The following is a 44,136-nucleotide window of genomic DNA, read 5'->3' as shown; positions in this document are numbered from 1 at the left end:
GCAATGGCTGCACACCTACAATCACCACCGCGGACACACCGCACTCAAAGGCCAACCACCCGCCAGCCGCGTCCCCAACCTCTCAAGGCAATACAGCTAGACCACGGCGCCCCGCCCGGGATCGTCGTCGTCGTCCTCGTCCGTCCGCATCCGCGCCACCAGCGTCGCGAAGCCGCCGAGGAAGCCGCCGATGCCGAGCGTCGTCAGCCACCAGGTCATGTCCCAGCCGAGCAGCACCGCCACCAGCAGCAGGATCGGCCCGCCGACCACGCCGAGCCACGCGAACCTCGACGTGGTGTCGCCGGTCTCCAGCGGCGGCGGCTCGGGCGGGACGAAATGGCCCTCGTCGTCCTCGTCGAAGTCGTCCTCGGACGGCTCCGGCACACGGTAGTCGCGGGGGCCGACGCCCGGCGCGAAGGAGACCGAGCCGCCCAGCGGCCGGGCGGGCCGCTGCTCCCCGGAACCCTCGTCCTCGGGCGGCGCGTCCTTCTCCAGCCGCTCCAGCAGCGCGTCCTTCTCCAGCAGCGCCAGGTCCTCCACCGGCTTGAAGGGCTTGCTCCCCGGCGGGTCCGGCGGCTCCTCGCCGTATCCGGCCACGATGGCCCGCCAGGCGGCGTCCTCGTCGAAGCGCAGCCCGTTCTCCTCCGGCTCCCGGTCCTGCCGGTCTTCCCGGTCCTCACGGCCCTCGGGACCGGGGTCGTGCTCAGCCAACTGCGGCCGTCCCTTCCTTGCCCGGAATCGATGCGAGCCGGCCGATGAAACCGAGGCTCTCCTCGAAGATCCGGTCCGCGTCCACATCCAACGTCGCGACGTGGTAACTGTGTTCCAGCACGATCTCCCGGACGTCCGCGGACGAGACCCGGCCGAGCACCCGGGCCGAGTCGACGGCCGGTACGACATGGTCCTGGGCACTGCGCAGCAGCAGCAACGGCTGGGCGACCCGGGGCAGCTCCCCGTCCAGCCGCTGGAGGAACCGGCGCAGCGAGTGCGCCGCGTGCAGCGGCACCCGGTCGTAACCCGTCTCCGCCGCGCCCTCCTTGGCGATGTCGCTGGCGATGCCCTTGGTGGTGCGCACCAGGTGCCGGGCCACGGGAAGGGCGCGCGCCGACAGGCCGTGGACCTTGTTCGCGGGGTTGACGACGACCACACCGCTGATCCGCTCGCCGTGCAGGGCGGCCAGCCGCAGCGCGAGGGCGCCGCCCATGGACAGGCCCGCGACGAACACCTGGGAGCAGCGCTCGGACAGCAGTCGCAGCTCGCGGTCCACCTCCGCGTACCAGTCCTGCCAGCCCGTGAGCTGCATGTCCTCCCAGCGCGTGCCGTGGCCGGGCAGCAGCGGCAGTGACACGGTCAGGCCGCGGGCCGCGTGGTGCTCCGCCCACGGGCGCAGCGACTGGGGCGAGCCGGTGAAGCCGTGACAGAAGAGGACGCCCACCTCGCCGCCGGAGTGGCGGTACGGCTCGGCTCCAGGGAGAACCGGCACCTTCGACGCTCCTGTTCCTGGGGAAGGGCCCCGCGCCGTGCGGCCGGGGCGTGGAGAACGCGCGGATGTGCTTCACCGTACGCGACCGCACGGACACCGACCAGGGCCGTCGGGTGCTTTGCCGGTCCAGGGGGTTAAGGTCTCCTCGACGGAAACGGGAGGCACACGGGTGTTGTACGGCACGATGAAGGTCGCCATCGGAGGGCCGCTGAAGCTCGCCTTCAGGCCCTGGGTGGAGGGTCTGGAGAACATTCCGGCCGAGGGACCGGCCATCCTGGCCAGCAACCACCTCTCCTTCTCCGACTCGTTCTTCCTGCCGACGATGCTGGACCGCAAGGTCACCTTCATCGCGAAGGCCGAGTACTTCACCACGCCCGGTGTGAAGGGCCGGCTCACCGCCGCCTTCTTCAAGGGCGTCGGCCAGCTCCCGGTGGACCGCTCCGGCGCGCGCGGCGCCGGCGAGGCCGCGATCAAGAGCGGTATAGAGGTGCTGGAGCGCGGCGAGCTGTTCGGTATCTACCCGGAGGGCACCCGCTCGCCCGACGGCCGGCTCTACCGGGGCAAGCCCGGCGGCCTCGCCCGGGTGGCGCTCGCGACCGGTGCCCCGGTGATCCCGGTGGCGATGATCGACACCGAGAAGATCCAGCCGCCCGGCAAGGTGATGCCGAAGCTGATGCGCCCCGGCATCCGCATCGGCAAGCCCCTCGACTTCAGCCGCTACCAGGGCATGGAGCACGACCGCTTCGTGCTGCGCGCGCTGACCGACGAGGTCATGTACGAGATCATGAAGCTTTCCGGCCAGGAGTACGTCGACATGTACGCGACCGCCGCCAAGCGGCAGATCGCGGAGGAGGCGAAGGCGGCCAAGGAAGCGGAGAAGAGCGCCAAGGAGGCCGAGAAGACGGCCGAGAAGGCGGCGGAGGGCAAGTAGCGGCGGGGGCCCGGCGGGGGGCCGGGGGGACGACGAGGCCGACGAGGCCGACAGGGGGGACATGGCCGGGCGCGAGCGCGTGCTGAGGATGTCGGTGGAGCTGCCGCTGTGGCGGGCGCTCGCCGGGTACCGCGTGCTGACGATGCTGTACGCGGTCGGCCTGTGCGTCACCTCGTACGAGCACTTCACCCGTCCGTGGATCGCGGTCGGCTACGACGCCGTCCTCACGGTGTGGACCCTCGCCACCCTGCCCCGGGTGCGGGGCGCGGCCACCTGCACCAAGGGCTTCCTCGCCGCCGACCTGACCATCGCCCTCGCCGGCATCCTGCTCACCGCGTTCGCCGACAGCCACCAGCGGGTCGCGGGCGGCCCGACGCTGCCGACGATATGGGCCGGCGGCGCGGTCCTCGCCTTCGCGGTCAAGGGCGGCTGGCGCTGGGCCGCCGTCGCCTCCACCGCGGTGGCCGCCGCCAACCTGGTCGAGCGCGGCCAGATCGCCCAGGACACCGTGCACAGCCTGATCCTGGTCTGGGTGGCCTCCATCGGCATCGGCTACGTCGTGGAGGTGGCCCGCGCCTCCGAACGCACCCTCGCCCGCGCCCTGGAGATCCAGGCCGCGACCCGGGAGCGGGAGCGGCTGGCCCGGGACATCCACGACAGCGTGCTCCAGGTCCTGGCGATGGTGAAGCGCCGCGGCACCGCCCTCGGCGGCGAGGCGGCCGAACTGGGCCGGCTCGCGGGGGAGCAGGAGGTGGCCCTGCGCACCCTGGTCTCCGGCGGTTTGCTGCCGGTCTCCCGGATCGCCGAGGACAGCGTCGTGCGCGTCGTCGAGACCCCGGACGAGGACGGCCCGGTCGATCTGCGCACCCTCCTCGCGCCGTTCGCCCGCGACCGGGTGAGCCTGGCCGAGCCCGGCGCCCCGGTGCCGCTGCCGCCGGCCGCCGCCCGGGAGCTGGCCGCGGCCGTCGGGGCCGCCCTGGACAACGTGAGCCGGCACGCCGGTGAGGGGGCGCGCGCCTGGATCCTGGTCGAGGACGAGCCGGAGGCGGTCCTCGTCACCGTCCGGGACGACGGCCCCGGCATCCCCGCGGGCCGGCTCGCCGAGGCCGAGGGCGAGGGGCGGCTCGGCGTCGCCCAGTCCATCCGGGGCCGGCTGCGCGACCTCGGCGGCAGCGCCGAGCTGATCTCGGTGCCCGGACAGGGCACGGAGGTCGAACTGAAGGTACCGAAGGGCGCCGTGGCGGCGCGGGGGAAGAAGGCGGAGCAGCGATGACACAGCGGCAGGACCCGATCAGGGTCATGGTGGTGGACGATCACCCCATGTGGCGCGACGCGGTCGCCCGGGACCTGGCCGAGTCCGGCTTCGAGGTGGTCGCGACCGCCGGCGACGGCGAGCAGGCCGTGCGCCGCGCCAAGGCCGCCGCCCCCGACGTGCTGGTCCTGGACCTCAATCTGCCGGCCAAGCCGGGCGTCCAGGTGTGCAAGGAACTCGTCGCCCACGACCCGGGTCTGCGCGTCCTGGTGCTGTCCGCGAGCGGTGAGCACGCCGACGTCCTGGAGGCGGTGAAGTCCGGCGCGACCGGCTACCTGCTGAAGTCGGCGTCCACCGGCGAACTGCTGGACGCGGTGCGCCGTACGGCCGTCGGCGACCCGGTGTTCACGCCCGGCCTCGCCGGACTGGTCCTCGGCGAGTACCGCCGGCTGGCCGCCGAACCGGCGCCCGCCCCCGACACCGACGAACCCGGCGCCCCCCGGCTGACCGAGCGGGAGACGGAGGTGCTGCGGCTGGTCGCCAAGGGCCTGAGCTACAAGCAGATCGCCGAACGCCTCGTCATCTCCCACCGCACCGTGCAGAACCACGTCCAGAACACCCTCGGCAAGCTCCAGCTGCACAACCGGGTCGAGCTGGTGAGGTACGCGATCGAGCGCGGCCTCGACGAGGAGTAGCGCCCGGCCGCCCGCGGACGCGCCCCCGGCCGACGTCGTCATCCCCCCGATTCACCCGTACCGCCTCTCCCGATGTGACGCGCATCACCATTAGCGTGACAAAGCGTCAGGCACTGCGGGTGAAGGGACATTTCCATGCGGATCGGAGTACTGACAGGAGGCGGCGACTGCCCCGGGCTCAACGCCGTCATCCGGGGCATCGTGCGCAAGGGCGTACAGGAGTACGGCTACGAGTTCGTCGGCTTCCGGGACGGCTGGCGGGGCCCCCTCGAAGGCCGCGCCGTCCGCCTCGACATCCCCGCCGTGCGCGGCATCCTGCCCCGCGGCGGCACCATCCTCGGCTCCTCCAGGACCAACCCCCTCAACGTCGAGGGCGGCATCCGCCGGATCAAGGACAACCTCGCCAAGCAGGAGGTCGAGGCCCTGGTCGCGATCGGCGGCGAGGACACCCTCGGGGTGGCCGCGCGACTGTCCGAGGAGTACGGCGTGCCGTGCGTCGGCGTGCCCAAGACCATCGACAACGACCTGTCCGCCACCGACTACACCTTCGGTTTCGACACCGCCGTCAACATCGCGACCGAGGCCATCGACCGTCTGCACACCACCGCCGAGTCCCATATGCGGGTCCTGGTCTGCGAGGTGATGGGGCGGCACGCCGGCTGGATCGCCCTGCACTCGGGCCTGGCCGGCGGCGCCAACGTCATCCTCATCCCCGAGCAGCGCTTCGACCTCGACCAGGTGTGCTCCTGGATCACCTCGCGTTTCAAGGCGTCGTACGCCCCGATCGTGGTGGTCGCCGAGGGTGCCATGCCCAAGGACGGCGACATGGTGCTCAAGGACCAGTCGCTGGACTCCTTCGGGCACGTCCGGCTGTCCGGGGTCGGTGAGTGGCTGGCCAAGGAGATCGAGAAGCGCACCGGCAAGGAGGCCCGCACCACGGTCCTCGGGCACATCCAGCGCGGCGGCACCCCCAGCGCCTTCGACCGCTGGCTCGCCACCCGCTTCGGGCTGCACGCCGTGGACTGCGTCCGCGACGGCGACTTCGGCAAGATGGTCGCCCTGCGCGGCACCGACGTGGTCCGCGTGCCCCTCGCCGAGGCGACCGCCAAGCTGAAGACGGTCGACCCGAAGCTGTACGCCGAGGTCGGGGTGTTCTTCGGCTGAACCGGCGCACCCGGGGACGTGACCGCCCCGGGCCGCGCGCACCCGGGCTGTGGGCCGTGCGACCGTCGTACATCTAAAAGTCGTATATTCGGCCTACAGCCCCCGGGATGGGAGAAACCGTGGAGATCCTCGCATTCGGCGTGCAGTCCGACGAGAAGCCGCTGCTGGAGCGGGCGTTCGCGGGGCTACAGGAGATCCGCTGCCTGGACGTGTTCCTGAACGAGGACACCGCGCCCATCGCGGCCGGCCACGAGATGGTCTCCACCAGCGTCAACTGCGACCTCGGGCCCGGGGTCCTGGAGACCCTCGCGGCCGGCGGCACCCGGCTGGTCGCCCAGCGCGCCACCGGCTTCAACAACGTCGACCTCGACGCCGCCGCCCGCCTCGGGATGACCGTCGCCCGGGTCTCCGCCTACTCGCCGTACGCGGTCGCCGAGTTCGCCTGGACCCTCGCCATGGCCGTCAACCGCCGTATCGTGCGCGCCGCCACCCGCACCCGCGACTTCGACTTCCGGCTCGACGGGCTGATGGGCCGCGATCTGCACGGCCGCACCGCCGGCGTCCTCGGCACCGGGAAGATCGGCGCCGCCTTCGCCCGGATCGCCCACGGCTTCGGCATGCGGCTGCTCGGCTGGGACGCCGCCGAGAACCCCGACTGCCGCGCCCTCGGCATGCGGTACGTGGCCAAGGAGCGGCTGCTCGCCGAGTCCGACCTGATCAGCCTGCACGTGCCGCTGATGCCCGAGACCCAGCACCTCATCGACCGGGCCGCCCTGAAGACGATGAAGGACGACGCCATCCTGGTGAACTCCAGCCGCGGCGGCCTCGTCGACACCGTCGCCCTGGTGCACGAGCTGCGCGCGGGCCGCTTCACGGGCGTCGGCCTGGACGTCTACGAGTCGGAGGCGGGCCTGTTCTTCCTCGACAAGTCCCTGACGGCCATGGAGGACGACACCCTGGCCCGCCTCGTCACCTTCCCCAACGTCCTGGTCACCTCGCACCAGGCGTACTACACCGAGGACGCCGTCGCCCAGATCGTGGCCGCCACCCTGCGCAACGTCCTCGACTACCGCGCCGGACGCCGCTCCGAGAACGTGCTCGTGCCGCGCAGCTGACCCACCAACTCCCGTACGATCTCCGACCCGTTGACGGTCAGTACCGACTCCGGGTGGAACTGCACCCCCGCGAACCCCGGCCCCCGCACGGCGTGCACCTCGCCGTTCGCCGCCCGGCTCACCTCGACCTCGTGCGCCGCCAGCTCCCGTGCCGCCTCCTCGTCGCACCGGGCGGTGAAGCTGTTGTAGAAGCCGACGGTCTCCGGCCGCCCGAACAGCTCGATCGCGGTCTGCGCCCCCTGGTACGGCACCTCCTTGCGGACGATCTCCAGGCCCAGCTCCGCCGCGATCAGCTCATGGCCGAGGCACACCCCCAGCACCCCGTGCCGGTGCTTCCGGATGACGGCCCGGGTCAGCTCCCGCAGGAACCGCATCTTCGGGTCGGCCAGGTCGCAGGGGTCGCCGGGGCCGGGGCCGAGCACCACCGGGCCCTCGTGCGCGAGCACCGCCGCGCGCAGCCCCGGCTCGTCGTACCGCCGTACCGTCACCTCCAGGCCCGCCGAGCGCAGCAGGTGCGCCAGCATGGCGGTGAAGGTGTCCTCGCCGTCGACCACCAGGGCGCGACCGCTCACCTCGGCGGCCTGCTCCTGCATCCGCAGCCAGAACGGGGCGAGCGCGGCCCGCCGCCCGTCCAGCGCGGCCCGCACCCGGGGATCGTCGGCCAGCCGGGGTAGCTCCCGCTCCGCGCTCGGCCGCCCCGGGCGCACCCCGAGGGCCGCGAGCACGCCGGCCGCCTTGGCGTGGGTCTCGGCGACCTCGCCCGCCGGGTCCGAGCCGCGCACCAGGGTGGCCCCGACCGGCACCCGCAGCCGCCCGGCCGCGTCGATGTCGGCGGTGCGGATCAGGATGGGGGAGTCGAGGGTCTGCGCGCCGCCCGCGTCCCGCCCGAGCAGCGCCAGGGCGCCGGCGTAGTAGCCCCGGCCGCCCACCTCGTGCCGCTCGATCACCCGGCACGCGTTCTGCACCGGCGACCCGGTGACCGTCGCCGCGAACATGGTCTCCCGCAGTACCTCCCGGGCGTCCAGCGAGGACTTCCCGCGCAGCTCGTACTCGGTGTGCGCGAGGTGCGCCATCTCCTTCAGGCGCGGCCCGACGACGACCCCGCCCATGTCGCCGACGGTGCACATCATCTTCAGCTCCTCGTCGACGACCATCGACAGCTCCTCGATCTCCTTGCCGTCGGCGAGGAAGTCCAGGAGGTGCTCCGGCGTCGGCCCCTCGGCGGGGTAGCGGTAGGTCCCGCTGATCGGGTTCATGACGACCGTGCCGCCGGTCATCCGCACATGCACCTCGGGGCTCGCGCCGACCAGCGTCCGGTCGCCCGTGTGCACCACGAAGGTCCAGTACGCCCCGCGCTCGCCCTCCAGCAGCCGCCGGAACAGCGCCAGCGCCTCCGCGCGGCCGAACCCCGGGACCTCGCCCTCGTACGTCCGCCGGATCACGAAGTTCGCGCCCTCGCCCCCGCCGATCTCCCGTTCCAGGACCCGCCCGACGATCCGGGCGTACTCCTCGTCGCCGACGTCGAAGCCGCCGCCCTCGACCCGCACCTCGCGCGCCGGGAGCCGCTCCAGGGCCTCGTCGAGCGGGATCTCGTACGACTCCTCGGGCGTCAGCACCAGGAGCGGGGTGCCGTCGTCGCGGACGTCGAAGCCGCGCTCGCGCAGCTGCCGGAACGGCACCAGGGCGAGGCCCTCGTCCGGCAGCTCGGCGAGCCGGTCCCGGCTGCCGACCGGGCCGATCAGCACCTCCACCGGGTGTTCGGCGCGGCCGGGCACGCGGCGGCGCAGCAGGGCGAAGGGGCGGGGGTCGGACAGCAGGTCCATGAGGTCCACGGGTCGGGCTCCTACTCGATCGGGTGAGGGAGAGGAACGGCCCCGGGAACGCCGAAGGCCGCCTCTCGGGCGGCCTTCGCGAAGTCTGGGTGCGCGCGATCAGTGGGCCGCCGAGGAAGCGGTCCACCACCAGTTCTGGTTGGAAAGCGCGAACATGCCGAAGACCCTACCGCACCGCACGCCGTCCACGGGTCAGTCACCCCGTCTCACTTTTCGGGCGTCTCGTGGAACACGGGACACGACCCCGTAATGTGTACGAGGTGACCGTGAACGCTAAGACCAGCGCGAGCGCTGGCAACACCTGGCGAGACCTGCCCGCGGCGCAGCAGCCCGAGTACCCCGACACCGAGGCTCTGCGCGCAGTGATCGCGGACCTTGAGTCGTATCCGCCGCTGGTCTTCGCCGGCGAGTGCGATCAGCTGCGCGCCCGGATGGCGGCCGTCGCCAAGGGAGAGGCGTTCCTCCTCCAGGGCGGCGACTGCGCCGAGGCCTTCGACGCGGTGTCCGCCGACCAGATCCGCCAGAAGCTCAAGACACTGCTCCAGATGGGCGCCGTCCTCACCTACGCGGCCTCCGTGCCCGTCGTGAAGGTCGGCCGGATCGCCGGGCAGTACTCGAAGCCGCGCTCCAAGCCGACCGAGACCCGCGACGGCGTCACGCTGCCGACCTACCGGGGCGACTCCGTCAACGGCTTCGACTTCACCGAGGCCGCCCGCATCCCGGACCCCGAGCGGCTGAAGCGGATGTACAACGCCTCGGCGTCCACGCTGAACCTGGTGCGCGCCTTCACCACCGGCGGGTACGCCGACCTGCGCCAGGTGCACGCCTGGAACCAGGACTTCGTGAAGACCTCCCCCTCCGGCCAGCGCTACGAGCAGCTGGCCCGGGAGATCGACAACGCCCTGAACTTCATGCGGGCCTGCGGCACCGACCCGGAGGAGTTCAAGACCGTCGAGTTCTTCTCCTCGCACGAGGCGCTGCTGCTGGACTACGAGTCCGCCCTGACCCGGGTCGACTCCCGCACCGGCAAGCTGTACGACGTCTCCGCGCACATGGTGTGGATCGGCGAGCGCACCCGTCAGCTGGACCACGCGCACATCGAGTTCGCCTCGAAGATCCGCAACCCGATCGGCATCAAGCTCGGCCCGACCACCACGGCCGAGGAGGCGCTCAAGTACATCGACCGCCTCGACCCCGAGCGGGAGCCGGGCCGGCTCACCTTCATCGTCCGCATGGGCGCCGACAAGATCCGCGACCGGCTGCCCGAGCTGGTCGAGAAGGTCACGGCGTCCGGCGCCACGGTGGCCTGGGTGACCGACCCGATGCACGGCAACACCTTCGAGGCGGCCTCCGGGCACAAGACCCGCCGCTTCGACGACGTGCTCGACGAGGTCAAGGGCTTCTTCGAGGTGCACAAGGGGCTCGGCACCCACCCGGGCGGCATCCACGTGGAGCTGACCGGCGACGACGTCACCGAGTGCGTGGGCGGCGGCGACGAGATCTTCGTCGACGACCTGCACCAGCGCTACGAGACGGCGTGCGACCCGCGGCTCAACCGCAGCCAGTCGCTCGACCTGGCCTTCCTGGTCGCGGAGATGTACCGGGACCAGTGAGCGGCTCCTGAAGGGCTGTTCTGGGGCGCGGATCACAACGGATCCGCGCCCCGCACTCTTTTGCGGTCGCGAAGCGACGGGTAAGGTTAGGTTTGCCTCACCGGGAACGGGGCGGCAGAGTCACGACGATCCCGTCGGGAGGTCAGTCCGCGTGTACGTGTGCAGCTGCTTCGGCATCACCGAGGCCCAGGTGGAACAGCACGCCGCCGACGGCGCCTGCACCCCGCGCCAGATCGCGTCCGCGTGCAAGGCCGGCACGGACTGCGGGCGCTGCGTACGACGCATCCAGGCCCTGCTCGGCCGGGGTGCCTGCCCCCGCCGCGAGCTGATCGGCCAGCGTGCCCCGGCGACGCTCGACCGGCTGGACGACGCCGCCTAGGCCCGGCGCTAGAAGCTGCTGGTGCCCGGCCCCGAGGGGTCCGGCTGGCTCTGCTCGATCACCGTCGAGAGGTACAGCGCCTCACCCAGCTTGTCCACGAGTTCCAGCTGCGTGTCCAGGTAGTCGATGTGGTGTTCCTCGTCGGCCAGGATCGCCTCGAAGATGTTCGCGGACGTGATGTCGTCCTTGTCGCGCATGATCTGCACGCCCCGGCGCAGCCGGTCGATCGCCTCGACCTCGATCTGCCGGTCGGCCCGGAACATCTCGGTCACCGTCTGCCCCACCTCGATGTGGGAGAGCCGCTGGTAGTTCGGCAGCCCGTCGAGCAGCAGGATGCGGTCGGTCAGGATCTCCGCGTGCCGCATCTCGTCGAACGACTCGCGCCGGGTGTACTCGGCGAGCTTGGACCACCCCCGGTGGTCCTGGATCTTGGAGTGCAGGAAGTACTGGTTGATCGCCGTCAGCTCGGCGGTCAACTGTTCGTTGAGCAGTTCGATGACGTCGGGGTCGCCCTGCATCGCAGCGGCTCCTTCCACACGGATGTCTCCCACGCGGACGTCGGGGGAGGTGTGGGCCGCATGATTGCACCGGAAGAGAAGATCGTCCAGTAAGTGCGTACTTAGTAAATGTGCTGATGTTTGATGATGTTTGCCCGTTTTGAGGAGGGGCGGTCAAGGGCACTGCCCGAGGTCTGTCAGGATGGATACATGGGTCATCCGGTGGAGCGAGGGTCTGGAGCAGCGGCAGGGTCCGAGCTTCCGCCGGGGCAGCGACTCCAGCGCGGCTGGCCGGTCACGCACTACGGACCCGTGCCCAAGTTCCGGCCCGAGCGCTGGGACTTCCGGGTCTTCGGCGCCACCGCCGACGGCGACAAACACTGCTGGAACCACGAGCAGTTCACGGCCCTGCCGTACGCCACCGTGGTGGCCGACCTGCACTGCGTGACCAAGTTCAGCATGCTCGGCGCCGAATGGGGCGGGGTCCCCGCCGCCGCGGTCGTGGAGCTGGCCCCGCCGGCCCCGGACGTCACCCATGTGATGGTCTGGGCCGAGTACGGCTTCAGCTCCAATCTGCGCCTGACGGACTTCCTCACCGACCGCACCCTCTTCGCCACCCACAAGGACGGCGAACTCCTCACCGCCGAGCACGGCTTTCCGGTCCGCCTGATCGTGCCCCATCTGTACGCCTGGAAGGGGCCCAAGTGGGTGCGGGGCGTGGAGTACATGACGGCCGACCGGCGCGGGTTCTGGGAGGAGCGCGGGTACCACAACGTGGGCGACCCGTGGAAGGAGCAGCGGTACTCGTACCAGGAGGAGCCGGGCGAGGGGCCGGAGCTGTAAGGGCCCCGGGTCAGCCGTCCCGGAGGCGCTTGAGCCGGGCCACGTCCGCCGCGTGCCCCTCCTTGCCGCCCGGGGTCTCGATGACCAGCGGGACGCCCGCGGTCGCCGGGTGGTTCATCAGGGCGCGGAAGGGCTCCTCGCCGATGTGGCCGGAGCCGATGTTCTCGTGCCGGTCCTTGTGCGCGCCGACCACGTCCTTGGAGTCGTTGGCGTGGATCAGCTTCAGCCGGCCGGCGCCGACGGTCTCCACCAGCAGGTCGAGCGTCTGGCGCATGCCCGCCGGGCCGGTCAGGTCGTGCCCGGCGGCGAAGACGTGGCAGGTGTCCAGGCACACGCCCAGCTTCGGATGGGCGTCCAGCGCCTCGAAGTACGGTCCGAAGTCCCAGGTGCGCGAGCACAGCGAGGCCCCCTGGCCCGCCGTCGACTCCAGCAGCAGGACCGGGTCGTCCTCGTGGGTCAGCTCGTCCAGCAGCGGCAGCAGGTGCTCGCGCACCTGCTTCAGCGCCACCTCCCGGGGCCGCCCGCCGGTCGCGCTGCCGGTGTGCACCACCACACCGAGCGCGCCGATCTCCCGCCCGCGCCGCAGCGAGTGCCGCAGCGACTCCACCGACTTCTCCACGGTCGCCTCGGTGTGCGAGCCGAAGTTGATCAGGTAGGGGGCGTGGACGTAGGCCGGGATCGACTCCTCGGCGCAGGCCGCGCGGAACGCCTCGTCCTGCCCGGGGTTCCCGGCCGGGGTGGCCCAGCCGCGCGGGTTGGCCACGAAGACCTGCACGGTCTCCGCCTTCAGCTCACGGGCGTACGACAGCCCCACCGAGTGCAGGCCGCCGGCCACCGGGACATGGCCGCCGACGGGATTGCGGGGAAGGGGCGAGGAAACGGAACTCACCCGTTCAGGGTGTCATGTCCGCGGGGGCGCCCGGACCGGGGCCGGGGTGAACCCCGTCACCGGCTTCAGGGATTCACGGGTGGTTCATCGGTTCACGAGTTCATCGGTTCATCGGTTCATGGGTTCATCGGTGCTTCACCGGATGGTGATCGTGATCGTGGACCCCTTGGGCGCGGTCCTCCCGCCCTCGACCGACTGCTTCTTCACGGTGTCGCCGAACAGCCCGAGGATCCCGCGGTCCTCCTCGACCTTGAACCCGGCGCCCTCCAGCGCCTGGTGGGCGTCGTCCACGCTGTCGCCGGTCACGTCCGGGACCTCGATCATCTCGGGTCCCTTGGACAGGGTGAGCGTCACCGTGTCGCCCGCGGCGGCCTGGCTCCCGTCACCGGGGCTCTGCCGGGCGACCTTGCCCTTGTCGTACGCGGAGTTGACCTGCTCGCCCGCGATCTTCACCTTGAGCCCGGCGTCCGTCAGCTCCTGCTCGGCGTCGGCCGGGTCGTCGCCGGTGACGTCCGGCACGTCGATGGGGCTGCCCTTGCTGACGGTCAGCGCGATCGCCGAACCCGCGTGCCGCTCGGTGCCCGAGCCCGGGGCCGTGGAGATCACGGCGCCCCGGTCGACGTCGCCGCTGAACTCCCGGGTGACCATGCCCGGCTCCAGCCCGGCCGCCCTGAGCCGCTGCCGGGCCTCGGTGAGCGGCAGGTTGGCCAGGTCGGGCACCTTGACCGTCTCCGGGCCGAGCGAGACGGTCAGCGTCACCGCGTCGTGGTCCCGGATCCGGGCCCCGGGCGCCGGATCGGTGCTGATCACGGTGCCGCGCTCGACGGTGTCGTCGTAGGCCCGCTTGACCTTCCCGACCTCCAGCCCGGCCTGCTGCAGCCGGTCCCGCGCCTGCGTCTCGGTCTTCGCCAGCAGCGGGGGGACCTTGGTGAACTGCCCGGAGTTGATGTACCAGACCCCGGTGCCGGCGCCGAGCACGAGGAGCACGGCGACGGCGACGGTGAGTATGAGCCGCCGGGACCGGCGCGGCGGGGGCACGGGCGCGGCCCGGAAGCGGGCGGTGTGGCTCACGCCGTCGCCGTCGCCGTCGCCGTCCTCGTTCACCGGCAGCGGCCTCGGCACCGTCAGCGCGCGCGGGATCACGCTCGTACGGTTCTCCGCGTTCTCGTGCTCCACGGTCCGGGCCTGCGGCGGTACCGCGTCCAGCTGCTCCCCGGTCAGCGCCGCGCGGGCCTCGCGGGCCTCGGCGAGCAGCGCGACCGCGTCGTACGGGCGCACCTCGGGGGTGCGGGCGGTGGCCGACGCGACCAGCTCGTCCAGCTGGGGCGCCAGCCCCGGCACCTGCGCGGAGGGCGGCGGCACGTCCTCGTTGATGTGCCGGTAGAGCACCTGCGCCGGGGAGTCCCCGGAGTGCGGCTTGGCGCCGGTCAGCATCTCGTAGAGGACGACACCGCAGGCGTACACGTCGACGCGGGGGTCGGCGGTGCCCTGGTCGATCTGCTCGGGGGCGAGGTACGCGACGGTGCCGAGCACGGAGCCGGTCGTACTGGTCACCGTGTCCACGGAACGGACCAGGCCGAAGTCGGCGACCTTGACCCGGCCGTCGTCGCCTATCAGTACGTTCTCGGGCTTCATGTCCCGGTGCACGAACCCGGCCCGGTGCGCGGCGCCGAGCGCGGCGAGCACGGGCTCCAGGATGTCCAGCGCGGCCCGCGGCCGCAGCGCGCCGCGCTCGCGCAGCACGTCCCGCAGGGTGCACCCCGAGACGTACTCCATGGCCATGTACACGTACGACCCGTCGGTGCCCTGGTCGAAGACCTGCACCACGTTCGGGTGGTCGAGCCGGGCCGCGGACTTGGCCTCACGGATGAACCGCTCGACGAACGCCGCGTCGGCCGCCAGCGCCGGATGCATCACCTTCAGCGCCAGCACCCGGTCCAGACGCGTGTCCAGCGCCCGGTACACCGTCGCCATCCCACCGGCCGCGATCCGCGCGTCCACGCGATACCGGCCGTCGAGCACGTGCCCGACGAGGGCGTCCTGAAGGGTCATGTCCACGCGCCGAGTCTACGAGCCCCCACGGACATCCCCCGCCCGCCGGCCACTCCCGCCCACGCACTGCAGCGGACCTGTGACGCTTCCCACGCGGGGACGCGATATTCCGGTGGAGATTCCGGTGGAGGCGCGGCGCGGCGACCCCCGGCGGCGCGGAGCGCAGGGCGGCGCGGGACGGGGCGTGCCGCGTGGTCCGGGCGGACCGGCCCCGCGGTGAGCGCGGCCCGTGTCGGCGCGCGGGCGGCCGTACGACGGTCGCCGACCGCGGCCGCCGCCCGCTCGTCGGCCCACCGCTCCACCATCACGCCCGGACCCGGGCCGCCACGGCCGGCCGTCGCCGCGGCGGACGCCCCGGCTCAGAACGCGGGCCGCTCGGGGTCCAGCCGGGCCAGACCCTCCGCGGGAGAGGACGCCTGCGCCCAGTACCGCCGCGGAATCCGCCCCGCCAGCCGAGCCAGCCTCCCCCCGGCCACCGCGTACCGCATCGCCGTCGCCATGACCTCCGGCTCCTGCGCCCGTGTCACCGCCGACGCCAGCATCACCCCCGCACACCCCAGCTCCATCGCCAGCGCCACGTCCGACGCCGTCCCGGCCCCCGCGTCGAGGATCACCGGCACCCCCGCCCGCTCCACGATCAGCTGGAAGTTGTGCGGGTTGCGGATTCCGAGCCCCGACCCGATCGGCGACCCCAGCGGCATCACCGCGGCGCACCCCACGTCCTCCAGCTTCCGCGCGAGCACGGGATCGTCGTTGGTGTACGGCAACACCGTGAACCCGTCGTCCACCAGCGTCTCCGCCGCCTCCAGCAGCTCCACCGGGTCCGGCAGCAGCGTCCGCTCGTCGGCGATGACCTCCAGCTTCACCAGCGAGGTGCCCAGCGCCTCCCGCGCGAGCCGCGCCGTGAGCACGGCCTCACCGGCGGTGAAGCACCCCGCCGTGTTCGGCAGCACCCGGATCCCGAGCTTCTCCAGCACGGACAGCACGGAGCCGTGCACGGACGGGTCCACCCGCCGCATCGCGACCGTCGTCAGCTCGGTCCCGGACGCCACCAGCGCCCGCTCCAGCACCTCCAGGCTGGGCGCCCCGCCCGTACCCATGATCAACCGCGACCCGAAGGCCGTACCGCCGAGGACAAGGGAATCGTCGGTCACGGCTCAACCCCCCTGCACCGCGGTGAGGACCTCGACCCGGTCGCCGTCGACGAGCGCCGTGCCCGCCCACTGCGCCCGCGGTACGACGGTCTCGTTGACGGCGGCCGCGACCCCGGAAGGGGCCGGCACGAGGGACCGTACGACGGCGTCGAGCGCGGTTCCCGGCGCGACCTCGCGGGGCCGTCCGTTGACGGAGATGGTGAGGGTGGACGAGACGGCGCTCATACGGGCTGCTCCAGCTGCTGGGCGCGGATCGCGCCGAAGCGCTCCGGCGTGAACGGACGGGCTTCCTCGGGCAGCGGACCGCCGGCCAGCAACTGCCCCATCACATCCCCGGTGACCGGCGTGAGCAGCACCCCGTTGCGATGGTGCCCGGTGGCCAGCAGCAGCCCGTCGAGCCCGGACGGCCCGAGCAGCGGCGCGTTGTCGGGGGACCCGGGCCGCAGCCCGGCCCGCGTCTCGGTCAGCGGCAGCTCGGTGATGCCCGGCACCAGCTCGTGCGCGTCGCGCAGCAGCTCGTACACCCCGCCCGCGGTGACCGTCGTGTCCCAGCCCTGCTCCTCGCTGGTGGCGCCGACGACCAGCTCGCCGTTCTCCCGCGGCACCAGATACACCTGCCCGCCGCGCACCACGGCCCGCACGGTGCGGCTGAGGAACGGCGCGTACCGCGGCGGCACGGTCAGCCGCAGCACCTGCCCCTTCACCGGCCGCACCGGCGGCAGCGCCTCCTCCGGCACCCCGGCGAGCCGCCCGCTGAGGCTCCCGCCCGCGAGCACCACCTGCCCGGCGGTCAGCGCCGTACCGTCCGCCGTGGTGACTCCGGTGGCCCGCTCCCGTACGACATCCAGCCGTTCGGCCCACACCCGGTGGAACACCACCCCGGCCCGTTCGCACGCGGTCACCAGCGCCGCGGCAAGCCGGCGCGGATCGATCTGGTGGTCGCCGTCGACCCGCAGCCCGCCGCGCACCCCGGGCGCCAGCATCGGCTCCAGGCGCCGGCACTCCCGCCCCGGCAGCCACTCGGAGTCGAGCCCGCAGCGCTGCTGGAGGGCGTGCAGTTCGCGCAGGTGGGCGCGGTCGTCGGCGTCCAGCGCGACCGCGAGCGTGCCGCAGCGGCGGTAGCCGAGGTCCCGGCCGCTCGCCTCGGTCAGCTCGGCCACGAAGCCGGGGTAGCGGCGCGCCGACTCCAGATTGAGCGCGAGCAGCGTCTCCTCGCCGTAGTGCAGTTCGCTGACCGCGGCCAGCATCCCCGCCGCGACCTGCGCGGCCCCGCCCCCCGGCGCCGGGTCCACCACCGCCGTGGCGAGCCCGCGGCACGCCGCGCGCCAGGCCGTGACCAGGCCGATGATCCCGCCCCCGATGACGAGGACGTCGGAGGTGTCCGATGTGCCGGATGTACGTGACGTACGTGACGACATGGGCGTCCAGCCCCTCCCTTCGCCGGCATGACCCGGATCAGGTTCGTACGGTCGGAGGCCGCCAGCCTCCCTCTCAGCCCGGTGCGTCCGGGCTCCCGCGAGTGCTTGTACGGTGGCCACCCTAGCCCGCCCCCCTCGTCACCCGTAAGGGAGCCCTCGGTCATGCCCCTGTCGTTGGACGGACTCGTCCTCGCCCCCGTCGCCGACCAGTCCGCAGGTCAGGTGGGCACGCGGACCCGCTTCGCCTACCACGAGAAGGACGGCGAGGTCTGGGCCGAGTACCAGGGCGGCGACATCGTCCGCGGCCATCTGGTCGGCACCCGTGCGGGGGACCGCCTGGACTTCCGCTACGTGCAGCTGCGGACCGACGGAACCACCGCCTGCGGGCACTGCGTGTCCACGGTCGTCGAGCTGCCCGACGGCCGGGTGCGCCTGGAGGAGACGTGGGAGTGGGAGTCCGGTCCGGGCTCCGGCACGAGTGTCGTGGAACAGGTCACCGCGCACGCCCGCTGACTGACTGATCGTCATCTGTCTATGGTGATCGGGTGAGCGAGCAGACAGCCCGGGAGGGCACGGCAGGGACGCGGCGCGTGGTCGTCGTCGGCGCGGGCATGGCCGGGGTGCAGACCGCGGTCGCGCTGCGGGAACAGGGCTTCGCGGGCGACGTGACCGTCATCGGCGCCGAACCGCACCAGCCGTACGACCGGCCGCCGTTGTCCAAGGCGGTCCTGCTCGGCAAGGCCGAGGGATCCGCCTTCGACCTCGACTTCGACTCGCTCGGCGTCGACCTCCGGCTCGGCTGCGAGGTCCTCGGCGTCCGCCCCGCCGACCACGAACTGGACACCGAGACGGGCCCGGTGCCGTACGACGTCCTGGTGCTGGCCACCGGCGCCGAGCCGGTCACCCTGCCCGGCACCGAGGGCGTCCCCGGGGTGCACCTGCTGCGCACCATGGACGATGCCGAACGGCTCCGGCCCGTGCTCGCCCTCCAGCACGACGTCGTGGTCGTCGGCGCCGGCTGGATCGGCGCCGAGTTCGCCACCGCCGCCCGGGAGGCGGGCTGCGCGGTGACCGTCGTGGAGGCCGCCGACCGGCCCCTCGCCGGGGTGCTGCCCGCCGAGGTCGCCGCCCCGATGGCCGGCTGGTACGCCGACAGCGGCGCCGAACTGCGCACCGGCGCGCGGGTCGAGCGCGTCGAGCCCGGCGCGGTGGTGCTCGCCGACGGCACCCGGCTGCCCGCGGGCGCCGTCGTCGTCGGCGTCGGCGCGCGCCCCGCCACGGCCTGGCTGGCCGGTTCCGGCATCGAACTGGGCGCGTTCGGCGAGGTCGTCACCGACGCCCGGCTGCGCGCCTCCGCGCCCGACGTGTACGCCGTCGGCGACTGCGCCTCCTTCCCCTCGGCCCGCTACGGCGAACGGCTGCTCGTCCACCACTGGGACAACGCCCTCCAGGGCCCGCGCACCGTCGCCGCCAACATCCTGGGCGAGACCGCCGTCTACGACCCGGTGCCGTACTTCTGGTCGGAGCAGTTCGGCCGCTTCGTCCAGTACGCGGGCCACCACGCCGCCGCCGACCGACTGGTCTGGCGCGGGGACCCGCAGGGTCCGGCCTGGACGGTGTGCTGGCTGCGCGAGGGCCGCCTCGTCGCCCTCCTGGCGGTGGGCCGCCCGAGGGATCTGGCCCAGGGCCGGAAGCTGATCGAGGCGGGCCGCACGATGGACGCGGAGGCGCTGGCGGACCCGGGACGGCCGCTCAAGGACGCCACGGCGGACTAGCCGGTGCCGCGGGGCGGCATCGATCCGCGGCTGCTCGGGCGCGAAGCACCCTGACGGAGCCGCGGTCGAACGCGACATAAGGCACCACCCCCCGTCGAACGCCTACGCTGTACCCGTGACCGAGATTGACACGAAGATCGACGCTCTCGTCCCCGCCTGGCTCACCCTCCCCGACATCGCCGAACAACTCGGCGTCGAGGTGACGCGTGTCCGGCAGCTGGTCAAGGAGGGCCAGCTCATCGCCGTACGCCGAGGTGAGAACCGCGCGCTGCACGTCCCCGCCGCCTTCATCGACGGGGACAAGGTCGTCAAGGGCCTGTCCGGCACCCTGACGCTCCTGCGGGACGACGGCTTCACGGTCGAAGAGATGATCGAATGGCTCTTCACCTCCGACCCGACCCTGCCCGGCACCCCCGCGCAGGCCCTCAGCGAGAATCGCGGCACGGAGGTGAAGCGCCGCGCCCAGGCGCTCGCCGTCTGAGCCCGACCACCTGAGGGGGTGGCGTACGACGCCTCGTGCGCCGTACGCCGCCCGCCGACCCAGCAGACACACCACCCCCGGGGGGACCCACGCATGTCCGACACCGCCCGCGCCGAACTCGCCGACGCCCGGTTGTACCTGTGCACGGACGCCCGCAGGCGCCAGGGCGACCTCGCCGAGTTCCTGGACGCGGTGCTGGCCGGGGGTGTCGACATCGTGCAGCTGCGCGACAAGGGCATGGAGGCCGCCGAGGAGCTGGCGTACCTGGAGATCTTCGCCGAGGCCTGCGCCCGGCACGGCAGGCTCCTCGCGGTCAACGACCGGGCCGACGTCGCCCACGCCGCCGGGGCCGACGTGCTCCACCTCGGCCAGGGCGACCTGCCGGTCCCCGCGGCCCGCGCGATCCTCGGCCCCGACGTGCTGATCGGCCGCTCCACGCACGCCGAGGAGGAGGCCGCCGCGGCCGCCGTCCAGGAGGGCGTGGACTACTTCTGCACCGGGCCCTGCTGGCCCACCCCCACCAAGCCCGGCCGGCCCGCCCCGGGCCTCGACCTGGTCCGGTACACGGCCGCCCTCGGCACCGAACGCCCCTGGTTCGCCATCGGCGGCATCGACCTCGGCAACCTGGACGAGGTGCTGGCGGCCGGTGCCCGGCGGGTGGTCGTCGTCCGCGCGCTCACCGAGGCCGACGACCCGGGTGCCGCGGCGGCCGGGTTCGCGAAGCGGCTGCGGCAGGTCTGAGCCTCGCCGAGGGCACCGCCGAGACCCCGTTGTGCGGCAGTCCGTCCCAAGGCGTGGACGACAAGTCGACAATTCGGGCAAATTTCCGGTGTTCGGTTGGGGGACCGGCGTCCCCTGGCTAACCTGCGGGTATGGCCCTCGGAACCGCATCCACCAGGACTGATCGCGCGCGTACCGTGCGTGACATGCTCGCCGGCGGCAAGACCACGTACTCCTTCGAGTTCTCGGCGCCGAAGACGCCCAAGGGCGAGCGGAACCTGTGGAACGCGCTGCGCAGGGTCGAGGCGGTCGCCCCCGACTTCGTCTCGGTGACGTACGGCGCCGGCGGTTCGACCCGCGCGGGCACCGTCAAGGAGACCCAGCAGATCGTCGCCGACACCACGCTCACCCCGGTCGCCCACCTCACGGCGGTCGACCACTCCATCGCCGAACTGCGCAACATCATCGGCCAGTACGCGGACGCCGGGATCCGCAACATGCTCGCCGTGCGCGGCGACCCGCCCGGCGACCCGATGGGCGAGTGGGTGCCGCACCCCCGGGGCCTGACCTACGCGGCCGAACTGGTGCGCCTCATCAAGGAGTCGGGCGACTTCTGCGTGGGCGTCGCCGCCTTCCCGGAGATGCACCCGCGCTCCGCGGACTGGGACACCGACGTCGCCCACTTCGTGGACAAGTGCCGCGCGGGCGCCGACTACGCCATCACCCAGATGTTCTTCCAGCCGGAGTCCTATCTGCGGCTGCGCGACCGGGTGTCGGACGCGGGCTGTGAGACCCCGGTCATCCCGGAGATCCTGCCGGTCACGAGCGTGCGGATGCTGGAGCGGCTGCCCAAGCTCAGCAACGCCCGGTTCCCGGACGCCCTGAGAGAGCGGATCCTCGCGGCGAAGGACGATCCGGCGGCGGTACGCTCCATCGGTATCGACTTCGCCACGGAGTTCTGTGCGCGACTGCTGTCCGAAGGCGTGCCCGGACTGCACTTCATCACGCTCAACAGTTCCACGGCGACCCTGGAGATCTACGAGAACCTGGGCCTGCACCACCCCCCGCAGGCCTAGACCTGCCGCACCCTGTTGCGACACACTGCGTAACGGCCACTGGGAGAGGGGCGTACATGGGCTGGACGGTCCTCTACATCGCGTTCGGCGTCGTCGCGCTGTGGTTGCTCGGCGAGGTACTGCTGCAGTACAAGGCGCGCCTGCGCTGGCGCCTGCTCGCCTTCGCGGGCTTCCTCGGCGTGGTGGTCGGCGTCCTGATGCCGTCCGTCCTCGTGATCGGGGCGGGCGCGATCGCCTTCGCGGTCGGCCAGACCCTCGTCACGCTGTCCTTCCGCCGCGGCTTCGCGGCCGGCTGGGCGGTCCGGCGTCCCGACGCGGAGGCCGTGGAGTCCCGCGGCAGCAAGCGCCGCCGCGGCCGGGCCGACCGCCACGAACCGGCGGACGTCCCCGCCCCCGCCGACGACGACCTGGCTCCCGGTCAGGACCCGTACGGCCAGGGCGGCCCCGCCCCGGACGCCTACGACGACTACGACCGCGACGACGTCTTCGCGCCCGGCCGCCCCCCGGCCGCCGACGCCACCGCCGTCTACGAGCCGCAGCCCATGCCCGAGGACACCGGCAACTACGGCGTCTACGGCGACACCGCCGCCGTCCCCCAACAGGGCCAGCCCTACGACTACGCGGGCTACGGGCAGCAGGGCTACGCCTACGACGGCGCCCCCCAGCAGGGCTACGCCAACTACTCCGACCCCTACATCGGCAGCCAGTCCTACGCCGGCACCGGCTACGACCCCGGCTACGCCCAGCCCCAGCAGCAGTACGGCCAGCAGGACTACGCCCAGGACCCGTACGCCGGCGGCGGCTACGGCCAGACCCCGCCCGGCGGCGTCTGGGTCCCGCAGCAGCGCACCGACGAGACCCACGGCGGCGAACTCCCGCAGGAGCAGCCGTATCCCTACCAGGGTCACGGCCAGCAGCAGCCGGGCGCCGGGTACGACGAGCAGTACCGCTACTGAGGCGCGGCGCCGACCGGACCGGAGGCACGGGCGAGGCCCCGCCCCGGGCCGGCTTCGGCCACGGTCGGGCGCGGGCCGGGTGCCGGGAGCAGCCGGCCTCGCGTCCCGGTCACTGCGAGCCCCGGAAGTCCGGGCCCTCCACGATCAGGCCCGACACCAGCGCACCCGACATGCCCGCGTGCGGCAGACCGCCGCCCGGGTGGGACCAGCCGCCGACGGCGAACAGGCCCAAGACCCCCGTGGCGTTGGCCGGGTGCAGTGAGCCCCGCGGGGCGGCCAGCGCGGGCGGCGGGACCGCTCCGCCCGTCGCGCCCGTCTCCCGCGCGGTGTCCAGGGGGGTGCGCACCTCGCGCCACAGGATCCGCTCCCGCAGCTCCGGTACCGCGCGCTCGGCCGTGGTGATCATGCGCTCGGCGAACGCGTCGGCGACACCGGGCGCGCCCCAGTCGTACCGCGTCGCCGCCGGGACCGTCGCGGTCAGCACCATCGACTCGTGCGCGTCGTCGGGGCGCAGCGCCGGGTCGTCCGGCCGGTCGATACGGACCGTCGGCAGTGCGGGCGGGGTCCCGTGCCGGAACAGGTCCAGTTCGCCCTCGGCGTCGGCCGAGTGCACGACCGTGCGATGCGCGGCCCCGGGCTCGCGCGCGCCGCGCAGGGCCAGGCAGACCACCATCCGCCCCGGGAACCGGTCCTCGGGCTCCGGAGCGACCGCCCCCGGCCCGTACGCCGTCCCCTCCACCAGGCCGCCCAGCCGCCAGGGCTCGGCGCCGACCACGAAGTCCGCCTCGGCCACGGTGCCCCCACCCAGCTCGACCCCCGTGGCCCGGCCGTCCTTCTGCAGGACCCGCGTGATCTCGGCGCCGAAGACGAACTCCACCCGCCGCGCCAGGCACCGCTCGTACACCGCGCGCGCCAACTCCCTCATGCCACCGCGCACATACCAGGTGCCGAAGGCGTGCTCCATGTACGGCAGCACGGCGGCGCTCGCCGGGGCCGTGTCCGGGTCGACGCCGTAGGCCAGCGCGTATCCCGCGAGCAGGGCCGCGAGGCGGGGGTCGCGCAGTTCCCAGGCGCCGATCTCGGCCAGGGTGCTCGCCCGCCGGGTGCGCAGCAGCCGCTTGTGCGGGACGGCCGGGTACGGCTCCTTCTCCGTCAGCACCTGCCAGTCGGACCACAGGGGCTCCTCCAGGAGCGGCCGGCGGGTGCGGTCCCAGGCCTCGCGGGCCCGCACCAGGAAGTCCCCCCAGCGGCCGCCCGCGCCGCCGCCCAGTGCCTCGTCCAGCGCGGCGACGACACCCGCGCGCGAGGCGTTCGGCAGGGACACCTCGGTGCCGTCGGCGAACAGGTGCCGCGCGGACGGGTCGACCTGGACCAGTTCGACGCGGTCCTCCAGCGGCTCCTTGCCGGTCTTGACGAACAGGTCGCGGTAGACGGCGGGCAACGTCAGCAGCCCCGGGCCGGTGTCGAAGCCGAACCCGTCCCGCTCGAACCGGCCCACCGCGCCGCCGTACGTGTCCGTGCGCTCGTACACCACCACCCGGTGGCCCGCGACGGCCAGCCGGGCGGCGGCCGCCATCGCGCCCATGCCGGCGCCCATCACCGCGATCCGTGCCATGTCCGCGACTTTAGCGACCACCACCGACAATCCGGTCGCCGGGCGGGGTCCTCGCAGCTCAGGGCACCCGCGAGGCCAGGCGGCGCTCCTCTTGTCGCTGGGCGCGGCGGCGCAGGAAGCGCCGGATGCGGGAGATCAGGAAGAACAGCGCGGCCAGCCCCGCGGCCAGCAGCACCGCCGCGACGACCGCGGCCGCCTCCGGATGGAACACCGCGAAGGAGACCACCGCGCCGACGCCCAGGTCCTCGCCGATGCTCAGCGCGATGTTGCTGAACGGTTCCGGCGAGGCGTTGACCGCCATCCGCGTACCGGCCTTGACCGAGTGGCTGGCCAGCGCCGTCGAACCGCCGATCAGCGCGGCCGCCACCTCCGAGTACGAGCCGCTGTGCCCGGCGAGCAGCGCGCCCACCCAGGCGCCCGCGGCCGGCCGGATCACCGTGTGCACGGAGTCCCATACCGAGTCGACGTAGGGCACCTTGTCGGCGGCCGCCTCGCACAGGAACAGCACGCCCGCGATGATCAGGACCTCGGGCCGCTGGAGGGCCTGGGGGACGTCGTCGCTCACCCCGGTCACGCCGAACAGGCCGAGCAGGAGCACCACCGCGTAGGCGTTGATGCCGCTGGCCCAGCCACTGGTGAAGACGAGGGGGAGTACGGACACGCAGGCGATCGTAGCGATGCCCGGGACCGTGCGCCTGGGCATGTACACGCAGGTCTGAGTACGTGTACCTAGGCCCCGGGATGAGTAGGCGCACGGATGGGCAGGGAGGGGCCGGGACGGGAGAGTGGAGCACGGCAAGGGGGCGCGGCCCGGCACCGCCGGCACGGGGCGGCGGAACGGTGCCCGCCGCCTGGCCGCGACCCAGGGGGAGTACGGGGGAGAAGCACGGGGGAGCGTGAAGGCGCCGGTCCGGCAGTGGACCGGCGCCTTCCGTGTGCCGCCCCGGGCGCGGACCCCGGGTGCCGGCCGGGCTCAGACCCTGCCGCTGACCCGGCCCTGGAGCAGCCGGGACAGGGCCGCGTGGACGTCGTCCAGGGAGCGCTGCGGCTGGAAGGACTTCCAGTCGAGCGCGGCCACCAGCACCATGCCGACCAGCGCGGCCGCCGTCAGCTGGACGTCGATCTCCTCGCTGAACTCGCCCGCCGCCACGCCCTCGCGCAGCACGCCCTCGACCACGGCGACGGCCTTCTGGCGCACCACCGTCAGCGTGGACTGCCAGGCGCGGTTGGTGCGCCACAGCTCGGCCACGTACAGCTGGGTGAAGGCCGGGTAGCGGTCGATGAAGACCAGGCCCGCGCGGATCATCGCGTCCAGGGCGTCCACCTTGCCGCCGCCCTCGCGCGCGGTCCGCTCCGCGGCCTCCTGCAGGGACGCGGTGAGCAGGCCGACCCCGTGCCGCAGCAACTCCTCGAAGAGGACCGACTTGCTCGCGAAGTTGTAGTAGACGGTGCCCTTGGCCACCCCCGCCCGCTCGGCGATCTCGTCCACGGTGGTCGCGGAGAAGCCCTGCTCGGCGATGAGCGTGACGGCCGCCTCGTAGAGCTTCTGCCGGGTGGCCTCCCGGCGCGTGCTGCCGCCGGACCTGGCGCTGCTGCTTTCCATGGCACCGATTCTCACAGGTACGCGGGCCGGCCGGGCCCGACCGGGGCTCACAGGCTCAGCTCCGGATGCAGCCGGTCCAGCGTCCACACCTGCCGGCGCCGGGCCGCGAGCGCGGTCAGCGCGAGGGCGCCCACGGTGAACGCGGTCAGCACCGCGCACGCCTGCCACACCGGCCCGAGCCCGCCGCCCGTGATCAGCCGGCGCAGCGCCGCCACGACGTAACTCATCGGCAGGAACGGGTGGATGGCGTTGAAGAAGCCCGGACTCGTCTGTACCGGATAGGTGCCGCCCGCCGAGGTCAGCTGGAGCATCAGCAGGGCGAGGACCAGGATCCGGCCGGCCGCGCCGAAGCGGGCGTTGAGCCACTGCACGATCGCCGCGAAGCACGCGGTGACCAGGAACAGGAAGCCGATCGTGCCGGCCGCCCGCAGCATCTGCAGTCCGATCGCCCAGTGCAGGACGGCCATCAGCGCGCCCACTTGGAACACGCCCACCGCGACCGCCGGCAGCCAGCCCGCGAGCGCGATCCGCCACGCGGACGAACCGGCCGCCAGGGCACGCCGGTTGAGCGGCGCGATGAGCATGTAGGCCACCATCGCGCCCACCCACAGGGACAGCGGGATGAAGTAAGGGGCGAACCCGGTGCCGTAGTTGGGCGCCTTGTGCAGGTCGTGGGAGGCCAGCTGGACCGGGTCGGCCATCACGCCGGTGCGCCGGTCGCGGTCGTGCTTGTCGTAGTCGGGGATCCTCCCGGCGCCGTCGTGCAGCCCCCCGGCGAGCTTCCCGGAGCCGTCCGTCAGCTTGTAGAGGCCGCCGTCGAGGGTCCGCGCGCCGGTCTTGGCCGTGCCGATGCCCGCGTCCAGGGCGGTGGCACCGGTGTCGGCGGTGGCCAGGCCGGTGTGCAGCTTCTTGGCACCCTTGGCGACCTGCTGCGCGCCGTCGTTCAGCTTGTCGATCTTCTTGACGGCGTCGCTGACGTCCTCCGAGAGGTGGGGCGCGCTCTTCTGGAGGGCGAGGGCCTGCTTCCGCAGGGTGCCCAGGTTGTCCCGCATGGTCGTCAGGTCGCCGTTCTGGTCGGCGACGAGGGTGTCGAGGTCGTCGGCGACGCCGGCCACGTCCTGGGCCGCCTGCCGTGCCTTCTTCAGTTGCGGGCAGAGCGGGTCGGGGACGGGTGCGGTCTCGCAGCGCGCCCTGTAGACGTCCGCCAGGACGGCGGCGGACAGGTGCGCGCTCTTCGCGGCCTGCGGGGCGTGCTTCACCAGGACGTCGAGATTGTCCTGGACCGTCTTGGCCGAGTCGGCGACCAGGCCCGCGGTGTCCCCGATGGTCTTCTCGTTGTCCTTCAGGAAGGGGCCCGCCTGGGCGTAGAGGCCGTCGACCTTGTCGGCGAGCGCCTGGGTGCCGTCGGCGACCTGCCGGGAGCCCTCCTGGAGGTCACCGGAGCCCGTGTGCAGCTTCTTGATGCCCTTGGCGAGCCTTCCGCTGCCGCTCTTGGCGTCCGTGAGCCCGTCGGCGAGGTCCTTGGAGCCCTTCTCCGCCTTCCCCAGGCCGGTGTTCAGCTTGTCGGCGCCCTTGGCGGCCGTGACCGTCTTGTCGTGGATATCGGAGAACGAGATGAAGATCTTGTCCAGGAAGCTCCGGGAGGCCTTGCCGGACGCGGCCGCGCGCACCTCGTTGAAGACGGTGCGGGAGATCTGGCCGACGATGTAGTTGTTCGCGTCGTTCGTGCGCACCTGGAGCGCGCCGGTCTCCGGGGAGCCGCCCGAACTGGAGGCGATGCGCTCGCTGAAGTCCGCCGGCATGGTGAGCGACAGGTAGTACGTGCCGTTCTCGACGCCCTCGCGGGCCTCCGCGTCGCTCACCTCGTGCCAGTCGAAGGTCCGGCTGTCGCGCAGTGCGGCCACGATGTCGTCGCCCGCGGCGACCTTCTTGCCGCCCGCCGTGGCGCCCTTGTCGTCGTTGACCAGTGCGACGGGGATGCGGTCCAGGCGACCGTACGGGTCCCAGAAGGACCACAGGTACAGGGCGCCGTAGAGCAGGGGCAGCACGAGGAGTGCGACGAGGGCGGCGCGGGGGAGTCTCCCGCGTCCGAAGCGGCGCAGTTCGAGGGCGGCGAGCCTAGGCGAGCGCATCGGCGTCCTCCTCGGCGTCGTCGCGGCGCGTGGTGTTCTCGCTCGCGGTGCTCCGGTTCGTGGACACGACGACGCAGTCCTCGGGGGCGGTGCGGCACACCGCCAGGACCGTCGTCCCCGAGCGTGCCAGGGACCGCAGCAGGTCCCACACCTCGGCGCGCTCGGCGTCCGACAGCTTCGTGTCGAGGTCGTCCACGCCCAGCAGCCGGGGCCGGCCGATGAGGGCCAGGGCGACGGACAGGCGCAGTTCCTGTACCCGCTCCAGGTCGCGAACCGCCGTACGCGAGCCCTTGGGCAGGGTCTTCGGGTCGAGCCCGGCGGCGGCGAGCGCCGCGTCCACGCGCAGCCGTGCCTCGTGCGAGCGTCCGGCCCCCGGGTGCAGCAGCTCGCGCAGGGAGTCGCCGAACCGGTGCTGGAGCAGGGCGCGTTCGCGCAGGTGCTCCCCGACCGTCAGGGCGGGCTCCAGGTCCGTCACCCCGGCCACGTCGGCGAGCGCGCTGACGCGGCGCACGGCCGCCATGTGCCGGGGGAGTGTGGATCCGCCGACCGTGGCCACTCCCTCGGTGGGCTTCATCCGTCCGGTGAGCGTGAGCAGCAGACACGTACGGCCGGAGCCGGACGGTCCCTCGATCGCGATCAGCGAGCCGGGTTCCGCGTCGAGGGTGACGCCGCGAAAGGCCCACCCCCGTGGTCCCCTGAGCCCGAGGTCCTCGGCCGTGACGTGCGCGCCGTCCACAAGCCCCCCTGCGGTCGTGTCTTGCACTGACTGGTCAGTTCAAAAATATGCCGAACCTTCGATCGAAGCAAAAGCCCAGGTCGGAACCGATTGTCAGTGGCATACCTCACGATGGGCACATACGGCACCCGTGCCGTCACCCAGACGACAGGAGGTTCGTCATGGCCCACTCGTCCGCAGCCGCCGCACCCCGGCGCCGCGCCCTCGGCCCTGCCCCCTCACTGACCGGCGCCACCCCCGCACCGGCGGGCCCCGTCCCCTCCCCGGCCGCCGCCGCCCCCGCGCGCACCGGCGCCGCTTCCCCGCGCACCGGCGCGGCTTCCTCCTCGGCCGGCCACGCCCTCTCGCCGACCGGCGCCGCCTTCTCCTGGTCCGGCCCGGCGAGCGATGTGCACCCCGTGCTCCGGCGGGCCACGGCCCCGCCCGCCGCCCTCGGCCTGCTCGCCCAGGCCCGCGCCGGGCTGGCGGAGGCCGCCGCCCTGGAAGCGCCGAACGAGCGGTATGCGACGGCCCACCTCGCCGCCCTGCGCACCGCCGCCGCCGTGCTCGCCGCCCGCGGCCGCCCCGAGACGTCCCCGCGGCGCCGCGCCCGCATCCGCAGCGCCTGGGAGGTGCTGCCCGAGATCGCCCCCGAACTGACCGAGTGGAGCGCGCTCTTCGCCTCCGGTGCCGCCCGCCGCGCACGCGCCGAGGCCGGCATCCGGGGCGCCGCGAGCCGACGGGACGCCGACGACCTGATACGGGACGTGGCGATGTTCCTGCGCCTCGTGGAGCGGATGCTCGTCCTCCGGCCGGTCCTGCCCCGGTCCCGCCGGGACCCCGGCGACCCGGACGGCGCGGGGGCCCGCGGTGACCTACCGGATGCGGGCTGAGCACGGGTGGTGCGTCCGGCGTCCGCCGAGCGAGACGGACACCGCCGCGACCCCCGCGATGACCAGGCAGAGCGCCGGAGGCAATAGGGTGGAGACGCCTGAAAGACGTCCAGCCATGCCGAGGAGCCAACTGCCGTGTCGGACCCGATGCGCCCTCCCGTCTCCCCTCACCAGCCGCATACGGCGTCGCTGCGCTCCGACCGCTCCGGCACCCGCGCCTCGCTGCGAACCGCCGTGGTCTCGGAGGTCCTCCAGGACGCCCTCGACCGGCGGGTCAAGGCGACGGGACGGGACGCGCTGGACGTCCTCGACACCGGGGGCGGCAGCGGCAACTTCGCCGTGCCCCTCGCCCGCCTCGGCCACCGTGTGACCGTGGTCGACCCCAGCCCGAACGCGCTGTTCGCGCTGGAGCGCCGCGCCGCCGAGGCCGGCGTCGCCGACCGGGTCAAGGGCGTCCAGGGCGATGCGCACGGCCTGTTCGACGTGGTCGAGCGCGGCGGCTACGACGCGGTGCTGTGCCACGGCGTCCTGGAGTACGTGGACGACCCGGCCGAGGGCGTGCGCAACGCGGTCGCGGCCCTGCGCCCCGAAGGCGTCCTCAGCCTGCTGGCCGCGGGGCTCGGCGGCGCGGTGTTCGCCCGCGCCCTCGCCGGCCACTTCACCGAGGCGCGGCACGCCCTCCAGGACCCCGAAGGCCGCTGGGGCCCCGGCGACCCGATGCCGCGCCGCTTCACCGCCGACCAGCTGACCGCCCTGGTCGAGGGCGCGGGTCTGCGGGTCGGCGCGGTGCACGGCGTGCGGGTCTTCGCCGACCTCGTGCCCGGCGTCCTGGTGGACACCGAACCCGCCGCGCTGGACGCGCTGCTGCGGCTGGAGGCGGCGGCGGCCGAGCTGCCCGCGTTCCACTCCGTGGCCACGCAGCTGCACGTGCTCGGCGAGACGCCGGGCGCCGCCGAGGTCTGAGCACGGGGCCGACCCGCCGCTGATCAGGGCATCGGCGGCGGATGGAGTACAGCACAAGACCCCCGATCGTGGGGTTTGCGCCGTATGATCGAGGTACACCACCCGGCATGACGGGTCGGCCGCCGGGGAAGGGAAGCATCGGCGAGTCGGGACGGCCATGACGGGACCCCGGTTGGTCAATTGGCGCAGAGGGGCGGGTTTCACGGGGGCGATTCCCTGCCTATCCTGAAGGGACCCCCCGGGTCGCCCCGGCGACCGCACGATGAGGAGGACTCCGTGCCGCTCTCGGAGCACGAGCAGCGCATGCTCGAGCAGATGGAGCGAGCGCTGTACGCCGAAGATCCCAAGTTCGCGTCAGCGCTTGAGGGAAGCGGGCTGCGTACGTACACCCGGCGGCGGGTCTACCAGGCGGTCGCGGGCTTCCTCGTCGGTATCGCGCTCCTCATGGCCGGAATGGTCGCCCAGCTGATCTGGGTCAGCGTCGTCGGTTTTCTCGTCATGCTCGGATGCGCGGTGCTCGCCGTCACCGGCTGGCGCAAGGCACCCAAGCCGGGGGAACGACCCGCGGGCGCCGTACGGCGCCCGCTGAGGACCAAGCGGTCCATGATGGACCGGATCGAGGATCGGTGGCAGAGACGCCGTGACGAACAGGGGCGGTAGCGCTCCGCAGGTTCGGCCGAGTTTTCCCGAGGGGTGACCACCGGTACAGGTGGTCACCCCTCAGGCGTTCGTTCACGGTCCCGCTGCCTTTCGGGAGCCCCGGGTGCCGTCGGCCGTCATGGCCCGGCAGCACCCGGGGCGGTCAGCGTTCCGAGATGCGCGGTCGCAGTGACGCGGCCCGGGTGCGGAGTGCCGACCAGTGGGATGAGGCCGTCCACAGGGCACGCACGGCGGAGCGGGGAAGGAAGCGGGCTCCGAGGCGGGCCCGGCGGGTCGCGTTGTCGTGGAGGGCGGCCGTGACCTGGCGTACGTCCTCGGCCACGCCCGCGGCCGGGCGAGGACGGGGTGCGTACAGGACCTGTTCCAGGGCGTCGGCGACGCGGTGGACCGCGGCGGCGGCCGCCCGGTCGAGACGGCCCAGGCGGATGATCCGGTCGGCCGCGCCGCGCGGCGTCAGCGAGTCGTCCGGCAGGATGCCCAGGTCCCACGCGCTGTCGGTCAGCTCCTGCCACGCGGCCAGTGTGCGCGCCGCCGCCCCCTCGTCGGTGCGGGCGTGCCCCCCGAGCCGCAGCGCCCGTAGCCGGGCCCGCCACAGCAGCGGCGCGAGCAGAACGGCCAGCACCACCAGCACGGCCAGACCCGCCAGCGCGAACCACCACAGGCCCGGACCGCTGCCGCCCCCGGCGGGGATCGCCGCCGCCGACGGCGCGTCGCACGCCCCCTGCTTGCTCGTGCAGTTCTCGCCAGCCGACGCGGCGGCCGACGGCTCCGCGCCGCCGTGCTTGGACGGCAGCGACTGGTCGGGCCGCGAGGTCCCGGGCGAGACCGACTGGGTGTACGACGGCACCACGCCCCGCGTCGGCGTCGGCTCGAAACGCGTCCAGCCCACGCCCTGGAAGTACAGCTCGGGCCAGGCGTGCGCGTCCTTCAGGCTCACCGTCACCGAGCCGTCCGTCTGCGGGGTGCCGGGCGCGAAGCCCACCGCGACCCGGGACGGGATGCCGAGGGTGCGGGCCATCGCCGCCATCGCGAAGGAGAAGTGGACGCAGAACCCCTGCTTCTTGCGCAGGAAGTTGGCGATGGCGTCGGGCCCGCTGCCGACCGCCACCTGGGTGTCGTACTGGAAGCCACCGTCGACGGAGAACCAGTCCTGGAGCCTGACGGCCTCCTCGTAGTGGTTCTTCGCGCCCGCCGTGACCTCCCGGGCGGTCTGCGCCACCACCTTCGGCAGGGCGGCCGGCACCTTGGTGTACTCGCGCCGCAGCGCGGCCGGCGGCTGGGGCGCGGACGCCAGCTGCTCCGCGGTCGGCCGCACGTCCAGGCTGGTCACCTGGTACGTCTTGCCGCGCGTGGTCTCGCCGTGGTCGCCCACCAGCGTCATGCCGACCGGCTCGTACCGCCAGCTGCCGCCGATCCGCACCTTGCTCGGCGGATACGGCATGGGCAGCCAGTCCTGGGCGTACCAGTCCGCCGCCTTGACCGTGGTCCGCGTGGCGTCCCGGCGGACGTCCGGGTTCAGCCCGGCCGGTGCCGGGAACGTGTCCGGCACGCCCACGATGTGCCGCTGGGCCGGTTTCCAGGTGGTGCCGTCGAAGTCGTCCAGGGAGACGATCCGCAGGTACAGGTCGGAGATGTCGGGGGTGCTGGTGCGCACGGACAGCACCGTGCGGTCGTCCGTGGTGTTCAGGCTGTCGCGCAGCGAGACCAGCGGGTTGACCGCGGAGATGGTGCCGCCGCGGCCGGGGCCCGCGCCGGGCCCGGTGCCGTCCTCGGCCAGCAGGCCGCCCCGCATCGCGGGCAGCACGAGCGGCACCAGCAGGGCCACCCCGAGGGCGACCGCGCCGATCCGGCGCCCGGTGCGCACCGGGGCGACGGCACCGCCGTCCTGCGCGCCGCCCTGGGCGGGGGGCACCGTGCCGAAGACACGGCCCCACTGGGCGAGCCGGTCCCGGCCCTCGGCGAGCAGCAGCATCAGATAGCCGCCCGCCGCCACGAGGAACCACAGCCAGTCGGGGCCGCCCTGGGACAGCCCGGCGGCCACCGAGTACAGCGCGAGCAGCGGCAGCCCGGCGGGGGCGGCGCTGCGGAAGGTCACCGCGAGGGTGTCCACCAGCAGGCCGATCAGCAGGGCGCCGCCGATCAGCATCAGCCGGATGCCGTCGGTGAGCGGTGCCGGTATCGCGTACTGGCTCACGTCCCGCGCGCCCTGGCGCAGCAGCTCCGCGAAGTACGGGAAGGTGTCCGGGCCGGGGATCAGCCCGGCGATCGCGTGCCCGCGGGCGAAGACCAGGGTGAGCAGCACCAGGGTGATCACCGCCTGCACCACCACGGTCAACGGCCGTCCGAGCGGCACCCGCCGCGCCACCGCCCCCACGCCGGACTGCACCACCACCAGCGGCACCAGCTCCAGCAGCCAGGACGGCCCGTTCACCAGGGGCAGCAACGCGCACGACGTCATCAGCGTGGCCGCCGCCGCGCACAGCGCCAACCGCGCCTGCCCGCTCATGCCCGGGCCTCCCCCGTCACGGCGGCCAGGCCCGACCGCTCCCGGTCCGCCTGGCGCCACAGTTCGTCGAGGGCGGCGCCGCGGGGCACGTCCAAGGCCGTCCAGCCCGCGTCGCGCAGCATGTGGAGCCGGTCCGGGTGCGGGTCGTCGGGGTGTGGGGGCCCGGACGGGTCGCGGGTCCAGGCGGCCGGGTCCAGGACGAAGGCGACGGCGCCGCCGCTGCGGCGGCTCATGGCGGCGACCGTGGTGGCCTGCTCCTCGTCCAGGTCGCCGAGGAAGGCGATGAGCAGCCCCTCGTCGCCGCCGCGCAGCGCGTCGTGGGCCCGGGACAGGTCCTCGCCGCCGGAGTGGTCGATGACCGCGAGGGTGTCCAGGATGAGCCCGGCGGCGTCCGCGCCCTCCTGGCCGCCGCCCGCGAAGCCGTCGGCGCTGTCGCCGGGCACCGCGCTGCCGGTGTCGGTCAGCAGCCGCACCGAGAAGCCGCGTTCGAGCATGTGCAGCAGAGCGGAGGCGGCGCCGGAGACGGCCCACTCGAAGGCCGAGTCGGGGCCCGCTCCCTCGTAGGCGCCGCCGCGGGTGTCCAGCAGGACCGTGCAGCGGGCGCGCCGGGGCTGTTCCTCGCGGCGCACCATCAGCTCGCCGTAGCGCGCGGTGGAGCGCCAGTGCACGCGGCGCAGGTCGTCGCCGTACCGGTAGCCGCGCGGGATCACGTCGTCCTCGCCCGCCAGGGCCAGGGCGCGCTGCCTTCCGTCGCCGTAGCCCTTGGCCTCGCCGCCGAACCGGGCCGGGGCCAGCGGTGTCACCCGGGGGATGACGGTGAGGGTGTCGAAGGCCGCGAACGAGCGGGAGAGTTCGCACATGCCGAAGGGGTCGGTGAGCCGCAGCTGGAGCGGGCCGAGCGGATAGCGGCCGCGCAGGTCCGAGCGGACCCGGTAGGAGACCTCGCGGCGGCCGCCCGGCTCCACCCGGTCCAGCACGAACCGGGGCCGGGGCCCGAGCACGTACGGCACCCGGTCCTGGAGCATCAGCAGCCCGGTGGGCAGCCGGGAGACGTTGTCCATCCGCAGCCGGACACGGGCCTCGCCGCCGGCCGGGACGCGCGCGGGGGAGAGCGTCCGGGTGCCGGAGACCCGGTAGCGGGTGCGGTAGAGCACCGTCGCGCAGATCAGCGGCAGCGCGGCCAGCAGCAGGCCGACCCGCAGCAGTTCGCTCTGGCCCAGCACATAGGCGCAGATCGCGGCGGCGATCCCGGCCGCCAGGAAGGAGCGGCCGCGGGTGGTCAGACCGGCCAGCGCGGTGCGGATCCCGCCCGCCTCCCCGTGTTCGGCCGCCGCCCCCTCCGTCCCCCCGGCGCTCATCACAGACCCCGCGGGGGCTGCTGGGGATAGGCCGGGACGCCGCGGCCGACGCCGTCGAGTCCGCCGCGCGGGCCCGGGGCCGAGGGCACCGGGGTGCGCTGGAGGATCTCCTGCACCACCTGCTCCGCGCTGCGGCGGTTGAGCTGGGCCTGGGCAGTGGGCAGCAGCCGGTGCGCGAGGACGGCCACGGCGAGTTCCCGGACGTCGTCCGGCAGCGCGTACTCCCGGCCGGCCAGGGCAGCGGACGCCTTGGCCGCGCGCAGCAGGTGCAGCGTGGCGCGCGGCGAGGCGCCGAGTCTGAGGTCGGGGTGGGTACGGGTGGCGGCGACCAGCTCCACCGCGTACCGCCGCACCGGTTCGGCGACGTGCACCCCGCGCACCGCCTCGACCAGCTTCACGATCTCGTGCGCGTGCGCCACCGGCTGGAGGTCGTCCAGGGGGTTCGCCCCGCCGTGCACGTCCAGCATCTGAAGCTCGGCCGCCATGCTCGGGTAGCCGACGGAGACGCGGGCCATGAAGCGGTCGCGTTGGGCCTCCGGCAGCGGGTAGGTGCCCTCCATCTCGACCGGGTTCTGGGTGGCCACCACCATGAAGGGACTGGGCAGTTCATAGGTCTGCCCGTCGATGGTGACCTGGCGCTCCTCCATGGACTCCAGCAGCGCCGACTGGGTCTTGGGCGAGGCGCGGTTGATCTCGTCGCCGATCACGATCTGCGCGAAGACCGCGCCCGGCTTGAACTCGAAGTCCCGGCGCTGCTGGTCCCAGATGGAGACGCCGGTGATGTCCGAGGGCAGCAGGTCGGGCGTGAACTGGATGCGCCGCACCGAGCAGTCGATGGACCGAGCCAGCGCCTTGGCCAGCATCGTCTTGCCCACGCCGGGCACGTCCTCGATCAGCAGATGGCCCTCGGCGAGCAGCACGGTCAGCGCGAGCCGTACGACCTCGGGCTTGCCCTCGATCACGCCCTCCACCGAACCGCGCACCCGCTCCACCGTGGCGCTCAGATCGCTGAGGTTCTCTCGACCGTCATAGGTCGTCACCCGGCCCTCCTCGGCCCGTTCTTCCAGGGCCGGCACGCGTGATCGCGGCCGGCCCACCCCGAAACACGGACACCACGCGGAAATGGTTCCGCGCGATGTCCCACACCGCATTCTTGCTGCCGTTACCGATTCGTGTCAGCGCCTGTGGACAACTGCCCGCACGATGTCGGTCGTACGGCCCTTTCGGCCACGCTTTCGATACGTTTCGGTGTGGATCGCGACGGGGGCGGAAGCCGGGCGGGAAGGGCCCGGAGCGGCCTGCGCGGCCGGAGGGAACGCCGGTCAGACCGGGTCGACCTCGCGCAGCGCGCCGGTGCGCACGTCGAAGACGAAGCCGCGCACGTCGTCGGTGTGCAGCAGGAACGGCGAGGTGCGCACCCGCTGCATCGACTGCCGTACGTCCTGGTCGACGTCCCGGAAGGCCTCCACCGCCCACGACGGGCGCTGGCCGACCTCCATCTCCAGGTCGTGCCGGAACTCCTCGGTGATCGTCTCCATACCGCAGCCGGTGTGGTGGATGAGCACGACACTGCGGGTGCCCAGCGCCCGCTGGCTGATGGTCAGGGAACGGATCACGTCATCGGTGACCACGCCGCCCGCGTTGCGGATGGTGTGGCAGTCGCCCAGGTCCAGGCCGAGGGCGGCGTGCAGGTCGAGACGGGCGTCCATACAGGCCACGACGGCGACCTTGAGGACCGGACGGGCATCCATGCCGGGATCGGTGAACTCGGCGGCGTACCGCCCGTTGGCCTCCACCAGGCGGTCGGTCACTGTGGCGCTGCCGCTTATGGCGCCTTCGGATCCAGTGGGAACTGCTGCGGAAGTCGTCATACTCATGACGTTACTGGTCACCTGTGGACGGGGCCTGCTGTGAGAGCGGACAAAGAACGTCATCGTGGCTTGTTGTGAGCTACCCCATACGGACGGCAAACCTGGACCGGAAGGGTGAATCCGTTCGAAAAACGGCGTCCGTCGGCAGGCGCTGCGCGACGCGCAGGCCGGTTGATTGACCGCGCGACACCGTGGACTAAAGTGACGCGAAGCGGGAGACGTGGCTCTCCCTGCTGGTGAAACCCCCGGAGACCCGGCACCCGCCCGACCGTCTCCCCGCGTGCGCGGCGCGTACGTACGGCTCGGCCTCCTTCCGCTCCCGGTCGGCTGACGCTTCCGGCGGCGGCCGCCCCCTGTTCACGAGCCGGCGGGCCGGCGGTGCGCACGCCGCTTCGCCGGAATGAGAGGCCCCCTTGAGCCAGAGTCGACACGTCCCGGTGATGCTCCAGCGGTGCCTGGACCTGCTGGCGCCCGCCCTGGAGCGCCCGGGAGCGGTGGTCGTCGACTGCACCCTCGGCCTCGGCGGCCACAGCGAGGCGCTGCTGACCCGGTTCCCCGAGGTCCGGCTGATCGGCCTCGACCGGGACAAGGAGGCGCTGCGCCTGTCCGGGGAGCGCCTCGCACCCTTCGGCGAGCGGGCCACCCTGGTGCACGCCGTCTACGACGAGCTGCCCGACGTCCTGGAGCGGCTGCGCATCCCGCGCGTCCAGGGCGTCCTGTTCGACCTCGGGGTCTCCTCCATGCAGCTGGACGAGGCCGACCGTGGTTTCGCCTACGCCCAGGACGCGCCGCTCGACATGCGCATGGACCAGACGACCGGCATCAGCGCGGCCGAGGTCCTCAACACCTACCCGGCCGGTGAACTCGTGCGCATCCTGCGCGCGTACGGCGAGGAGAAGCAGGCCAAGCGGATCGTCGGGGCGATCGTGCGCGAGCGCGAGAAGGAGCCGTTCAGCAACAGCGCCCGGCTCGTCGAGGTCATCCGCGACGCCCTCCCGCAGGCCGCCAAGCGCACCGGCGGCAACCCGGCCAAGCGCACCTTCCAGGCGCTGCGCATCGAGGTCAACGGCGAACTGTCCGTCCTGGAGCGGGCGGTCCCGGCCGCGGTGAAGGCCGTGGCCGTCGGCGGGCGGATCGCCGTACTGTCGTACCACTCGCTGGAGGACCGGCTGGTCAAACAGGTGTTCGCGGCCGGGGCCGCGAACACCGCGCCGCCCGGACTGCCGGTGGTGCCCGAGCGCTACCAGCCGCGGCTCAAGCTGCTCACCCGCGGTGCCGAACTTCCCACCGAGGAAGAGGTCGCGGAGAACCGCCGGGCCGCCCCGGCCAGGCTGCGGGGCGCCGAGCGCATCAGGGAGGACGCCGAGTGAGCCAGACGGGTGGGTTGGTCTCCGGGACTCACTGGGGGAGCGGTGCCTAGGAAACCCGAACTGAAGGGGAGGGCCGCCCGCCTCGCCCGGCTCTTCCCGGCGGGCCGCGCCAAGGCGGCCCGCACCCCGTTCGTGCTCCTCGTCGTCCTGCTCCTCGGCGGCGGCCTCATCGGGCTGCTGGTCCTGAACTCCGCTTTGAGCGAGGGCTCCTTCGAACTCGCCGATCTGCAGAAGCAGACCAAGAGCCTCACCGACGAGCAACAGGCCCTCCAACGGGACATCGACGCCTACTCGTCCCCCGACGCGCTCCAGCGCCGGGCCCGTGAACTCGGCATGGTCCCCGGCGGCGACCCCGCCTTCCTCGATCCGAACGGCACGGTCCGGGGCGTACCCGGCGCCGCCACGCCCGAGGCGGCCGTCCTCGACGGCCCGCCCGCCCCCGAGTCGCTGACCCTGACCCCACCCCCCGGCCTCCCGGCCGCCCCCGCCCCGGCGAGGGGGTCACCGAGCGCGGCCCCGCGGCCGGGCGCGCTCCAGCCCCACGGCGCCACGCCCGTGGTCCCGGCCCCCGCCGCGACCACGCGGACGACCTCCACGCTCACCACCCCCCAGTCCGCTCCCACCCCGACCCCCGGCAGGTGACGGAAGTGTCCGACAGGGAACCCCCGCGCCGCCGCGTGCCCCGGCCCGCGAAGCCGTCGCGGCCGCAGGGTGCCGTACGCAGGCAGCCAGGGCCCGGCGCCCGACCGGTCCGGCGCCCGAGCGCGGGCCGGGTGCCCGCCCAGCGCCCGCTGCGGCTCGGCAGCCCCCGGCCCCGGCTGCGCCTGGTCGGCCTCGCCCTCGGCCTGGTGCTGCTCACCTTCGTGGTGCGGCTGCTCCAGGTGCAGGCCGTGGAGGCCGGCGAGTACGCCGCGAAGGCCGAGGTCAACCGGTACGTCGTCCACACGCTGGCCGCCGAGCGCGGCGGGATCACCGACCGCAACGGGGTGGCCCTCGCCGTCAGCGAGGACGCCTACGACATCACGGCCGACCCGACGATGTTCAGCGCCAAGCAGCTGAAGATCGACGACGGTCCCGAACGGGCCGCGGCGCTGCTCGCGCCGATCCTCGGCCAGGACCAGGCCGCGCTGGTCAAGAAGCTGCGGCCCGCCGACCGGAACTCCCGCTACGCCCGGCTCGCCACCCGCCAGACCCCCCAGGTCTGGAAGCAGATCAAGGACCTGAAGTCGGCCCTGTCCCAGAAGCCCGGCACGGCCAACGTCCTCGCCGGCGTCTTCGCCGACCCCAGCAGCCAGCGCGTGTACCCCAACGGCGACCTGGCCGCGGGGATACTGGGCTGGGTGAACGCCGACGGCCAGGGCGGCGGCGGCATCGAGCAGATGCTGGAGAAGCAGCTGGCCGGGAAGAACGGCAAGATCCGCTACGCCCAGTCCGGCGGCCGCGAGGTGCCCACCGCGGGCTCCGCCGAGACGCCCGCCGTGCCCGGCTCCGACGTCGAGCTGACCATCGACCGTGACATCCAGTGGGCCGCCCAGAACGCGATCACCGAGCAGGTGAAGAAGTCGAGGGCCGACCGCGGCTACGTCGTCGTCCAGGACACCCGCACCGGCCAGATCCTGGCCATGGCCGACGCGCCGGGGTTCGATCCCAACGACCTCTCCAAGGCCGACCCGAACGCGCTCGGCAACGCGGCCCTCCAGGACGCCTACGAGCCCGGCTCCACCGCCAAGGTGATGTCCATGGCCGCCGTCCTCCAGGAGAACGCGGCGACCCCGCTCACCCACGTCGTCGTACCCAACCGGCTGCACCGCGGCGACCGGCTCTTCCAGGACGACGTCAACCACGGCACCTGGGACCTGACACTCAACGGCGTGCTCGCCAAGTCCAGCAACATCGGCACCATCCTCGCCGCCGGCCAGCTCGGCAAGACCCAGGCGCAGGCCAACAAGGTCCTCTACTCGTACCTGCGCAAGTTCGGCATCGGCAGCTACACGGGGCTGCACTTCCCCGGCGAGACCCCGGGCATCCTCGCGCCGCCGCAGAAGTGGTCCACCTCGCAGCAGTACACCATCCCTTTCGGCCAGGGCTTCTCCATCAACGCCCTCCAGGCCGCCTCCGTGTACTCGACCATCGCCAACGGCGGCGTCCGGATCCAGCCGACCCTGATCCGCGGCACCAAGGGCCCCGACGGACGGTTCGCCCCCGCGCCGAAGCCCGAGCGGACGAGGGTCGTCAGCGCGAAGACCGCCAAGTCGGTCGCCGAGATGCTGGAGTCCGTGGTCGACGACGAACAGGGCACCGGCATCTCCGCGCGCATCCCCGGCTACAACGTCGCCGGCAAGACCGGCACCGCCAACCGAGTGGATCCGGCCACCGGCAGGTACCGCGGCTACACCTCGTCCTTCGCCGGTTTCGCCCCCGCGGACAAGCCCCGCATCACGGTCTACTGCGCCATCCAGAACGCCACCTCCGGAGGCTACTTCGGCGGCCAGATCTGCGGGCCCATCTACAAGAAGGTCATGGAGTTCGCCCTGAAGACCCTCCAGGTCCCGCCCACCGGCGCGCCGCCCGCCGACCTGCCGGTCGACTACAAGCCCTGACCAGCGTCGAAAGCACAGGATTCAGCCAGTGACAACGATCACCCCAGGACCCGGGAACCGAAGCGGCCCCCAGCCCTCGCCCGCCCGTCTCCCCCCGGTGCCGCCCTCGCCGGACCGCGCTGCGCGCGGGGCCCTTTTTAGCTCCGAGGGTGGTGCGCCCGGTACGCTCACCGCCGTGCCACACGCTGATCAGTCCCAAACCACCCAGAAGGGCGCTTCCGTGACATATCCGGGACCGCCGCGACCGGTCCACGTCTCCGCCGCACCCCTCGCGGAGCTGGCCGATCAGCTGGGTGCCGTCGCCCCGGACGCCACCGCCGAGATCACCGGGATCACCCACGACTCGCGCGCCGTCCGCCCCGGCGACCTGTACGCCGCCCTCCCGGGCGCCCGCCTGCACGGCGCCGACTTCGTCACCCAGGCCGCCGGCCTCGGTGCCGCCGCCGTGCTCACCGACCCGACGGGCGCCGAGCGCGCCGCCGCGACCGGACTGCCGGTCCTGGTGGTGCCCGACCCGCGGGCCCGGATGGGCGAACTGGCGGCCACCATCTACGGCCACCCGGGCCGGGGTCTGCTCCAGATCGGCATCACCGGCACCTCCGGCAAGACCACCACGGCCTACCTGGTCGAGGGCGGCCTGCGGACCGCGAAGTCCACCGGTCTCATCGGCACCGTCGAGACGCGCATCGGCGACGAGCGCATCAAGTCCGAGCGCACCACCCCCGAAGCCACCGACCTCCAGGCCCTGTTCGCCGTCATGCGGGAACGCGGGGTCGAGGCGGTCGCCATGGAGGTCTCCAGCCACGCCCTGGTCCTCGGCCGGGTCGACGGCTGCGTGTTCGACATCGCCGTGTTCTCGAACCTCAGCCCGGAACACATGGAGTTCCACTCCGACATGGAGGACTACTTCCGGGCCAAGGCACAGCTCTTCACGCCGGAACGCAGCAAACTCGGCGTCGTCAACGTGGACGACGAGTACGGCCGCCGCCTCGCCGCCGAGGCCACCGTCCCCGTCGTCACCTACTCCGCCGAGGGCCACCCCGACGCCGACTGGCGCGCCGAGCACGTCCAGGTCGGGCCGCTGGACTCGACGTTCACCGTGCTCGGCCCGGGCGGCGAGCGCGTGCAGGCCAGGTCGCCGCTCGCCGGACCCTTCAACGTGGCGAACACCCTCGCCGCCATCGTCGCCCTCGCCGCGGCCGGGCTCGACGCCCAGGCCGCCGCCGACGGCATCGCCGCCGTCCCGGGCGTCCCGGGCCGCCTGGAGCGCGTCGACGCCGGGCAGCCCTACCTCGCGGTCGTGGACTACGCCCACAAGACCGACGCGGTCGAGTCGGTGCTCAAGGCGCTGCGCAAGGTCACCAAGGGCCGGCTGCACATCGTCCTGGGCTGCGGCGGCGACCGCGACCGGACCAAGCGCGCCCCGATGGGCGCCGCCGCGGCCCGGCTCGCCGACACGGCCGTACTGACATCGGACAACCCCCGCTCCGAGGACCCGCTCGCGATCCTCGCGACCATGCTCCAGGGCGCGGCCTCCGTGCCCGCGCACGAGCGCGGCGAGGTGCTCCTCTTCGAGGAGCGGGCGGCCGCCATCGCCGCCGCCGTGGGCCGTGCCCAGGCCGGCGACACCGTGCTGGTCGCGGGCAAGGGCCACGAGCAGGGCCAGGACATCGCCGGTGTGGTCCGTCCGTTCGACGACCGCCAGGTGCTTCGCGAAGCTATCCAGAAGACCCAGGGATGAACTTGTGATCGCCCTCTCCCTCGCCGAGATCGCAGCTGTCGTCGGCGGGCAGACGCACGACATACCGGATCCGTCCGTCGAGGTCACCGGACCGGTCGTCCGGGACTCCCGGGAGGTGGTGCCCGGCAGCCTGTTCGCCGCCTTCGTCGGCGAGCGCGTGGACGGCCACGACTTCGCACCGCAGGTCATCGAGGCGGGCGCGGTCGCCGTACTGGCGTCGCGCCCGGTCGGTGTGCCCGCGATCGTGGTCGAGGACGTCCAGAGCGCCCTCGGCGCCCTCGCCCGGCACGTCGTCGGCAAGCTCGGCGCGACCCTCGTCGCCCTGACCGGCTCGGCGGGCAAGACCAGCACCAAGGACCTCATCGCCCAGGTGCTGGGCAGCAAGGCGCCGACGGTGTACACGCCGGGCTCGTTCAACAACGAGATCGGGCTGCCGCTGACCGCCCTGACCGCGACCGAGGAAACCCGTTTCCTGGTCCTGGAGATGGGCGCCCGCGGCATCGGCCACATCCGCTACCTCACCGGCCTCACCCCGCCGAGGATCGGCGTCGTCCTCAACGTCGGCACCGCCCACATCGGCGAGTTCGGCGGCCGCGAGCAGATCGCCCAGGCCAAGGGCGAGATCATCGAGGGGCTGCCCGAGGACGGCGCGGCCGTCCTCAACGCCGACGACCCGCTGGTGCGCGCCATGGCACCGCGTACCAAGGCGAAGGTGGTCCTTTTCGGAGAGTCGGCCGAAGCGGACGTACGCGCCGAGAACGTACGACTCACGGACACCGGACAGCCCTTCTTCAGGCTTCACACACCCTCCGGTGCATCTGATGTGACCATGCGCCTGTACGGTGAGCATCACGTGTCGAACGCGCTCGCCGCGGCCGCCGTCGCCCATGAGCTGGGCATGTCCGCGGAAGAGATCGCCACCGCGCTCTCCGGGGCGGGCTCCCTCTCCCGCTGGCGCATGGAGGTCACCGAGCGCCCGGACGGCGTGACCATCGTCAACGACGCCTACAACGCCAACCCCGAGTCCATGCGGGCCGCCCTTCGGGCGCTCGTGGCCATGGGCAAGGAGCGGCGCACATGGGCGGTGCTCGGCAAGATGGCCGAGCTGGGGGACGAGGCGCTCGCCGAGCACGACGCCGTCGGACGGCTCGCCGTCCGGCTCAACGTCAGCAAGCTCGTCGCCGTCGGGGGGATTGAGGCCTCCTGGCTGCAACTGGGCGCATATAACGAGGGTTCGTGGGGTGAGGAGTCGGTGCACGTGTCCGACGCACAGGCGGCGATCGACCTGTTGCGCAGCGAGTTGCGCCCGGGGGACGTCGTCCTCGTGAAGGCGTCCCGTTCGGTGGGGCTCGAAGGTGTCGCCGCGGCGCTGCTGGAGACCGGTGCCGAGGGTGAGGTTGCCGCCCGATGATGAACCAGATCCTGTTCTCGGGAGTCATTGGCCTCTTCCTCACCCTGGTCGGCACCCCGCTGCTGATCAAGCTGCTGGCCCGCAAGGGCTACGGCCAGTTCATCCGTGACGACGGCCCGCGCGAGCACCTCAGCAAGCGCGGTACGCCGACCATGGGTGGTATCGCCTTCATCCTGGCGACGGTCGCCGCGTACTTCCTGTCCAAGGTGATCACCGGCAAGCCGCCGACGTTCTCCGGCCTGCTGGTGCTCGGCCTGATGGTCGGTATGGGCCTGGTCGGCTTCCTGGACGACTACATCAAGATCGTCAAGCGGCGTTCGCTGGGCCTGCGGGCCAAGGCGAAGATGGCCGGCCAGCTGATCGTCGGCATCGC

At 73.0% G+C, this 44,136-nt stretch carries 42 protein-coding genes and 1 riboswitch (1 of these 43 running past the window's edge); of the genes, 23 read left to right on the top strand and 19 right to left on the bottom strand.

What is annotated here, in order from left to right; translation table 11 throughout:
• Positions 1–96 precede the first annotated feature (96 nt).
• On the bottom strand, positions 97–711 hold the full coding sequence (locus ACWDD7_RS16345; RefSeq protein WP_450457775.1) for a hypothetical protein: 615 nt from the start codon (positions 709–711) through the stop codon (positions 97–99).
• Positions 704–1,483: an alpha/beta hydrolase gene (locus tag ACWDD7_RS16340; protein ID WP_450457774.1), complete on the bottom strand. Its 780-nt coding sequence runs from the start codon at positions 1,481–1,483 to the stop codon at positions 704–706. Before ACWDD7_RS16340 ends, ACWDD7_RS16345 begins: the two co-directional genes overlap by 8 nt.
• A 184-nt stretch (positions 1,484–1,667) precedes the next feature.
• On the opposite strand from ACWDD7_RS16340, the gene ACWDD7_RS16335 reads away from it, so the two are divergent.
• The 5 genes from ACWDD7_RS16335 (at position 1,668) to ACWDD7_RS16315 (ending at position 6,640) form a co-directional block, all read left to right on the top strand.
• Positions 1,668–2,414: a lysophospholipid acyltransferase family protein gene (locus ACWDD7_RS16335; RefSeq protein ID WP_351876481.1), complete on the top strand. Its 747-nt coding sequence runs from the start codon at positions 1,668–1,670 to the stop codon at positions 2,412–2,414.
• 61 nt (positions 2,415–2,475) lie between these two features.
• On the top strand, positions 2,476–3,687 hold the full coding sequence (gene macS / locus ACWDD7_RS16330) for a MacS family sensor histidine kinase (protein WP_450457773.1): 1,212 nt from the start codon (positions 2,476–2,478) through the stop codon (positions 3,685–3,687).
• Positions 3,684–4,361 (top strand): response regulator transcription factor, encoded by a 678-nt coding sequence (locus ACWDD7_RS16325; RefSeq protein ID WP_351876471.1) that lies wholly within the window; start codon positions 3,684–3,686, stop codon positions 4,359–4,361. The genes macS and ACWDD7_RS16325 overlap by 4 nt, the downstream gene beginning before the upstream one ends.
• Positions 4,362–4,496: 135 nt before the next feature.
• On the top strand, positions 4,497–5,525 hold the full coding sequence (locus ACWDD7_RS16320; protein ID WP_450457772.1) for a 6-phosphofructokinase: 1,029 nt from the start codon (positions 4,497–4,499) through the stop codon (positions 5,523–5,525).
• A 119-nt stretch (positions 5,526–5,644) separates the two neighbouring features.
• Positions 5,645–6,640, top strand: a complete 996-nt coding sequence (locus ACWDD7_RS16315; RefSeq protein ID WP_450457771.1) for a 2-hydroxyacid dehydrogenase — start codon at positions 5,645–5,647, stop codon at positions 6,638–6,640.
• On the opposite strand, the gene ACWDD7_RS16310 is transcribed toward ACWDD7_RS16315, so the two are convergent.
• Together ACWDD7_RS16310 and ACWDD7_RS16305 are read right to left on the bottom strand one after the other, a co-directional pair.
• Positions 6,592–8,472 (bottom strand): anthranilate synthase family protein, encoded by a 1,881-nt coding sequence (locus ACWDD7_RS16310; RefSeq protein ID WP_450457770.1) that lies wholly within the window; start codon positions 8,470–8,472, stop codon positions 6,592–6,594. The two genes, ACWDD7_RS16315 and ACWDD7_RS16310, sit on opposite strands and share 49 nt — an antisense overlap.
• 99 nt (positions 8,473–8,571) lie before the next feature.
• Entirely contained in the window at positions 8,572–8,628 is a 57-nt protein-coding gene (locus ACWDD7_RS16305; RefSeq protein ID WP_351876482.1) for a trp operon leader peptide, read from the bottom strand.
• A gap of 104 nt (positions 8,629–8,732) precedes the next feature.
• Here ACWDD7_RS16305 and ACWDD7_RS16300 point away from each other — a divergent pair, with 104 nt between their 5' ends.
• Both ACWDD7_RS16300 and ACWDD7_RS16295 read left to right on the top strand, forming a co-directional pair.
• Positions 8,733–10,085, top strand: coding sequence for a class II 3-deoxy-7-phosphoheptulonate synthase (locus ACWDD7_RS16300; RefSeq protein WP_285553977.1), 1,353 nt, complete (start codon positions 8,733–8,735; stop codon positions 10,083–10,085).
• 151 nt (positions 10,086–10,236) lie between these two features.
• Positions 10,237–10,464 carry a (2Fe-2S)-binding protein gene (locus tag ACWDD7_RS16295; RefSeq protein ID WP_392211182.1) on the top strand — a complete coding sequence of 76 codons (228 nt, stop codon included), beginning with the start codon at positions 10,237–10,239 and terminating at the stop codon, positions 10,462–10,464.
• Between the two features lie 8 nt (positions 10,465–10,472).
• On the opposite strand, the gene bfr is transcribed toward ACWDD7_RS16295, so the two are convergent.
• Complete coding sequence (bfr, locus tag ACWDD7_RS16290; protein ID WP_351876477.1) at positions 10,473–10,982, bottom strand: bacterioferritin; 510 nt, start codon at positions 10,980–10,982, stop codon at positions 10,473–10,475.
• Between the two features lie 189 nt (positions 10,983–11,171).
• Between bfr and ACWDD7_RS16285 the strand changes: the two genes are divergently transcribed.
• Entirely contained in the window at positions 11,172–11,804 is a 633-nt protein-coding gene (locus ACWDD7_RS16285) for a sulfite oxidase-like oxidoreductase (RefSeq protein ID WP_351876478.1), read from the top strand.
• A 10-nt stretch (positions 11,805–11,814) separates the two neighbouring features.
• Here ACWDD7_RS16285 and ACWDD7_RS16280 read toward each other — a convergent pair whose 3' ends face one another.
• The 5 genes from ACWDD7_RS16280 to thiO form a co-directional block, all read right to left on the bottom strand.
• Positions 11,815–12,693, bottom strand: a complete 879-nt coding sequence (locus ACWDD7_RS16280) for a deoxyribonuclease IV (RefSeq protein ID WP_450457769.1) — start codon at positions 12,691–12,693, stop codon at positions 11,815–11,817.
• Positions 12,694–12,828: 135 nt separating this feature from the next.
• A complete protein-coding gene (gene pknB, locus ACWDD7_RS16275) occupies positions 12,829–14,751 on the bottom strand; it encodes a Stk1 family PASTA domain-containing Ser/Thr kinase (RefSeq protein ID WP_450457768.1) in 1,923 nt (640 codons plus the stop codon).
• Between the two features lie 353 nt (positions 14,752–15,104).
• Positions 15,105–15,899, bottom strand: a complete 795-nt coding sequence (locus ACWDD7_RS16270) for a thiazole synthase (protein ID WP_351880026.1) — start codon at positions 15,897–15,899, stop codon at positions 15,105–15,107.
• A 3-nt stretch (positions 15,900–15,902) separates the two neighbouring features.
• Positions 15,903–16,124, bottom strand: coding sequence for a sulfur carrier protein ThiS (gene thiS, locus ACWDD7_RS16265; RefSeq protein ID WP_351880023.1), 222 nt, complete (start codon positions 16,122–16,124; stop codon positions 15,903–15,905).
• A complete protein-coding gene (gene thiO, locus ACWDD7_RS16260; RefSeq protein ID WP_351880020.1) occupies positions 16,121–17,317 on the bottom strand; it encodes a glycine oxidase ThiO in 1,197 nt (398 codons plus the stop codon). The genes thiS and thiO overlap by 4 nt, the downstream gene beginning before the upstream one ends.
• Positions 17,315–17,426, bottom strand: a riboswitch (TPP riboswitch). (Overlaps the previous gene by 3 nt.)
• A 53-nt stretch (positions 17,427–17,479) precedes the next feature.
• Here thiO and ACWDD7_RS16255 point away from each other — a divergent pair.
• The 6 genes from ACWDD7_RS16255 (at position 17,480) to ACWDD7_RS16230 (ending at position 22,325) form a co-directional block, all read left to right on the top strand.
• Positions 17,480–17,830, top strand: a complete 351-nt coding sequence (locus tag ACWDD7_RS16255; RefSeq protein ID WP_351880017.1) for a hypothetical protein — start codon at positions 17,480–17,482, stop codon at positions 17,828–17,830.
• A gap of 32 nt (positions 17,831–17,862) precedes the next feature.
• Complete coding sequence (locus ACWDD7_RS16250; protein ID WP_450457767.1) at positions 17,863–19,092, top strand: NAD(P)/FAD-dependent oxidoreductase; 1,230 nt, start codon at positions 17,863–17,865, stop codon at positions 19,090–19,092.
• Between the two features lie 115 nt (positions 19,093–19,207).
• The gene (locus tag ACWDD7_RS16245) at positions 19,208–19,573 is read left to right on the top strand and encodes an Rv2175c family DNA-binding protein (protein WP_450457766.1); all 366 of its coding nucleotides are present in this window, start codon (positions 19,208–19,210) and stop codon (positions 19,571–19,573) included.
• Positions 19,574–19,666: 93 nt separating this feature from the next.
• Complete coding sequence (thiE, locus tag ACWDD7_RS16240; protein ID WP_351880010.1) at positions 19,667–20,314, top strand: thiamine phosphate synthase; 648 nt, start codon at positions 19,667–19,669, stop codon at positions 20,312–20,314.
• Positions 20,315–20,445: 131 nt separating this feature from the next.
• Positions 20,446–21,369 carry a methylenetetrahydrofolate reductase [NAD(P)H] gene (metF, locus tag ACWDD7_RS16235; protein WP_450457765.1) on the top strand — a complete coding sequence of 308 codons (924 nt, stop codon included), beginning with the start codon at positions 20,446–20,448 and terminating at the stop codon, positions 21,367–21,369.
• A gap of 56 nt (positions 21,370–21,425) precedes the next feature.
• Positions 21,426–22,325 (top strand): SCO2102 family sporulation regulator, encoded by a 900-nt coding sequence (locus ACWDD7_RS16230; RefSeq protein WP_450457764.1) that lies wholly within the window; start codon positions 21,426–21,428, stop codon positions 22,323–22,325.
• Positions 22,326–22,434: 109 nt separating this feature from the next.
• Here the strand turns inward: ACWDD7_RS16230 and ACWDD7_RS16225 are convergent, their stop codons facing one another.
• The 5 genes from ACWDD7_RS16225 to ACWDD7_RS16205 all read right to left on the bottom strand — a co-directional run bounded on the left by ACWDD7_RS16225 (position 22,435) and on the right by ACWDD7_RS16205 (position 28,411).
• Positions 22,435–23,940 carry a phytoene desaturase family protein gene (locus tag ACWDD7_RS16225; RefSeq protein WP_450457763.1) on the bottom strand — a complete coding sequence of 502 codons (1,506 nt, stop codon included), beginning with the start codon at positions 23,938–23,940 and terminating at the stop codon, positions 22,435–22,437.
• A gap of 58 nt (positions 23,941–23,998) precedes the next feature.
• The gene (locus ACWDD7_RS16220; protein ID WP_392211195.1) at positions 23,999–24,601 is read right to left on the bottom strand and encodes a DUF4126 domain-containing protein; all 603 of its coding nucleotides are present in this window, start codon (positions 24,599–24,601) and stop codon (positions 23,999–24,001) included.
• Positions 24,602–24,913: 312 nt separating this feature from the next.
• Complete coding sequence (locus tag ACWDD7_RS16215) at positions 24,914–25,543, bottom strand: TetR/AcrR family transcriptional regulator (RefSeq protein ID WP_351881029.1); 630 nt, start codon at positions 25,541–25,543, stop codon at positions 24,914–24,916.
• A 47-nt stretch (positions 25,544–25,590) separates the two neighbouring features.
• A complete protein-coding gene (locus ACWDD7_RS16210) occupies positions 25,591–27,675 on the bottom strand; it encodes a YhgE/Pip family protein (protein ID WP_450457762.1) in 2,085 nt (694 codons plus the stop codon).
• Positions 27,662–28,411, bottom strand: coding sequence for an ATP-binding cassette domain-containing protein (locus ACWDD7_RS16205; protein ID WP_450457761.1), 750 nt, complete (start codon positions 28,409–28,411; stop codon positions 27,662–27,664). The genes ACWDD7_RS16210 and ACWDD7_RS16205 overlap by 14 nt, the downstream gene beginning before the upstream one ends.
• A gap of 161 nt (positions 28,412–28,572) precedes the next feature.
• On the opposite strand from ACWDD7_RS16205, the gene ACWDD7_RS16200 reads away from it, so the two are divergent.
• The 3 genes from ACWDD7_RS16200 to ACWDD7_RS16190 all read left to right on the top strand — a co-directional run bounded on the left by ACWDD7_RS16200 (position 28,573) and on the right by ACWDD7_RS16190 (position 30,906).
• Complete coding sequence (locus ACWDD7_RS16200) at positions 28,573–29,283, top strand: SAV_6107 family HEPN domain-containing protein (protein ID WP_450457760.1); 711 nt, start codon at positions 28,573–28,575, stop codon at positions 29,281–29,283.
• Positions 29,284–29,418: 135 nt separating this feature from the next.
• A complete protein-coding gene (locus tag ACWDD7_RS16195) occupies positions 29,419–30,246 on the top strand; it encodes a class I SAM-dependent methyltransferase (RefSeq protein WP_351881038.1) in 828 nt (275 codons plus the stop codon).
• Between the two features lie 276 nt (positions 30,247–30,522).
• A complete protein-coding gene (locus ACWDD7_RS16190) occupies positions 30,523–30,906 on the top strand; it encodes a DUF3040 domain-containing protein (protein ID WP_351881041.1) in 384 nt (127 codons plus the stop codon).
• A gap of 142 nt (positions 30,907–31,048) precedes the next feature.
• On the opposite strand, the gene ACWDD7_RS16185 is transcribed toward ACWDD7_RS16190, so the two are convergent.
• The 4 genes from ACWDD7_RS16185 to ACWDD7_RS16170 form a co-directional block, all read right to left on the bottom strand.
• Positions 31,049–33,412 (bottom strand): transglutaminase family protein, encoded by a 2,364-nt coding sequence (locus tag ACWDD7_RS16185; protein ID WP_450457759.1) that lies wholly within the window; start codon positions 33,410–33,412, stop codon positions 31,049–31,051.
• Complete coding sequence (locus tag ACWDD7_RS16180) at positions 33,409–34,770, bottom strand: DUF58 domain-containing protein (protein ID WP_450457758.1); 1,362 nt, start codon at positions 34,768–34,770, stop codon at positions 33,409–33,411. Before ACWDD7_RS16180 ends, ACWDD7_RS16185 begins: the two co-directional genes overlap by 4 nt.
• Positions 34,770–35,810, bottom strand: a complete 1,041-nt coding sequence (locus ACWDD7_RS16175) for an AAA family ATPase (RefSeq protein WP_450457757.1) — start codon at positions 35,808–35,810, stop codon at positions 34,770–34,772. Before ACWDD7_RS16175 ends, ACWDD7_RS16180 begins: the two co-directional genes overlap by 1 nt.
• A gap of 282 nt (positions 35,811–36,092) precedes the next feature.
• Positions 36,093–36,641: a beta-class carbonic anhydrase gene (locus ACWDD7_RS16170; RefSeq protein WP_392211205.1), complete on the bottom strand. Its 549-nt coding sequence runs from the start codon at positions 36,639–36,641 to the stop codon at positions 36,093–36,095.
• Between the two features lie 413 nt (positions 36,642–37,054).
• Between ACWDD7_RS16170 and rsmH the strand changes: the two genes are divergently transcribed.
• The 6 genes from rsmH to mraY form a co-directional block, all read left to right on the top strand.
• Entirely contained in the window at positions 37,055–38,011 is a 957-nt protein-coding gene (rsmH, locus tag ACWDD7_RS16165; RefSeq protein ID WP_450457756.1) for a 16S rRNA (cytosine(1402)-N(4))-methyltransferase RsmH, read from the top strand.
• Positions 38,012–38,053: 42 nt separating this feature from the next.
• Positions 38,054–38,653, top strand: a complete 600-nt coding sequence (locus ACWDD7_RS16160) for a septum formation initiator family protein (protein ID WP_450457755.1) — start codon at positions 38,054–38,056, stop codon at positions 38,651–38,653.
• Positions 38,654–38,658: 5 nt separating this feature from the next.
• Positions 38,659–40,611, top strand: a complete 1,953-nt coding sequence (locus ACWDD7_RS16155; protein WP_450457754.1) for a peptidoglycan D,D-transpeptidase FtsI family protein — start codon at positions 38,659–38,661, stop codon at positions 40,609–40,611.
• Positions 40,612–40,831: 220 nt separating this feature from the next.
• Positions 40,832–42,352 carry a UDP-N-acetylmuramoyl-L-alanyl-D-glutamate--2,6-diaminopimelate ligase gene (locus tag ACWDD7_RS16150; protein WP_450457753.1) on the top strand — a complete coding sequence of 507 codons (1,521 nt, stop codon included), beginning with the start codon at positions 40,832–40,834 and terminating at the stop codon, positions 42,350–42,352.
• Between the two features lie 4 nt (positions 42,353–42,356).
• Positions 42,357–43,763 (top strand): UDP-N-acetylmuramoyl-tripeptide--D-alanyl-D-alanine ligase, encoded by a 1,407-nt coding sequence (locus tag ACWDD7_RS16145; protein WP_351876890.1) that lies wholly within the window; start codon positions 42,357–42,359, stop codon positions 43,761–43,763.
• Positions 43,760–44,136 carry the 5' portion of a phospho-N-acetylmuramoyl-pentapeptide-transferase gene (gene mraY, locus ACWDD7_RS16140; protein WP_285553910.1) on the top strand. 697 nt of this gene lie beyond the right edge of the window, so only the first 377 of its 1,074 coding nucleotides appear in the window; its start codon is at positions 43,760–43,762; its stop codon lies beyond the right edge, outside the window. The genes ACWDD7_RS16145 and mraY overlap by 4 nt, the downstream gene beginning before the upstream one ends.

Source organism: Streptomyces sp. NPDC001056, assembly GCF_053598955.1.
Note: the sequence above shows the minus strand (reverse complement) of the source record. Positions and strands in the feature narration are given on the sequence as shown.

What these genes read in the sequence shown, in the direction of transcription:
- thiO (WP_351880020.1), bottom strand. Translation starts at nt 17,317, where the DNA reads ATGTCGTCACGTACGTCACGTACATCCGGCACATCGGACACCTCCGAC.
- ACWDD7_RS16230 (WP_450457764.1), top strand. Translation starts at nt 21,426, where the DNA reads ATGGGCTGGACGGTCCTCTACATCGCGTTCGGCGTCGTCGCGCTGTGG.
- bfr (WP_351876477.1), bottom strand. Translation starts at nt 10,982, where the DNA reads ATGCAGGGCGACCCCGACGTCATCGAACTGCTCAACGAACAGTTGACC.
- ACWDD7_RS16285 (WP_351876478.1), top strand. Translation starts at nt 11,172, where the DNA reads ATGGGTCATCCGGTGGAGCGAGGGTCTGGAGCAGCGGCAGGGTCCGAG.
- ACWDD7_RS16325 (WP_351876471.1), top strand. Translation starts at nt 3,684, where the DNA reads ATGACACAGCGGCAGGACCCGATCAGGGTCATGGTGGTGGACGATCAC.
- ACWDD7_RS16170 (WP_392211205.1), bottom strand. Translation starts at nt 36,641, where the DNA reads ATGACGACTTCCGCAGCAGTTCCCACTGGATCCGAAGGCGCCATAAGC.
- ACWDD7_RS16180 (WP_450457758.1), bottom strand. Translation starts at nt 34,770, where the DNA reads ATGAGCGCCGGGGGGACGGAGGGGGCGGCGGCCGAACACGGGGAGGCG.
- ACWDD7_RS16200 (WP_450457760.1), top strand. Translation starts at nt 28,573, where the DNA reads ATGGCCCACTCGTCCGCAGCCGCCGCACCCCGGCGCCGCGCCCTCGGC.
- ACWDD7_RS16210 (WP_450457762.1), bottom strand. Translation starts at nt 27,675, where the DNA reads ATGCGCTCGCCTAGGCTCGCCGCCCTCGAACTGCGCCGCTTCGGACGC.
- ACWDD7_RS16225 (WP_450457763.1), bottom strand. Translation starts at nt 23,940, where the DNA reads ATGGCACGGATCGCGGTGATGGGCGCCGGCATGGGCGCGATGGCGGCC.
- ACWDD7_RS16255 (WP_351880017.1), top strand. Translation starts at nt 17,480, where the DNA reads ATGCCCCTGTCGTTGGACGGACTCGTCCTCGCCCCCGTCGCCGACCAG.
- ACWDD7_RS16215 (WP_351881029.1), bottom strand. Translation starts at nt 25,543, where the DNA reads ATGGAAAGCAGCAGCGCCAGGTCCGGCGGCAGCACGCGCCGGGAGGCC.
- ACWDD7_RS16335 (WP_351876481.1), top strand. Translation starts at nt 1,668, where the DNA reads ATGAAGGTCGCCATCGGAGGGCCGCTGAAGCTCGCCTTCAGGCCCTGG.
- macS (WP_450457773.1), top strand. Translation starts at nt 2,476, where the DNA reads ATGGCCGGGCGCGAGCGCGTGCTGAGGATGTCGGTGGAGCTGCCGCTG.
- metF (WP_450457765.1), top strand. Translation starts at nt 20,446, where the DNA reads ATGGCCCTCGGAACCGCATCCACCAGGACTGATCGCGCGCGTACCGTG.
- thiE (WP_351880010.1), top strand. Translation starts at nt 19,667, where the DNA reads ATGTCCGACACCGCCCGCGCCGAACTCGCCGACGCCCGGTTGTACCTG.
- ACWDD7_RS16185 (WP_450457759.1), bottom strand. Translation starts at nt 33,412, where the DNA reads ATGAGCGGGCAGGCGCGGTTGGCGCTGTGCGCGGCGGCGGCCACGCTG.
- ACWDD7_RS16320 (WP_450457772.1), top strand. Translation starts at nt 4,497, where the DNA reads ATGCGGATCGGAGTACTGACAGGAGGCGGCGACTGCCCCGGGCTCAAC.
- thiS (WP_351880023.1), bottom strand. Translation starts at nt 16,124, where the DNA reads ATGAGCGCCGTCTCGTCCACCCTCACCATCTCCGTCAACGGACGGCCC.